Origin of the sequence: Streptomyces sp. RPA4-2 (genome assembly GCF_012273515.2) — a bacterium.
In the GTDB taxonomy this organism is placed as follows: Bacteria; Actinomycetota; Actinomycetes; order Streptomycetales; family Streptomycetaceae; genus Streptomyces; species Streptomyces kaempferi.
This window is the reverse complement of record NZ_CP050975.2, coordinates 7509332-7567002: the sequence shown is the minus strand read 5'-3', so window position 1 is coordinate 7567002 and position 57671 is coordinate 7509332. Positions and strand designations below refer to the sequence as shown.

44 protein-coding genes, 3 tRNA genes and 5 pseudogenes (1 of these 52 cut by a window edge) are annotated in these 57671 nt (G+C 72.4%); 24 read left to right on the top strand and 28 right to left on the bottom strand.

What is annotated here, in order from left to right; all coding sequences use genetic code 11:
- Positions 1-117: the 3' portion of an enoyl-CoA hydratase/isomerase family protein gene (locus tag HEP85_RS33075; protein ID WP_168531173.1), read on the top strand. 651 nt of this gene lie to the left of the window's left edge; the window shows 117 of its 768 coding nt (coding positions 652-768); its start codon lies beyond the left edge, outside the window; it ends in the stop codon at positions 115-117.
- Here the strand turns inward: HEP85_RS33075 and HEP85_RS33070 are convergent.
- Together HEP85_RS33070 and HEP85_RS33065 are read right to left on the bottom strand one after the other, a co-directional pair.
- A complete protein-coding gene (locus HEP85_RS33070; RefSeq protein ID WP_168531171.1) occupies positions 104-739 on the bottom strand; it encodes a DJ-1/PfpI family protein in 636 nt (211 codons plus the stop codon). The genes HEP85_RS33075 and HEP85_RS33070 overlap by 14 nt on opposite strands.
- 16 nt (positions 740-755) lie before the next feature.
- Positions 756-1709, bottom strand: a complete 954-nt coding sequence (locus HEP85_RS33065) for a GlxA family transcriptional regulator (RefSeq protein ID WP_168531169.1) — start codon at positions 1707-1709, stop codon at positions 756-758.
- A 125-nt stretch (positions 1710-1834) separates the two neighbouring features.
- Here HEP85_RS33065 and HEP85_RS33060 point away from each other — a divergent pair, with 125 nt between their 5' ends.
- The 3 genes and pseudogenes from HEP85_RS33060 to HEP85_RS33050 all read left to right on the top strand — a co-directional run bounded on the left by HEP85_RS33060 (position 1835) and on the right by HEP85_RS33050 (position 5848).
- A complete protein-coding gene (locus HEP85_RS33060; protein ID WP_168531167.1) occupies positions 1835-2701 on the top strand; it encodes a hypothetical protein in 867 nt (288 codons plus the stop codon).
- Between the two features lie 88 nt (positions 2702-2789).
- Positions 2790-5190 (top strand): annotated as a pseudogene (locus HEP85_RS33055) (Tex family protein).
- A gap of 85 nt (positions 5191-5275) precedes the next feature.
- Positions 5276-5848, top strand: a complete 573-nt coding sequence (locus tag HEP85_RS33050) for a putative glycolipid-binding domain-containing protein (RefSeq protein WP_168531163.1) — start codon at positions 5276-5278, stop codon at positions 5846-5848.
- A 22-nt stretch (positions 5849-5870) separates the two neighbouring features.
- Here HEP85_RS33050 and HEP85_RS33045 read toward each other — a convergent pair whose 3' ends face one another.
- Positions 5871-7511 carry an ABC-F family ATP-binding cassette domain-containing protein gene (locus tag HEP85_RS33045; protein WP_168531161.1) on the bottom strand — a complete coding sequence of 547 codons (1641 nt, stop codon included), beginning with the start codon at positions 7509-7511 and terminating at the stop codon, positions 5871-5873.
- Between the two features lie 193 nt (positions 7512-7704).
- Here HEP85_RS33045 and HEP85_RS33040 point away from each other — a divergent pair, with 193 nt between their 5' ends.
- Positions 7705-8676 (top strand): FAD-dependent oxidoreductase, encoded by a 972-nt coding sequence (locus HEP85_RS33040; RefSeq protein WP_248002160.1) that lies wholly within the window; start codon positions 7705-7707, stop codon positions 8674-8676.
- A 183-nt stretch (positions 8677-8859) separates the two neighbouring features.
- Here HEP85_RS33040 and HEP85_RS33035 read toward each other — a convergent pair.
- Positions 8860-10821: pseudogene (locus tag HEP85_RS33035) on the bottom strand (Xaa-Pro dipeptidyl-peptidase).
- A 216-nt stretch (positions 10822-11037) separates the two neighbouring features.
- On the opposite strand from HEP85_RS33035, the gene HEP85_RS33030 reads away from it, so the two are divergent.
- Positions 11038-12537 (top strand): M1 family metallopeptidase, encoded by a 1500-nt coding sequence (locus HEP85_RS33030; protein WP_168531159.1) that lies wholly within the window; start codon positions 11038-11040, stop codon positions 12535-12537.
- A gap of 86 nt (positions 12538-12623) precedes the next feature.
- On the opposite strand, the gene HEP85_RS33025 is transcribed toward HEP85_RS33030, so the two are convergent.
- The 4 genes from HEP85_RS33025 to HEP85_RS33010 all read right to left on the bottom strand — a co-directional run bounded on the left by HEP85_RS33025 (position 12624) and on the right by HEP85_RS33010 (position 17289).
- The gene (locus tag HEP85_RS33025; RefSeq protein WP_248002159.1) at positions 12624-13121 is read right to left on the bottom strand and encodes a hypothetical protein; all 498 of its coding nucleotides are present in this window, start codon (positions 13119-13121) and stop codon (positions 12624-12626) included.
- Between the two features lie 119 nt (positions 13122-13240).
- Complete coding sequence (locus tag HEP85_RS33020) at positions 13241-13720, bottom strand: macro domain-containing protein (RefSeq protein ID WP_168531157.1); 480 nt, start codon at positions 13718-13720, stop codon at positions 13241-13243.
- A gap of 63 nt (positions 13721-13783) precedes the next feature.
- On the bottom strand, positions 13784-15253 hold the full coding sequence (locus HEP85_RS33015; protein ID WP_168531155.1) for an amino acid permease: 1470 nt from the start codon (positions 15251-15253) through the stop codon (positions 13784-13786).
- A gap of 185 nt (positions 15254-15438) precedes the next feature.
- A complete protein-coding gene (locus tag HEP85_RS33010; RefSeq protein WP_168531153.1) occupies positions 15439-17289 on the bottom strand; it encodes a long-chain fatty acid--CoA ligase in 1851 nt (616 codons plus the stop codon).
- Positions 17290-17486: 197 nt separating this feature from the next.
- On the opposite strand from HEP85_RS33010, the gene HEP85_RS33005 reads away from it, so the two are divergent.
- Positions 17487-18188, top strand: coding sequence for a MerR family transcriptional regulator (locus tag HEP85_RS33005; RefSeq protein ID WP_168531151.1), 702 nt, complete (start codon positions 17487-17489; stop codon positions 18186-18188).
- A 285-nt stretch (positions 18189-18473) separates the two neighbouring features.
- On the opposite strand, the gene HEP85_RS33000 is transcribed toward HEP85_RS33005, so the two are convergent.
- Genes HEP85_RS33000 through HEP85_RS32980 form a run of 5 tightly spaced genes read right to left on the bottom strand, consistent with a single transcriptional unit; the run spans position 18474 to position 24535 of the window.
- A complete protein-coding gene (locus HEP85_RS33000) occupies positions 18474-20678 on the bottom strand; it encodes a 3-hydroxyacyl-CoA dehydrogenase NAD-binding domain-containing protein (protein WP_168531149.1) in 2205 nt (734 codons plus the stop codon).
- A gap of 47 nt (positions 20679-20725) precedes the next feature.
- Complete coding sequence (locus tag HEP85_RS32995; protein ID WP_168531147.1) at positions 20726-21940, bottom strand: acetyl-CoA C-acetyltransferase; 1215 nt, start codon at positions 21938-21940, stop codon at positions 20726-20728.
- Between the two features lie 29 nt (positions 21941-21969).
- Positions 21970-23112 carry an acyl-CoA dehydrogenase family protein gene (locus HEP85_RS32990; protein ID WP_168531145.1) on the bottom strand — a complete coding sequence of 381 codons (1143 nt, stop codon included), beginning with the start codon at positions 23110-23112 and terminating at the stop codon, positions 21970-21972.
- Positions 23109-23378 (bottom strand): hypothetical protein, encoded by a 270-nt coding sequence (locus tag HEP85_RS32985; protein WP_329291810.1) that lies wholly within the window; start codon positions 23376-23378, stop codon positions 23109-23111. Before HEP85_RS32985 ends, HEP85_RS32990 begins: the two co-directional genes overlap by 4 nt.
- A complete protein-coding gene (locus tag HEP85_RS32980) occupies positions 23378-24535 on the bottom strand; it encodes a CaiB/BaiF CoA-transferase family protein (protein ID WP_168531143.1) in 1158 nt (385 codons plus the stop codon). The genes HEP85_RS32985 and HEP85_RS32980 overlap by 1 nt, the downstream gene beginning before the upstream one ends.
- 532 nt (positions 24536-25067) lie before the next feature.
- Between HEP85_RS32980 and HEP85_RS32975 the strand changes: the two genes are divergently transcribed.
- Complete coding sequence (locus HEP85_RS32975) at positions 25068-26267, top strand: trans-acting enoyl reductase family protein (RefSeq protein WP_168531141.1); 1200 nt, start codon at positions 25068-25070, stop codon at positions 26265-26267.
- Here HEP85_RS32975 and mmpA read toward each other — a convergent pair.
- The 3 genes from mmpA to HEP85_RS32960 form a co-directional block, all read right to left on the bottom strand.
- Entirely contained in the window at positions 26240-26401 is a 162-nt protein-coding gene (mmpA, locus tag HEP85_RS32970; RefSeq protein WP_248002158.1) for a morphogenic membrane protein MmpA, read from the bottom strand. The two genes, HEP85_RS32975 and mmpA, sit on opposite strands and share 28 nt — an antisense overlap.
- Positions 26402-26484: 83 nt before the next feature.
- Positions 26485-27174, bottom strand: coding sequence for an endonuclease V (locus HEP85_RS32965; protein ID WP_168531137.1), 690 nt, complete (start codon positions 27172-27174; stop codon positions 26485-26487).
- Positions 27175-27274: 100 nt separating this feature from the next.
- Positions 27275-28366: a WD40/YVTN/BNR-like repeat-containing protein gene (locus HEP85_RS32960; protein WP_369657942.1), complete on the bottom strand. Its 1092-nt coding sequence runs from the start codon at positions 28364-28366 to the stop codon at positions 27275-27277.
- Positions 28367-28633: 267 nt separating this feature from the next.
- Between HEP85_RS32960 and HEP85_RS32955 the strand changes: the two genes are divergently transcribed.
- Entirely contained in the window at positions 28634-29050 is a 417-nt protein-coding gene (locus tag HEP85_RS32955) for an SsgA family sporulation/cell division regulator (RefSeq protein WP_168534255.1), read from the top strand.
- 239 nt (positions 29051-29289) lie between these two features.
- Here HEP85_RS32955 and HEP85_RS32950 read toward each other — a convergent pair whose 3' ends face one another.
- Entirely contained in the window at positions 29290-29970 is a 681-nt protein-coding gene (locus HEP85_RS32950; protein WP_168531136.1) for a GPP34 family phosphoprotein, read from the bottom strand.
- Between the two features lie 305 nt (positions 29971-30275).
- On the opposite strand from HEP85_RS32950, the gene HEP85_RS32945 reads away from it, so the two are divergent.
- From HEP85_RS32945 to HEP85_RS32930, 4 genes are all read left to right on the top strand, one after another.
- Complete coding sequence (locus tag HEP85_RS32945; protein ID WP_168531134.1) at positions 30276-31901, top strand: ABC-F family ATP-binding cassette domain-containing protein; 1626 nt, start codon at positions 30276-30278, stop codon at positions 31899-31901.
- 193 nt (positions 31902-32094) lie between these two features.
- A complete protein-coding gene (ddaH, locus tag HEP85_RS32940; RefSeq protein WP_168531132.1) occupies positions 32095-32871 on the top strand; it encodes a dimethylargininase in 777 nt (258 codons plus the stop codon).
- A 309-nt stretch (positions 32872-33180) separates the two neighbouring features.
- The gene (locus tag HEP85_RS32935; protein WP_168531130.1) at positions 33181-34158 is read left to right on the top strand and encodes an acyl-ACP desaturase; all 978 of its coding nucleotides are present in this window, start codon (positions 33181-33183) and stop codon (positions 34156-34158) included.
- Positions 34159-34432: 274 nt separating this feature from the next.
- Positions 34433-35299 carry a hypothetical protein gene (locus HEP85_RS32930; RefSeq protein ID WP_168531128.1) on the top strand — a complete coding sequence of 289 codons (867 nt, stop codon included), beginning with the start codon at positions 34433-34435 and terminating at the stop codon, positions 35297-35299.
- Positions 35300-35319: 20 nt separating this feature from the next.
- Here HEP85_RS32930 and HEP85_RS32925 read toward each other — a convergent pair.
- Positions 35320-35396: transfer RNA gene (locus HEP85_RS32925), tRNA-Trp, on the bottom strand.
- A 101-nt stretch (positions 35397-35497) separates the two neighbouring features.
- Here HEP85_RS32925 and HEP85_RS32920 point away from each other — a divergent pair.
- Together HEP85_RS32920 and HEP85_RS32915 are read left to right on the top strand one after the other, a co-directional pair.
- A pseudogene (locus HEP85_RS32920) lies at positions 35498-36923 on the top strand (hypothetical protein).
- Entirely contained in the window at positions 36920-38734 is a 1815-nt protein-coding gene (locus HEP85_RS32915; RefSeq protein WP_168531126.1) for an AAA family ATPase, read from the top strand. The pseudogene HEP85_RS32920 and the gene HEP85_RS32915 overlap by 4 nt, the downstream one beginning before the upstream one ends.
- A gap of 183 nt (positions 38735-38917) precedes the next feature.
- Here HEP85_RS32915 and HEP85_RS32910 read toward each other — a convergent pair whose 3' ends face one another.
- The 6 genes from HEP85_RS32910 to HEP85_RS32885 form a co-directional block, all read right to left on the bottom strand.
- Entirely contained in the window at positions 38918-39421 is a 504-nt protein-coding gene (locus tag HEP85_RS32910; RefSeq protein ID WP_369657941.1) for a hypothetical protein, read from the bottom strand.
- 54 nt (positions 39422-39475) lie between these two features.
- A complete protein-coding gene (locus HEP85_RS32905) occupies positions 39476-40093 on the bottom strand; it encodes a hypothetical protein (RefSeq protein ID WP_369657940.1) in 618 nt (205 codons plus the stop codon).
- A 113-nt stretch (positions 40094-40206) separates the two neighbouring features.
- Complete coding sequence (locus HEP85_RS32900; protein WP_168531124.1) at positions 40207-41553, bottom strand: SDR family NAD(P)-dependent oxidoreductase; 1347 nt, start codon at positions 41551-41553, stop codon at positions 40207-40209.
- Between the two features lie 28 nt (positions 41554-41581).
- Positions 41582-41653, bottom strand: a tRNA-Glu gene (locus HEP85_RS32895).
- A gap of 31 nt (positions 41654-41684) precedes the next feature.
- Positions 41685-41756, bottom strand: a tRNA-Gly gene (locus HEP85_RS32890).
- A 189-nt stretch (positions 41757-41945) separates the two neighbouring features.
- A complete protein-coding gene (locus tag HEP85_RS32885) occupies positions 41946-42194 on the bottom strand; it encodes a WhiB family transcriptional regulator (RefSeq protein WP_168531122.1) in 249 nt (82 codons plus the stop codon).
- A gap of 281 nt (positions 42195-42475) precedes the next feature.
- Here HEP85_RS32885 and HEP85_RS32880 point away from each other — a divergent pair, with 281 nt between their 5' ends.
- Positions 42476-43267 carry a VOC family protein gene (locus HEP85_RS32880; RefSeq protein ID WP_168531120.1) on the top strand — a complete coding sequence of 264 codons (792 nt, stop codon included), beginning with the start codon at positions 42476-42478 and terminating at the stop codon, positions 43265-43267.
- Positions 43268-43482: 215 nt separating this feature from the next.
- Here the strand turns inward: HEP85_RS32880 and HEP85_RS32875 are convergent, their stop codons facing one another.
- A complete protein-coding gene (locus HEP85_RS32875; protein ID WP_168531118.1) occupies positions 43483-44529 on the bottom strand; it encodes a LacI family DNA-binding transcriptional regulator in 1047 nt (348 codons plus the stop codon).
- A gap of 251 nt (positions 44530-44780) precedes the next feature.
- Positions 44781-45803 carry a non-homologous end-joining DNA ligase gene (ligD, locus tag HEP85_RS32870; RefSeq protein ID WP_168531117.1) on the bottom strand — a complete coding sequence of 341 codons (1023 nt, stop codon included), beginning with the start codon at positions 45801-45803 and terminating at the stop codon, positions 44781-44783.
- A 74-nt stretch (positions 45804-45877) separates the two neighbouring features.
- On the opposite strand from ligD, the gene HEP85_RS32865 reads away from it, so the two are divergent.
- Entirely contained in the window at positions 45878-46948 is a 1071-nt protein-coding gene (locus tag HEP85_RS32865) for an ATP-dependent DNA ligase (protein WP_168531115.1), read from the top strand.
- Between the two features lie 287 nt (positions 46949-47235).
- On the top strand, positions 47236-48231 hold the full coding sequence (locus HEP85_RS32860) for a DUF3048 domain-containing protein (RefSeq protein ID WP_168531113.1): 996 nt from the start codon (positions 47236-47238) through the stop codon (positions 48229-48231).
- 85 nt (positions 48232-48316) lie between these two features.
- Here the strand turns inward: HEP85_RS32860 and HEP85_RS32855 are convergent, their stop codons facing one another.
- Positions 48317-48778, bottom strand: a complete 462-nt coding sequence (locus HEP85_RS32855) for a MarR family winged helix-turn-helix transcriptional regulator (protein ID WP_168531111.1) — start codon at positions 48776-48778, stop codon at positions 48317-48319.
- A 251-nt stretch (positions 48779-49029) separates the two neighbouring features.
- Here HEP85_RS32855 and HEP85_RS32850 point away from each other — a divergent pair.
- The 6 genes and pseudogenes from HEP85_RS32850 to pcaD all read left to right on the top strand — a co-directional run bounded on the left by HEP85_RS32850 (position 49030) and on the right by pcaD (position 54481).
- Positions 49030-49811, top strand: a pseudogene (locus HEP85_RS32850) (CoA transferase subunit A).
- A complete protein-coding gene (locus tag HEP85_RS32845; RefSeq protein ID WP_168534253.1) occupies positions 49811-50455 on the top strand; it encodes a CoA transferase subunit B in 645 nt (214 codons plus the stop codon). The pseudogene HEP85_RS32850 and the gene HEP85_RS32845 overlap by 1 nt, the downstream one beginning before the upstream one ends.
- Before the next feature lie 61 nt (positions 50456-50516).
- A pseudogene (gene pcaH / locus HEP85_RS32840) lies at positions 50517-51289 on the top strand (protocatechuate 3,4-dioxygenase subunit beta).
- Positions 51290-51291: 2 nt separating this feature from the next.
- Positions 51292-51855 carry a protocatechuate 3,4-dioxygenase subunit alpha gene (pcaG, locus tag HEP85_RS32835; RefSeq protein ID WP_168531108.1) on the top strand — a complete coding sequence of 188 codons (564 nt, stop codon included), beginning with the start codon at positions 51292-51294 and terminating at the stop codon, positions 51853-51855.
- Positions 51856-51977: 122 nt separating this feature from the next.
- Positions 51978-53273 carry a 3-carboxy-cis,cis-muconate cycloisomerase gene (gene pcaB, locus HEP85_RS32830; protein WP_168534251.1) on the top strand — a complete coding sequence of 432 codons (1296 nt, stop codon included), beginning with the start codon at positions 51978-51980 and terminating at the stop codon, positions 53271-53273.
- Positions 53270-54481 carry a 3-oxoadipate enol-lactonase gene (gene pcaD / locus HEP85_RS32825; RefSeq protein WP_168531107.1) on the top strand — a complete coding sequence of 404 codons (1212 nt, stop codon included), beginning with the start codon at positions 53270-53272 and terminating at the stop codon, positions 54479-54481. Before pcaB ends, pcaD begins: the two co-directional genes overlap by 4 nt.
- 149 nt (positions 54482-54630) lie before the next feature.
- On the opposite strand, the gene HEP85_RS32820 is transcribed toward pcaD, so the two are convergent.
- Complete coding sequence (locus HEP85_RS32820) at positions 54631-57312, bottom strand: AAA family ATPase (RefSeq protein ID WP_168531106.1); 2682 nt, start codon at positions 57310-57312, stop codon at positions 54631-54633.
- Positions 57313-57671 lie beyond the last annotated feature (359 nt).

Here is a 57671-nt window from a genome sequence, read left to right as displayed (position 1 = left end):
TGGGCGGAGCAGGCACGCGGCAGCGGCGACACCGCGGAGGGCGTCGCCGCCTTCCTGGAGCGCCGCCCGCCACGGTTCACCTGGACCACACCGGTTTCCGGCCCTAGCGGAGGATGAACCGGCTCCTCCCGCGGAGCTCCTCCACCAGGTGCGCGGGCGCCTTCCGCGGGGACCCCGCGTCGTAGGGCGGCTGCGGGTCGTACTCCGTCAGCAGCTGCACGGCCTGGGCGTGTTCGTCGCCCGCGATCCGGCCGAGCAGGTGCAGCCCCATGTCGATGCCGGACGAGACGCCGGCCGCCGTCACGTACTTCCCGTCGAAGACCACCCGCTCCCCCGTCGGTTCGGCGCCGAACTCCTTGAGGGTGTCGAGGGCCAGCCAGTGCGAGGTGGCCCGGCGGCCGTCGAGGAGCCCGGCCGCGGCCAGGAGCAGCGAGCCGGTGCACACGGAGGTGGTCCAGGTACTCGTGGTGTCGGCGGCGCGCAGCCAGTCCAGGAGGACCCGGTTCTCCATCTGCGGTGTCTGCCCCGGACCGCCGGGCACCACGACGATGTCCGGGTGCGGTACCTGGTCCAGGGTGCGGTCGGCGGTGAGTGCCAGATTGCCGGTCTCGTTGCGGACCGGGCCGGTGCGCTCGGCGACGAAGACGGTCTCGGCGCCGGGCAGCCGGCCGAGGGTCTCGTAGGGGCCCACCGCGTCCAGGGCGGTGAAGCGGTCGTAGAGGACGATGGCGATCTGCATGCGGGTCCTTTCCCGTTCAGTGCGTGGGTGCGGGGCGGAAGCGGCGCCGGTATTCGGCCGGGGCCGCGCCGAGCGCCCGGAGGAAGGCGCGACGCATGGCCTCCGGCGTGCCGTAGCCGCAGGCGCGGGATATCTCCGCGACGCCGTCGGCGGTGTCCTCGAGCAGACGCCGGGCGTGTTCGAGACGGACCCGGTCGACGTACCGGCCGGGTGTCACGCCCGTCTCGGACTGGAAGGCGCGCGCGAAGTGCCGCGGCGAGAGCCGGGCACGGGCGGCGAGCGACTCGACGCAGAGGTCCTCGCCGGGGTGTTCGGTGATCCACTGCTGGACCTCGCGCAGGGGTTCGCGCCGGGCCGTCTGCGCGGCGAGCTGTGCGCTGAACTGGGCCTGGTTGCCCGGACGCCGCAGGAAGACGACCAGATGACGGGCGACCGTGAGGGCGGTCTCGCGGCCGAGGTCCTCCTCGACGAGCGCGAGGGCGAGGTCGATTCCGGAGGTGACGCCCGCGGAGGTGGACACCCGGCCGTCGCGTACGTAGATGGGGTCGGGGTCGACCTGGACGGCCGGGTGGTCGCGGGCGAGCTTGTCGCAGTACGCCCAGTGGGTGGTCGCGCGGCGGCCGTCGAGCAGGCCCGCCCGGGCGAGCAGGAGGGCGCCGGTGCAGACCGAGACCAGGCGGTCGGCGCGGGGGCCGTGCACCCGCAGCCAGTCGGTGAGGCGGGGGTCCGGCTGCCGGGTGCCCTGCCCGCCCGGGACGAGCAGGGTGTGCGGGGCGGGCGCCTCGGCGAGGGTGCCGTCGGGGACGAGGGTCAGACCGCTGGAGGTGCGGACCGGTGCGCCGTCCAGGGAGGCGGTACGGACGCGGTACGAGCCGGCCCGGGAGATCTCGGCGCCCGCGAAGACCTCCGCGGGACCCGTGACGTCGAGGCTCTGCACCGCGTCGAAGAGGACGACCAGGACGGTTCGCATGTCTTCGATTCTTGGCGGGACCGGCGAGGGCCGCAAGGACGAGTACCCCACCTTTCCTGCCACGGCCGTGGATGTCTCCACGCCCACCCGTTCCCCACGTACTGACCAGTCGGTAACCTACGGTCATGACCACTCCTCTGCCCGAGCGCGCCGGACGGCGCTGCCACAACGTCCTCAATCCGCTGCACTCGACCCACTACTTCTCCCCGGACCTGGACCGCGAGCTCACCGCGGTCGGCATCGACGACAGCCGGGGCGCCTACTTCGCGGTGCGGGCCGCGGCCATGGGACCGGTGGGCCCGGGCACGGTGACGGCGACGTTCTACAACTTCCGCCACGAACTGGTGGCCCGGCACGTGCCCGGGGTGTGGGAGAAGGCCTCGCCCGAGACCGTCCTCGCGGCACGCGCGCGCGGCGTCGACGCGACGCTGCGGCGGCTGCTCGGCGAGGACGTCCTCGCCTCCAAGGAGATGGCCGAGGCCGCCGAGCTGGCCCTGCGGGCGGCCGAGGCCTGCACCAGGACGGCGCGCCCGCTCTACGCCGCGCACGCGGACCTGCCCGTGCCCGACGCGCCGCACCTCGCGCTCTGGCACGGCGCCACGCTGCTGCGCGAGCACCGGGGCGACGGCCACCTCGCGGTGCTGCTCGCGGCGGAACTCGACCCGGTCGAGGCGCTGGTGAGCCACACCGCGACCGGCAAGGGCATGGCACCGAAGTGGGCACTGGGCACCCGCGGCTGGTCGCGTGCCGACTGGGAGGCGGCGGTGGAGCGCCTGCGCGGACGCGGACTGCTGGACGCGGAGGGCGAGTTGACGCAGGCCGGCACCGCGTTGCGCCAGGAGATCGAGGACCGGACGGATCAGCTGGACCGGGCCCCGTACGAGCATCTGGGCGCCGCGGGCGTGGAGCGCCTCACCGAACTGGCGAAGGGACTGCTGATGACGGCGCTCGCGGCCGGCGCGTTCCCCGAGGGCATGACCGGCAAGGGCTGACACCGCCGAACGGCGCCCTGATCCCCCGTTGTCGGTGTCACCTGCCACAATTGCCGCGCAACCTCTGTGGAGAAGGCGGTACGGGATCGTGACGACACCCCTCGTAGGGTCCATCGAAGGCAGGATCGCCGAGGAGCTCGGCGTACGGGAACGGCAGGTCAAGTCCGCCGTCGACTTGCTCGACGGCGGTTCGACGGTGCCCTTCATCGCCCGCTACCGCAAGGAAGCGACCGAGATGCTCGACGATGCGCAGCTGCGCACCATCGAGGAGCGGCTGCGCTATCTGCGGGAGCTGGAGGACCGGCGCACGGCGATCCTCGAATCGGTGCGCGAGCAGGGCAAGCTCACCGAGGAGGTCGAGGCCCAGATCCGGGGCGCCGAGACCAAGGCGCGCCTGGAGGACATCTATCTGCCGTTCAAGCCGAAGCGGCGCACGAAGGCGCAGATCGCCCGCGAGGCCGGTCTGGAGCCGCTGGCCGAGGGCCTGCTCGGCGACCCGACGGTCGACCCGGTGGCCGCGGCGACGGCCTTCGTCGACGCCGACAAGGGCGTCGCCGACCCGCAGGCGGCCCTGGACGGCGCCCGCTCGATCCTCACCGAGCGCTTCTCGGAGGACGCCGACCTGATCGGCGAGCTACGGGAGCGCATGTGGGTGCGTGGACGCCTGTCGGCCAAGGTGCGGGACGGCAAGGAGGAGGCGGGCGCCAAGTTCGCCGACTACTTCGACTTCGCCGAGCCCTTCAAGGAACTGCCCTCGCACCGCGTCCTCGCCATGCTGAGGGGCGAGAAGGAAGAGATCCTCGACCTCGTCCTGGAGCCCGAGGAGCCCGCCGAGTCCCCGACAGCGCCTTCGTCGTACGAGGGGATCGTCGCCCAGCGTTTCGGGATCGCCGACCGCGGCCGTCCCGGCGACAAGTGGCTGAAGGACACGGTCCGCTGGGCCTGGCGGACCCGCCTGCTCGTGCACCTCGGCATCGATCTGCGGCTGCGGCTGCGCACCGCCGCCGAGGACGAGGCGGTCGACGTCTTCGCGGCGAACCTGCGGGACCTGCTGCTGGCCGCTCCGGCCGGCACGCGCTCGACGCTGGGCCTGGACCCCGGATTCCGCACGGGCGTGAAGGTCGCCGTGGTCGACGCGACCGGCAAGGTCGTCGCCACGGACGTCATCTACCCGCATGTCCCGGCGAACAAGTGGGACGAGGCCGTCGCCAAACTCGCCCGGCTCGCCAAGGAGCACACGGTCGACCTGATCGCGATCGGCAACGGCACGGCGTCACGCGAGACGGACAAACTCGCCGGTGAGCTCATCACCAAGCACCCCGAGCTGCAGCTCACCAAGGTGATGGTCTCCGAGGCGGGGGCGTCGGTGTACTCCGCGTCCGCGTTCGCCTCGCAGGAGCTGCCCGACATGGACGTGTCGCTGCGCGGTGCCGTCTCCATCGCGCGCCGGCTCCAGGACCCGCTGGCCGAGCTGGTGAAGATCGACCCGAAGTCCATCGGTGTCGGGCAGTACCAGCACGACCTGTCCGAGGTGAAGCTCTCCCGCTCCCTGGACGCGGTCGTGGAGGACTGCGTGAACGGCGTGGGCGTGGACGTCAACACGGCCTCCGCCCCGCTGCTCTCCCGTGTCTCCGGCATCACCTCGGGACTCGCCGAGAACATCGTGACGCACCGTGACGCCAACGGCCCTTTCCGCTCCCGTACGTCCCTGAAGAACGTGCCCCGGCTCGGCCCGAAGGCGTACGAGCAGTGCGCGGGCTTCCTGCGGATCCGGGGCGGGGACGACCCGCTGGACGCGTCCAGCGTGCACCCCGAGGCGTATCCCGTGGTGCGGCGCATGGTGAAGTCGGCGGGCAGCGAGGTCGCGACCCTGATCGGCAACACCGGTGCGCTGCGCTCGCTCAGGCCGGCCGACTTCGTGGACGAGACGTTCGGTCTGCCGACCGTCTCGGACATCCTGAAGGAGCTGGAGAAGCCGGGGCGCGACCCGCGGCCCGCGTTCAAGACGGCCACCTTCAAGGAGGGCGTCGAGAAGCTCTCCGACCTGTCGTCCGGGATGGTGCTCGAAGGGGTCGTCACGAACGTGGCCGCCTTCGGCGCCTTCGTGGACATCGGCGTCCACCAGGACGGTCTGGTCCACGTCTCGGCGATGTCCAGGACGTTCGTCAAGGACCCGCGGGATGTCGTGAAGCCCGGTGACATCGTCAAGGTGAAGGTGCTCGACATCGACATCCCGCGCAAGCGGATCTCGCTGACGCTGCGCCTGGACGACGAGGCGACCGCGTCGGACCAGCAGGGTGAGGGCGGGCGTCCGCAGCGGGGCGGACGGCCTCCGCAGCAGCGCCAGCAGCAGCGTCAGCCGCGGGGCGGGGCGGGCGGTGGCGGTGGCGGAGGTTCGCGGCAGGCCGCTCCGGCGCCAAGCCAACAGCGCGATGGCGGACGCGCTGCGGCGCGCGGGGCTGGTGGACCCGAAGAAGGGCCGCCGTTGACTTGCGGATGAGCGGTGGCCGGCCGCGCGGTTTCCCGCGCCCCGAAAGGGGCGCGGCACCGGGCCCACGCTCCTAGAGTGACCGTATGGCCAGCTCGCGTGTCCTTACCTGGGCCGTCACGGAGAGCAAGGGGTTCGAGACCTCTTGGATCATGTCCGGCGCCCGCTCTCTGCGGGCGCGCGGGCGCGCCGTCGGAACGGTTCCCGAGCCGTACTGGATCTCCTACGAGCTCGACACCGTCGACGGGTTCGTGACCCGGCGGCTGTGTGTGAGCGCCGAGACGGCCTCGGGCACCCGCACGCTCGACCTGCGGCACGACGGTGAGGGCCGCTGGACGGCGGACGGGGAGTGGCTGCCCGATCTCGGCGGCGCCCTCGACTGCGACCTGGGGCTGTGCCCACTGACGAACACCATGCCGGTGCTGCGCCACGGGCTCCATCTCGCCCCGGGCGAGCGGGAGTTCCTGATGGCCTGGGTGTCCGTGCCGGACCTCGCGGTGCGGGCGTCGCAGCAGACGTACGCCCATCTGGGCAGCGACGGCGAGAGCGGCCGGGTCCGCTTCTCCTCCGGGGACTACCGCAGTGACCTGGAGTTCGACGCGGACGGATTCGTCGTCGACTACCCCAGGATGGCGCGGCGGCTGGCGGAGGCCCGGTAAGTACCGTGCCCGGACAGGCCCCTCAGCGCTCCGTCACCTTGCCCGCGGCCACTTCCAGACGGCGCGTGGTGTGCACGGCGTCGAGCATCCGGCGGTCATGGGTCACCAGCAGCAGCGTGCCCTCGTACGTGTCGAGGGCCGACTCCAGCTGCTCGATCGCGGGGAGGTCGAGGTGGTTGGTCGGCTCGTCGAGGACCAGGAGGTTGACCCCGCGCCCCTGGAGCAGGGCCAGCGCCGAACGGGTGCGCTCGCCCGGGGAGAGGCTGGTGGCCGGGCGCAGCACGTGCTCCGCCTTGAGCCCGAACTTGGCGAGCAGGGTGCGGACTTCGGCCGGTTCGGTGTCGGGGACGGCGGCGCAGAACGCGTCGAGCAGGGACTCCGGGCCGTGGAAGAGCTTGCGGGCCTGGTCGACCTCGCCGACGACGACACCGGAGCCGAGGGCGGCGTGCCCGGCGTCCAGCGGGACGCGGCCGAGCAGAGCGCCCAGCAGGGTCGACTTGCCCGCGCCGTTGGCGCCCGTGACGGCCACCCGGTCCGCCCAGTCGATCTGGAGCGTGGCGGGCCCGAAGGTGAAGTCGCCGCGCCGCACCTCGGCGTCCCGCAGAGTGGCGACCACCGCTCCGGAGCGCGGCGCGGCCGCGATCTCCATGCGCAGTTCCCACTCCTTGCGCGGCTCGTCCACGACGTCGAGCCGTTCGATCATGCGCTGGGTCTGCCGGGCCTTCGCGGCCTGCTTCTCACTGGCCTCGCTGCGGAACTTGCGGCCGATCTTGTCGTTGTCGTTGTTCGCCTTGCGCCGGGCGTTCTTCACTCCCTTGTCCATCCAGGAGCGCTGCATCTGGGCGCGCCCTTCGAGGGCGGACCGCTTGTCCGCGTACTCGTCGAAGTCCTCGCGGGCGTGCCGGCGGGCGGTGTCACGCTCCTCCAGGTACGCCTCGTAGCCACCGCCGTACAGCGTGATCTGCTGCTGAGCGAGGTCGAGTTCGAGCACCTTGGTGACCGTGCGGGTGAGGAACTCGCGGTCGTGGCTGACGACGACGGTGCCCGCGCGCAGGCCGGAGACGAACCGTTCGAGCCGCTCCAGACCGTCCAGGTCGAGGTCGTTGGTGGGCTCGTCGAGCAGGAAGACGTCGTAGCGGGACAGCAGCAGCGAGGCCAGCCCCGCGCGGGCGGCCTGCCCGCCGGACAGGGCCGTCATCGGCTGGTCCAGGTCGACCGCGAGGCCGAGGGAGTCGGTGACCTCCTCCGCCCGCTCGTCGAGGTCGGCGCCGCCGAGGCCGAGCCAGCGCTCCAGGCTCTCCGCGTAGGCGTCGTCCGCGCCCGGCGCGCCGTCGACGAGCCCCTGCGTCGCCTCGTCCATCACCCGCTGGGCCTCGGCCACGCCGGTGCGCCGCGCGAGGAAGGCCCGTACGGTCTCGCCGTCCCGGCGCTCCGGCTCCTGCGGCAGATGCCCGACCACCGCGGACGGCGGGGACAGCCGCAGCTCCCCCTCCTCGGGCGTGAGCAGCCCGGCGAGCAGCCGCAGCAGCGTGGACTTTCCCGCGCCGTTGGCGCCGACGAGCCCGATCACGTCGCCGGGCGCGACGACGAGGTCGAGCCCGGTGAAGAGCGAGCGGTCGCCGTGTCCGGCGGCGAGGTTCTTGGCGACGAGAGTGGCAGTCATCAGGAGGCCGATCCTAACGGCCCGGCCGGCCTGCCGTGGACCCCGCGTTCCGTGCGCCACCGGCCGCCCGCACGCGTGCGTCCGCCGCCCTCAGCGCCGCGTGTCCGCCCCGCGGCGCCGTGCGCGGGCTGTGGGTGTCCCCGGACGGGGAGTGACGTGAGCACGGCATGACATGTTCCGCTAACGTCCCCGCGTGGAGAACACGCGAAGCGACGACGTGATCGTGGTCGGCAGCGGTGTCATCGGACTGACGACGGCCGTCGTCCTGGCCGAGCGCGGCCGGCGGGTGCGGGTGTGGACGCGGGAGCCCGCCGAGCGGGCCACCTCGGCGGTCGCCGGAGCGCTGTGGTGGCCGTACCGCATCGAACCCGAGGCCCTCGCCGGTGAATGGGCACTCCAATCACTCTCCGTGTACGAGAAGTTGGCGGAACGGCCGGAAACGACCGGGGTACGCATGGTCGACGGCGTACTGGCGGGGTCGCGTCCGGACACGCAGGGCACGTGGGCCGCCCGGGTACCGGGACTGCGGGCGACCACGCCCGAGGAGTACGCGGGAACCGGGCTGCGCGCACGGCTGCCGCTGATCGACATGCCGGTGCATCTGCGGTGGCTGCGTGAGAGGTTCACGGCGGCCGGCGGGACCATCGAGACACGCACGGTGACCGATCTCGCCCGGGTGCCGGCGCCGGTCGTCGTCAACTGCGCGGGGCTGGGGGCGCGCTCGCTGGTCCCGGATCCGGCCGTACGGCCCGTGCGCGGACAGCTCGTGATCACGGAGAACCCCGGCGTCGACTCCTGGATCGTCGCCACCGACAAGATCGCCGGGACGAGCACGTACGTCTTCCCGCATCCCGGCCGGCTGGTGCTCGGCGGCACCACCGACGAGGACGACTGGTCGCTCACGCCCGATCCGGCGACGGCCGCGCGGATCGTCGAGCGGTGTGCCGCCCTGCGCCCCGAGATCGCGGGGGCGCGTGTCCTCGGTCATCTGGTGGGACTGCGTCCGGTACGCACACCGGTGCGGCTGGAGCGTGAGGTGCGCGCCGACGGGCGGGTCGTGGTGCACCACTACGGCCATGGCGGCGCGGGGGTCACGGTGGCCTGGGGATGCGCGCGGGACGCGGCCGCGCTCGCCGTGGGCGAAGACCCGGCCGCGACGCGCTGACCCGCGGCTGCGGCCGGACGGTCCGTGACCGCGGGTCCGGCCGCCCGAACGCACCTCCGGCGAACGGTGGTCGGGCCCGGACGCGCGGACAGGTCTCCGGCCGGCGGCGCGGGTGGATGCCGGTGTCGCCGGGGCCGTGACGGTGGGTGACCGGCTCGGCCCCGGCGCGCGTCCGGGACGCCGTCAGTGGCGGTCGCCCGGAACCCGCTGGGCCGTGCGCGGATCGCCGACGCCCTCGTGGACGGACGGACTCGCGGCCGTGCCGGTCCCCGCCGTCGCCCTGCCGAAGGCCTCGGCCCCTCCGACCACCGGGACCCGGGCCGACGTACGGGAGAGGTCGAGTGTCAGGGTCGGGGTGCTGGAGGGCGGGTCGATGAGATCCCGGTCGGTGCCGGCGACGACGAGTGCGAGCCGGTGGCCGGCCGGCACGACGTGGTCGGTGGCGGCCAGGTCGAGCGTGATCGTGTAGGCCTTGCCGGGGGTGAGCGGTACTCCCTTGCCCGGTGACGCGGAGGTGCCGAGGTCGGCCCAGCCCCGGCTGAGGACGGTGGCGCCGACGTCGGTCGTCGCGGCCTGGGTGTCCCTGTAGCAGGAGCTGTCGCCCGCGGTGCTCGCTCCCCAGCAGGTCCGGTCGGTGAGAGTGGTGATGCCCTCGCCGCCGCCCGCGTAGTCGCGGATGGTGTCGGGGCCAAGGTCGACCAGGACCGCGCTGAGGTGGGCGCTGGAGGTGGTCGGTGTGGCGGTGACGGTCACCTCGGAGGAGCCGGACAGGCGCAGGTCCTTGGTCAGCGGCCCGGTGACGAACCCGGCCTTCTCGCTGGTGGACTCGTCGATGTGGGCCGCCCAGTCGGTCTCGCTCAGCGCCGGGTCGTCGGTGAACGTCTCCGTTCCGGAGCCCTTGCGCAGTCCGAGGGTGCCGACGCCCTGCTGGCTGCCCGTGCCCGGGCGCAGGGTGGCCGTCCCGGTGGAACGGGGCGGCCAGACGGACGTGGTCACCCACTGGTCGGGGTGGCGCTCGATGTCGGCCATGGGCGCGCGGTCGATGCCGTTGTCGTAGCCGAGCAGTTCATGGTCGAACCAGCGGTGCAGGGTGTCGACCCAGGCGCCGCGGCGGAAGTCGAACGGGTCGACGTGACCGGTCTGGGAGAGCCAGATCTTGCGCTCGACGCCGTTCTTGGCGAGGGCGCTCCACCACTAGCCGAAGTTCTTGGTGCGGACGTTGAGGTCCTCCATGCCGTGCGTGAGGAAGACGCTGGCCCTGACCTTGCCGGCGTCCTTCACGTAGTCGCGCTCGGTCCAGAACGGTGTCCAGTCGCCGGTGCGCGGGGCGCCCGCGACGATCTTCCGCTGCACGGCGGCGCACCTGGCCCGTGCGTCGGGACTGTCGACGTAGTCGGAGAGCCAGTCCGGTCCCGAGTCGTAGAGCGGGGCGCCCTGGGCGAAGTAGTAGTCGTACCAGGAGGAGATGGCGCTGATCGGCACGATGGTCTTCAGGCCCTTCACGCCGGTGGCGGCGACCCCGTTGGCGATGGTGCCGTCCCAGCTCTTGCCGATCATGCCGGTACGGCCGTTGGTCCAGGTCGCTCTGGCCGGGGCGGCGCCGGTACGGGTGGTGTAGGCCCTGGCCCGGCCGTTCAGCCAGTCGACGACCGCCTTCGCGGACTGGATGTCGGAGCGGCCCCCGACGTCCACACAGCCGTCGGAGCGATTGGTTCCGGCCAGGTCGACGCCGACGAAGGCGTAGCCGCGGGGCACGAAGTAGTTGTCGTAGAAAAGCGGCATCTGGACGACGTTCCCGTGCGCGTCGTACGTCTTGAGCTGGCTCTCGTTGCCGCGACCGCAGCAGGAGTAGTACGGGCTGGCGTCCATGATCACGGGCACCTTGCGGCCCTGCCGGGCGGGTTCGCGGGGCCGGACGATGTCGACGGCGACGCGGTCGTTCCTTCCGTCGCCGTCGCCGTCGAGGCCGGTGTCGACCCAGACGGATTCGCGGACGGCGTTGTCGTAGGAGTAGATGGGAGCGCTCTCCCGCACGGTGGCGTGCGCGGCGGCGGGGGTGAGGAAGGCGGCCATCAGGGCGGCCGTGGCCACCGTCGCGAGCGATCTCCAGGTCGTGAAGCGTATGCGGCGCGCTGGTATCGGCATGCGCGGACGGTACCCCGGTCAACTCCTGTGCAAAAGGGGGCACTTGGAAGCTTCACAGAGGGAAAGTCCGGTGCGGACGGGGCGGGTGCGGCGTTCCGGCGAAAGGTGTCGGCCGAATGGCGATCGTGTGACAGGGGCGGCCGTGGACACGGCCGGGGTCACCGGGACTCAATAGGCTCCGAACTGTCCTTGTGCCCCCACGACTTGGAGCTTGACGTGCACCGCAGACTCATCGCCCCGGGCGCGCTCGCCGCCTCCCTGCTGCTGGCGATCCCGGCATCGGCGGCCGACTACACCCCCGGGGCGCCGGGCATCGGCGACCCCTACTACCCGGCCTACGGCAACGGCGGGTACGACGTCTCGCACTACGACCTCCGGCTCACCTACCAGCCCACGACGGACGAACTGGAGGGCACGGCCACCCTGTTGGCCACCACCACGCAGGACCTCTCGCGCTTCGACCTGGACTTCCTGCTCGACGTGAGCGAGGTGCGGGTCAACGGCGCGAAGGCCTCGTTCACCACCTCGGGCCAGCACGAGCTGGAGATCACCCCGGCGACCCCGCTGCCGAAGGGCACCCCCGTCACCGTGGTGGTCCGCTACAGCGGGGTGCCGTCCACGAAGAGCGCGTACGGCTTCTCGACCTGGCACCGCACTCCGGACGGCGCCGTCGCGGCGGACGAGCCCGAGTCGGCCTGGTGGTGGTACCCGAGCAACGACCACCCGAGCGACAAGGCGACCTACGACGTCTCGGTGGCGGTGCCGGACGGCACCCAGGCCATCTCCAACGGCACGCTCCAGTCGACGAGTTCGCAGCGCGGCTGGACCCGTTACAACTGGCGCTCGAACAAGCCGCAGGCGACCTATCTGACCACGCTCGCCATCGGCAGGTTCGACATCACCACCGGGAAGACGTCCGACGGCGTCCCGGTCGTCAACGCGTACAGCAAGGACCTCGGCGACAACGACGGGGCCGCGCGGGCGAGCGTCGAGCGGACCGGGGAGATCGTCGACTGGCTGACCGGCTACTTCGGCCCGTACCCCTTCAACTCGGTCGGGGGTTACGTCCCGAACACCACCACCGGGTACGCGCTCGAGACCCAGACGCGCGTGTACTACAGCCCTCGGCAGTTCGCGAACGGTTCCAATACCTCCGTGGTCGTGCACGAGCTGGCGCACCAGTGGTACGGCGACGACGTGTCGCTGGCCGGGTGGAAGGACATCTGGATCAACGAGGGCTTCGCGCGGTACGCGCAGTGGCTCTGGTCCGAGCACGAGGGCGAGGGGACGACGCAGGAGCTCGCGGACTACACGTACGCCTCGCACCCGGCGGACGACGCCTTCTGGACGGTGAAGCCCGGTGACCCCGGTCCGGACAACCAATTCGACACGGCTGTCTACGACCGGGGCGCGCTGGCGATCCAGGCGCTGCGCAACGAGATCGGGGACGACGCGTTCTTCACCGTGCTGAAGGGATGGCCGAAGGAGCACCCGTACGGGAACGCCACGGTCGAGGACTTCCGGAAGTACGCGGAGCGGGTGTCCGGCAAGTCTCTCGCCCCGCTCTTCGACACCTGGCTGTTCCAGCCGTCGAAGCCGGCGGCGCCCGCCACGCGGGGCGCCTCGCTGTCGGCGGCCCGGGACCACAAGGGGGTCCCCGCACAGCCCAGGTCGTGGAAGAAGATCGCCGCGACCGACTCCGTCCACTCCGGCTGAGTTCAGGGCCCCGGCCGTGGGCCGGGGCCCGGTGTCCGTGCGGCCGCCCGTCCCTTCCGGGGCGGGCGGTCGTTCGACGGCGGGTGTCAGCTGCCGTGCTGCGCGGGGGTTCCGATCGGCTCGCCCACGATGCGGCTCGCCAGGTCGGAGGCCAACTCCGACACCGCTATGCGGAGTTCGACCTCGGCGGCCGCGCGCTCGGACTCGACGCGGGCGCGGCCCTCGGCCAGGACGGCCTCGCGGGCGCGCTGCCCGTCCTCGCGGGCCTCGACGATCAGGGTGGCGCCCCGTTCGTGGGCGTCCTGCCGGATCCGGGCGGCGTCATGACGGGCCTCGGCCAGAAGTGCCTCCGTCTGGGCGCGCTCACGCTCGGCGCGGGCCCGCACGGCGTCGGTCCGTTCCCTGGTGCCGTTGATCGCGTCGTCCCGCGCCGCGAGCACCCGGTTCATCCGGGGCAGTATCCGGGCGATGAGCACGTAGACGAGGGCGAACAGCGGCAGCGCGAGGAGCAGATCCTGAACCTTCGGGTTGAGTGGGCCGATCGGGTACGGGATGAGGTCCATGGCCGTGATGTACCCGTTCACGCGTGCGAACCAACGAGGTTCTGCGCCAGAGTTGACCGAAAGCAACCCCCGGCCGACCCCTGCCGCCCACTCGGCCGTCGCGACCGTCCCGTCCGTCGCGGTCGTCCGTCACACGTCGCTCACCCCTCGTGGTCGTACACCGTCACCGCGATCCCCCGCTGCACCAGTCGCTGGGTGATGAGCGGCTCCACACGCGACCAGGTTCCGCCCGCCAGGCCGCAGCCGATACGGGGCATGTGGACGGACGCCTCGAGTGCGACGGCCTGGTCCGCCAGCCGTCCGAGCGCCGCGTCGATGGCCTCGTACCGGACGGGGACCCCCTTGCTGCCCGTCCGGATGCCCCGCTGGCCTATCAGGTTCGCGACCCACACGTGCCGTTCGACCTGGACGAACTGGGCGGCGCCCAGCCCGAAGTCGTTGTGTGCGCGGCCGCGGTGCCAGGCGCGGTAGGCCTTCTCCGGCTCCGGCCAGCGGCGGGAGAGCGCCAGCACGAAGCCCTTCCCCCAGCCCCCGATGTCGTTGCAGACATGCGCGATCAGCTTGACGCCCTTCACCGACGGAACGGTGGCGTCACCCCGGACGTACGTGATCCCCGACATGGCGCCACCGTAGACGCCGGCACCGACAACGCTCCTCGAGCCGCTGCCGGACCGCGTTCGGCGCTACTTCGTGAGCCCGCTCAGTTCCTCGTCCGCCGCCTTGGAGACCCGGCGGCGGACGGCGAACCAGCCGCCGACCAGCAGGGCCGCGATGACCGGGATGAGCAGCAGGGTCTTGCGGCCGACCTCAGGGTCGTTCCACATCAGGCCGAGCACGGCCAGCAGGAAGAGGATCGTCACGGTCTCCGTGAAGGGGCTGCCGAGGAGACGGAAGGACGGGCGCGTGACCAGGCCGGCCTTGGCGCGGCGGACGAACACCAGGTGACAGATCATGATGATCACCCAGGTGCTGATGATGCCCAGGGACGCCACGTTCAGGACGATCTCGAAGGCCTGGTCCGGCATGAGGTAGTTCAGGCCGACACCGAGCACGCACACCGCGCAGGTGAGCAGGATGCCGCCGTAGGGCACCTGGCTGCGGTTCATCCGCGCGGTGAATTTGGGCGCGGAGCCCGCCGTCGCCATGGAGCGCAGGATGCGGCCGGTGGAGTACAGGCCGGAGTTCAGCGACGACATGGCTGCCGTGAGCACGACCAGGTTCATGACGTCACCGGCTCCCGAGACACCGATCTTCGACAGGACCGTGACGAAGGGGCTCTCGTCGGCGGAGTAGACCGAGCCGGGGAGCAGCAGCGCGAGCAGAACGACCGAGCCGACGTAGAAGAGGCCGACGCGCCACATGATCGAGTTCACCGCGCGCGGGACGACCTTCTCGGGCTCTGCGGTCTCGCCCGCCGCGACACCCACCAGTTCCAGGGCCGCGTAGGCGAAGATCACGCCCTGCATCACGAGGACCACCGGCATCAGGCCGTGCGGCAGGAGACCGCCGTGGTCCGTGATGACGCTCAGACCGGGCTTCTGGCCGTCCACGTCGTGGTGGGTGGCCAGCAGGAAGATGCCGACCAGCATGAAGGAGACCAGGGTGGCGACCTTGATGATCGCGAACCAGAACTCCATCTCGCCGAAGATCTTCACCGAGATCAGGTTGACGGCCAGGACCACCGCGAGGGCGATCAGGGCCAGCACCCACTGTGGGATGTCGGTGAAGAAGCTCCAGTAGTGCGTGTAGAGCGCGATCGCGGTGATGTCGGCGATGCCGGTCGTCGACCAGTTGAGGAAGTACATCCACCCGGCGACGTAGGCGCCCTTCTCGCCGAGGAACTCACGCGCGTACGACACGAAGGACCCGGAGGAGGGCCGGTAGAGGACCAGCTCACCGAGGGCGCGTACGACGAAGAAGGCGAACGTTCCGCAGACGAGGTACGCGATCGCCAGTGCGGGGCCCGCGCTGTGGAGGCGTCCGCCGGCGCCGAGGAAGAGTCCGGTGCCGATCGCGCCGCCGATGGCGATCATGTTGACGTGACGCGGCTTGAGGTCCTTGCTGTATCCGGCGTCGCCCGCGTCCGCGGGCGTTCGGGCCGCGTCGGTGCGGGCTGCGGCGGCCTTGGCCGTGTCTACGGCGTCCTTGCTCACGGGTGGATCCACTCTCTGGTGCGCCCGACGCACAGTGCACGCGGGTCCGGACATGTCCCGGCCCGTACCTCCCCTGTCGCGGCACGGACCAAGGAGCCACCTTCCCCACGAGTCCACGTGTACGCGATGGCACACCTCACATCGGGGAACATCTCACATGATGATCAAATCAGTCCCGCCGCAGGTCAGAAGGTGTACAGCTGCTCGATCACGTCCCCGTAGCGCTCCTGTACCGCCGTGCGGCGGAGCTTCAGCGAGGGTGTGAGCTCGCCCGTCGCGGGGCTCCATTCCCGGTCGAGCACGCGGTAGCGCCGAATCTGTTCGGTGCGGCTCAGGCGTGTGTTCGCCTGTGCCACGGCGTGCGCGACCGCCTCCGCCAGGTCCGCCGGATCCTCCGCCGCCGCCGGGTCCGGGACGAGCAGGGCGACCAGGTACGGGCGGCCGTCGCCGTGGACGTAGGCCTGGTCGACGACGGGGTGCTCCTTGAGCGTGTTCTCCACGTGGGCGGGCGAGACGTTCTTGCCCGTCGAGGTCACGATCATCTCCTTCTTGCGGCCGGTCAGGCGGAGGAAGCCGTCGTCGCCGATCCGCCCGAGGTCGCCGGTGGCGAACCAGCCCTCCGCGTCGCGGGCGTCCTCCACCGTGCCGTCGGCGCGCAGGTAACCGTCGAAGACGGTCGCGCCGCGCACCAGGATCTCGCCGTCCTCGGCGGTGCGCAGTTCCAGGCCGTCCAGAGGTCTGCCGACCGAGCCCCGGCGGAAGGCGGCGGGGCTGTTGGTCGTGGCGACGCCTATGGTCTCGGTCAGCCCCCAGGCATCCATGATCACCAGTCCGAAGCCCGCCCAGAAGTCCGCCACGTCCGGGGGCATCGGCGCCGAGGCGCTCGCCGTCCACACCAGGCGGTCGAATCCGGCGAGGGCGAGGATCGGGTCGAGCACCCGCTCCTTCTCCGTCCGGTACGCCTCCTCCAGCTCGGCCGGCGGGTCCTCGCCCCGTTCGCGGCACGCCACACGCGCGCGGGCCGTCTCCATGGCCGCGTCCACGTCCGCGCGGCGCCGCGCCGGGAGCCCCGCGAGCGCGGTCCGTACGGCCGCGGCGAGCTTCTCCCACACCCGTGGGACCCCGAAGAACTGGGCCGGACGCAGCTCCCGGGCGATCGCCCCGACCTGCGCCGGATCGGGGCACAGGTACACGTGCGAGGCGCGGAACACCGGCAGGTAGATGCCGAGCATGCGCTCGGCTATGTGCGCGAGGGGGAGGTAGCAGAGGTGCTCGACGTGGTCGGGGAGGTCGACGAGCCGGTTCAGGGCGTGCGCGTTCAGGACGACGTTGCGGTGGGTGACACGCACGCCTCTGGGCTCTCCGGTGGTACCCGAGGTGTAGACGACGGTCAGGGGGTCCGTGGCACGGGTCTCGCGCCAGGCCTTCTCGAAGACGTCCGTGCGCCCCTGGGTGCCCGCCTTCAGCAGGCCCCTCTGTTCCAGCACCCCGCCGTTCTTCTCCAGGACGCCCAGATTCCCCCACGACCCGAGGGGCTCGTGCCCTTTGAGCGATTCGTACGTCCGGTGCGGTCCCGCCTGCGCCGCCTCGGCCACCACGAGGCGCTCCAGTCGGGTGCCGGGGTCCGCCAGCAGCGGTTCCCAGCAGCCGAGTTCGCGAGCGCCCTCGACGATCGCGACACGGGCTCGGCTGTGCCGGGCGATGTGGGCGACCTGTTCGGGTGCCGCGGTGCCGTAGACGGTGACCGGGACGGCGCCCAGGTGGGTCAGGGCCAGGTCACTGAGCCAGTGCTCGGGGCGGTTGGTCATCATCATCAGGACGTGCTCACCGCGCTCGACGCCCAGTGCCGCGTACCCGGCGGCCAGGGTGGCCGCCTCTCGGCGCACCTCGCTCCAGGTGAGCGTGGTCCAGCCGGCATCGATCTCGGTGCGCCAGGACAGGGCCGGGAGATCCCCGTGGTCCTCGGCGTTGCGCAACAGCAGGGCGGGGAGAGTGAGTTCGGCTGGGTCCCCGGGGAGTCGCAGGATCGTGGTCATGACCGCCTCCTGGCGCCATCGGCTCGGCATCGCGCGTCCCGGCCGTCGTGCCGGGCTGACGGATGAACGTACGGAGCGTGCCGGTGGTTCCACGGAGCGTGTCGGGCGGGAACCGCTCCGGACGCTTTCACAACACCGGTGAGACAGCAATACTGTTGCACCTGATCGCTGTACCACCGAAGGGGCGAGGACCTGCCATGACGACGGACACCGAGGGGCCGGCGCTCACGGTCGACGAGCTGGCCGCGCGCGCGGGCGTCACGGTCCGTACGGTCCGCTTCTACAGCACCAGGGGTCTGCTGCCGCCGCCCGTGATCGGCCCCCGCCGGGTGGGGCACTACAGCCAGGAGCACCTGGCCCGGCTCGCGCTCATCGAGGAGTTGCAGCGCCAGGGCATGACCCTGGCCGCGATCGAGCGTCATCTGCGGCAGCTGCCGTCCGACCTGAGCGCCCGCGATCTCGCTCTCCACCGTGCGGTGGTGGCCTCCTGGGCACCGGACGCGGCGGAGGACGTGACGCGCGAGGAGCTGGAGCGGCGGGCGGGCCGGCCGCTGGAGGAGGAGCATCTGGAGCGGCTCGTCGCGATGAACGTCGTCGAGCGGGCCGGGGACTCCTTCCGGGTCGACCCCGGGCTGCTGGGGCTCGGCGTCCAGCTCCTCGACGTACCGCTGGCACACGGGACGATTCTCGCGGCGCAGGGTGTCCTGCTGGAGCACTCGCGTGCCGTGGCGCACGAACTGTCCACGCTGCTGCGGGAGGCGGTGGGCCGGCACGAGTCCGCGGCGGCGGTGCGATCGCTGTCGGCGCACATGCAGCCGCTGGTGGTGCAGGCGCTGCTGACCACGTTCCAGCGCTCCCTCAAGCGGGAGCTGCGGGAGTGGCTGGAGGAGGAGTCCTGAGCCGGCCGGGACGACAGGCCGATCGAGGCGCACGGGTCGGCCGGGACGACAGGCCGATCGAGGCGCACGGGTCGGCCGGGACGACAGGCCGATCGAGGCGCACGGGTCGGCCGGGACGACAGGCCGATCGAGGCGCACGGGTCGGCCGGGACGACAGGTCCCATGGTTCACACGTGCGCCGGACCGCGCCACCACGTGAGCGCTCCTGGGGGCGGGAGCCGGTCCGCCGGTCGGCGTCCGGGCCCCGCCCCGGGGAGCGGGAGCGGCGTACCGCTCAGTGGCGGGTCACTTTCCGGCGGGTGACGCCGCGCTCTTCCTGTCGCTGAACCGCTCGCCCTTCGCCGCCTTGTCGACGAGCAGCGCGGGCGGGTTGAACCGCTCCCCGTAGCGCTCGGCGAGTTCCCGCGCGCGGGCCACGAATCCGGGCAGTCCTCCCTCGTAGCCGTTGATGTACTGCAGGACGCCGCCCGTCCAGCCCGGGAAACCGATGCCGAAGATGGACCCGATGTTGGCGTCCGCGACGGAGGTCAGCACGCCCTCCTCCACAAGCCGGACGGTGTCCAGCGCCTCGGAGAAGAGCATGCGCTCCTGCATGTCGCGGAACGGGATCTCGTACCCGGGCTTGGTGTAGTGCTCGCGCAGTCCCGGCCACAGCCTGCCGCGCCGGCCGTCCTCGCCGTACTCGTAGAAGCCGCCGCCGCCGCTGCGGCCGGGGCGGCCGAACTCGTCGACCATGCGGTCGATGACCGCCTCCGCGGGGTGCGTCTGCCAGGTGCCGCCCGCCTCCTCGACGGCCTGCTTCGACTCCTTGCGGATCTTGCGCGGCAGGGTGAGCGTCAGCTCGTCCATCAGGGACAGGACCTTGGCGGGGTAGCCCGCCTGGGCGGCGGCCTGCTCGACGGAGGCGGGCTCGATGCCCTCGCCGACCATCGCGACGCCCTCGTTGATGAAGTGCCCGATGACACGGGAGGTGAAGAAGCCGCGCGAGTCGTTGACGACGATCGGGGTCTTCTTGATCCGGCGCACCAGGTCGAAGGCGCGGGCCAGTGCCTCGTCCCCGGTCCGCTCGCCCTTGATGATCTCGACCAGCGGCATCTTGTCGACGGGCGAGAAGAAGTGCAGTCCGATGAAGTCGTCCTGCCGCTCCACACCCTCGGCGAGCACGGTGATCGGCAGGGTCGAGGTGTTGGAGCAGAGCAGCGCGTCGGGCTCGACGATGTTCTGGATCTCCTGGAACACCTTGTGCTTGAGCGCGGTGTCCTCGAAGACCGCCTCGATCACGGCGTCGCAGCCGGCCAGGTCGTTCGGGTCGGCGGTGGCGGTGATGCGGGCGAGGAGCTCGTCGGCCTGCTCCTGGGTCGTACGGCCCCGGGACACGGCCTTGGCGCAGAGCTTCTCGGAGTAGGCACGGCCCTTGGCCGCCGCTTCCGCGGACACGTCCTTGAGGACGACGTCGATACCCGCCCGGGCGCAGGAGTAGGCGATGCCCGCACCCATCATCCCGGCGCCCAGGACGGCGACCCTGCGGACCGGACGCGGCTCGATGCCCTGGGGCCGGTTGGCGCCGGAGTTGACGGCCTGGAGGTCGAAGAAGAACGCCTGGATCATGTTCTTCGAGGTCTGTCCGGTGACCAGCTCGGTGAAGTACCGCGCCTCGATGACGAGGGCGGTCTCGAAGTCGACCTGGGAGCCCTCCACGGCGGCCGCCATGATGTTGCGCGGAGCCGGGTACGGGGCGCCGCCCAGCTGCTTGCGCAGGTTGGCCGGGAACGCGGGGAGGTTGGCGGCGAACTTCGGGTTCGACGGCGTACCGCCGGGGATCTTGTAGCCCGGCTTGTCCCAGGGCTGCTGTGACTCCGGGTTGGCGTCGATGAACGCGCGTGCCTTGGCGAGCATCTCCTCGGAGGTGGCGGCCACTTCGTGGACCAGTCCGTTCTCCAGGGCGCGCCGCGGGGAGTACTGGGTGCCCTGGAGCAGCACCTTGAGGAGGGCGTCGGTGATGCCCATGAGGCGAACGGTGCGGGTGACGCCGCCGCCCGCGGGCAGCAGGCCGAGGGTGACCTCGGGCAGGCCGATCTTGGAGCCGGGGGCGTCCAAGGCGACGCGGTGGTGGGAGGCGAGGGCGATCTCGTAACCTCCGCCGAGGGCCGCGCCGTTGACGGCGGCGACCACCGGCTTGCCCAGGGTCTCGATGCGGCGCAGCGAGGATTTGATGGCCGTACCGGTGTCGAAGACCTGCTGGGCGTTGTCCGGGCCTGCCTGGATCATGTCCTTGAGGTCGCCGCCCGCGAAGAAGGTCTTCTTGGCGGAGGTGTAGATGATGCCGCGGATGGAGTCCTTCTCGGCCTCGGCGCGCTCGGCGACGGCCGCGATCGAGTCCTTGAAGGCCTGGTTCATCGTGTTGGCGGACTGGTTGGGGTCGTCGAGGACGAGGGTGACGACGCCGGTCTCGTCCTGTTCCCAGCGGATGGTGGTGGGCTCAGTGCTCATCAGGGGTGCTCCGTTAGATGCGTGGGTCCGTTGATCCGTGGGAAAGGTCAGACGCGCTCGACGATGGTGGCGATGCCCATGCCGCCGCCCACGCACAGGGTGGCGAGGCCGTAGCGCTTGTCCTGGCGTTCCAGTTCGTCGACGAGGCTGCCGAGGATCATCGCGCCGGTGGCGCCGAGCGGGTGGCCGAGCGCGATCGCTCCGCCGTTGACGTTCACCTTGTCCAGGGAGAGGCCCATGTCCTTCACGAAGCGCAGGACGACCGCGGCGAAGGCCTCGTTGATCTCGACGAGGTCGATGTCGTCGATGCTCAGCCCGGCCTTGGCGAGCGCCTTGCGGGTGGCGGGCGCGGGGCCGGTGAGCATGATGGTGGGCTCGGAGCCGGAGACGGCCGCGGCGACGATCCGGGCGCGCGGGGTGAGGCCGTGACGCTCGCCGACCTCCTTCGAGCCGATGGCGACCAGGGAGGCGCCGTCGACGATGCCGGAGGAGTTGCCCGCGTGGTGGACGTGGTCGATCCGCTCGACCCAGTGGTACTTCTGCAGGGCCACGGCGTCGAAGCCGCCGAGCTCGCCGATGTCCGCGAACGAGGCCTTCAGCTTGCCGAGCGAGTCGGCGGTGGTGCCGGGGCGCATGTGCTCGTCGTGGTCGAGGACGACGAGCCCGCTGCGGTCCTTGACGGGGACGACGGACTTCTCGAAGCGGCCGTCCTTCCAGGCGGCGGCGGCACGCTCCTGGGACAGGGCCGCGTACTCGTCGACGTCCCGCCGCGAGAAGCCCTCGATGGTGGCGATGAGGTCGGCGCCGATGCCCTGGGGCGCGAAGTTGGTGGCGATGTTGGTCATCGGGTCGGCGAACCAGGCGCCGCCGTCCGAGGCCATCGGCACCCGCGACATCGACTCGACGCCGCCCGCGAGCACCAGGTCCTCCCAGCCGGAGCGGACCTTCATCGCGGCCAGGTTGACGGCTTCCAGGCCCGAGGCGCAGAAGCGGTTCTCCTGGACGCCGGCGACCGTGTCGGGCAGTCCGGCGGCGATCGCGGAGATACGGGCGATGTCGGAGCCCTGGTCGCCGACGGGGCCCACGACGCCGAGCACGATGTCGTCGATCGCGGCCGGGTCGAGGCCCGGGAGGCGGCGCTGGATCTCGTGGATGAGCCCGACGACCAGGTCGATGGGCTTGGTGCCGTGCAGGGCGCCGTTCGCCTTGCCGCGGCCGCGCGGGGTGCGGATCGCGTCGTACACGTACGCTTCGGTGGTCACGGTGAGCCTTTCGGGGAGGGTGCGGAGGGTCAGCCGAGCAGGGAGCGTCCGATGATCTCCTTCATGATCTCGGTGGTCCCGCCGTAGATGGTCTGGATGCGGCCGTCGGTGAAGGCCCGCGCGACGCGGTACTCCGTCATGTAGCCGTAGCCGCCGTGCAGTTGCAGGCAGCGGTCGGCGACACGCTTCTGCAGTTCGGTGGCCCACCACTTGGCCATCGAGGCGTGCACGGCGTCGAGTTCCCCGTTCGAGTGGTCGACGATGCAGCGGTCGAGGAACGTCCGGGTGACGGCGCACTCGGTCGCCATCTCGGCTATCTCGAAGCGGATGTGCTGGAGCTTGGACAGCGGCCGCCCGAAGGCCTCGCGCTCCTTGACGTACCGCGTGGTGATGTCCAGCAGGTGTTCGGCGGCGGCGATCCCGGCGACGGCGATGCCCATGCGCTCCTGGGCGAGGTTCGTCATGAGGTGCACGAAGGCTCCGTTGAGCTCGCCGAGCAGGTTCTCCTTGGGGACGCGGACGTCGTGGAAGAACAGTTCGGCCGTGTCCTGGGCCTTCTGTCCGATCTTGTCGAGGTTGCGGCCACGCTCGAAGCCTTCCATGCCGCGCTCGACCACCAGCAGAGACAGGCCGTGGGCACCGCCTTCGGGGGTCGTCCGGGCGACGACGATCACGAGGTCGGCCAGGATCCCGTTGGAGATGAAGGTCTTGGAGCCGTTGAGCAGCCAGTGGTCGCCCCGGTCCTCGGCGTGTGTCCTGATGCCCTGGAGGTCGGATCCCGCGCCGGGCTCGGTCATCGCGATCGCGGTGATCAGCGAGCCGTCGCAGAAGCCGGGCAGCCAGCGCCGCCGCTGCTCCTCGGTGCCCAGACCGGTCAGATACGGCCCGATGATGTCGTTGTGCAGGCCGAGGGCGAGACCCGCGGCTCCCGCGTGCGTGAACTCCTCGGCGAGTACGGCGCTGTAGCGGAAGTCGGCGTTGCCGCCGCCTCCGTACTCCTCCGGTACGGCGAGTCCGAGCAGCCCCTGTGTCCCGGCCGCCCGCCAGGCCTCGCGCGAGACGATGCCGTCCTTCTCCCACTGGTCGTAGTACGGCGTCACCTCCTTGGCGAGGAAGGTGCGCACGGTCGCGCGGAACGCGTCGTGCTCGGTACCGAAGATCTGCCGCTTCATGCGTGTCCCCTCCTGGAGCCGGCTCTTGACGGTCTCGGCCGGCCGGCCCGGTACCGGACCCCGACCGGGATGACGTCGAGCATGTCGGCCGCGGCCCCCCGGAAGGCCTCGACACGCTCGCGTACGTGGCCTTCGGGCCCGCACGGCGAGATCGGCTCGCGGCACGCGTCCGGGACGGCGGCCTCCGCCTCCTTCTTCGGGCCGGCGGCCGCGGCGAGGGCCTGCCGGGCCTCGCGCGCGTGGCCGGTCGGGAAGGAGAGCCGCATCAGCCGCCGTCCTTCGTCCGCTCGGCCTCGGCCTCGGCCAGGTGGGGTAGGCCCCAGTCGCGGGCCACGTCGGCCGCGCCCGTGCCGGGCAGGGCGGGGCCGGAGCGGACGGACGTGCGGGTCACGGAGAAGCGGGGCGCGGGGGCGGGCTGGGTGATGCCACCGTGGTCGGTGAAGGTGCCGCGGGCGGCGAGATGGGGGTGCGCGGGAGCTTCGCCCAGCGACAGGACGGGGGCCACGCACGCGTCGGAGCCGTCGAAGACAGCGGTCCACTCCTGCCTGGTACGGGTTCTGAAGCGCGCGGCGACCGTGGCGCGCAGCGCGTCCCAACGGGCCACGTCCGTGCGGGCGCCCGCGTGCTCCTCGATGCCGAGCAGCCGCACGAACTCGTCGTAGAACCGGGCTTCGAGGGCGCCCACCGCCATGTACTTCCCGTCGGAGGTCTCGTACGTCCCGTAGTACGGGCAGCCGCCGTCCAGGAGGTTGGCGCCGCGCCGGTCCTGCCAGCCGCCGGCGGCGACCATGCCGTGGATCATCGAGGAGAGGTGTGCGGTGCCGTCCACGATCGCCGCGTCCACGACCTGTCCGGCGCCGGTCGCGCGGGCGTGGTGGAGCGCGGCGAGGACACCGACGACGAGGTAGAGCGAGCCGCCCGCGTAGTCCCCGACGAGGTTCGCCGGGACCGCGGGGGGTTCGTCCGGCCTGCCGATCATGCCGAGGACGCCGGTCGGGGCGATGTACGCGATGTCGTGCCCGGCGCGCTGGGCGAGCGGGCCCTGCTGGCCCCAGCCGGTCATGCGTCCGTAGACGAGGCGGGGGTTGCGCGCGTGACAGGCCCCGGGGCCCACGCCGAGGCGCTCGGCCACGCCGGGACGGAAACCCTCGACGAGGACGTCCGCGCGTTCGACCAGGTCGAGGACGCGGGCCGGGCCGTCCTCGGACTTCAGGTCGATCACGACGGACCGCTTGTTGCGGTTGGTGACGTCGTACTCCGGATCGATCCCGAGCCCCGGTCCGCCGGGCCGGTCCACGCGGACGACGTCCGCGCCGAGGTCGGCGAGGAGCATGGCGGCGAACGGGCCGGGACCGATGCCCGCCAACTCGACCACGCGCACCCCGGCCAGCGGGCCGTGCGCCGTCGTCCCTGCCACTGCCATCAAGCCCCCAGCACTGTGACACCACTGATGTGACATCAGAGATGTTAAGAACGTGTTCCACGCCGGGCAAGCCCTGGCGAGCAAGCGCTTAGTTAAATCCCCGGGAGGGGATCGCGGAGAGGCCCGTCCGTACCCTGCCGAAACGCGCCGGACCCGGGCGTATCAGCTGATTCCGCACTCCACGGCCTCGGCACCGGGCCTCGGGGGGATATCCGTGCCCGGCCGGATCCGAGCGCGCCGGGCACGGGGGCGCCCGGGGCACTCGGCACGGGGGCCTCCGGGGCAGCACTCGGCACGATGCGGGCGGAGTCGGCGGACCGGGCGGCACCCGGCAGCGGGCGGCCGGACTCACGCACACGCGCGCACCGTCTCAGGGCGCTCCCCGGCACGGCCACGGTCACCTCCGGCCTCTTCGCCCGACCTCGTCGTCCGGCTGTTCGTACCTCACGCTAGCCTCAGCCACCGACAACGGCGCTTCGCGCACGGCAGCGGGGGCACCGCCCGCTCGCGCGCGGTCGAGAGTGGGAGTGTCATGAGCAGGGCGAAAGAGACGGATCGCGCGTACGACATCGTGCTCTTCGGAGCCACGGGCTTCGTCGGGGCGCTCACCGCGGAGTACCTCGCCGCGCACGCGCCCGAGGGGCTGCGCTGGGCGATCGCGGGGCGCGACCGGAAGAAGCTGGAGCGGCTGCGCGAACGGCTGCCCGGTACCCCCGACGTCATCCGGGCGGACGTCTCCGATCCGGCGTCGCTGCGTGAACTGGCCCGGGGCGCACGCGTGGTGGCCACGACGGTCGGGCCGTACATCGTGCACGGCGAGGAACTGGTCGCCGCCTGCGCCGACGCGGGCACCGACTATCTGGACCTCACCGGTGAACCCGAGTTCGTGGACCTGATGTACGTCCGGCACGACGCGCGCGCCCGGGAGACCGGGGCCCGGCTCGTGCACGCCTGCGGCTTCGACTCGGTCCCGCACGACCTGGGCGCGTACTTCACGGTGCGCCAACTGCCCGAGGGCGTACCGCTGAGGGTCGACGGATTCGTGCGCACCCAGGCGATGTTCTCCGGCGGCACGTTCGCCTCCGCGCTCACCCAGTTCGCGCGCGGCCGCCAGATCCTGACCGCGGCCCGGGACCGCGGGCGGCACGAACCGCGGCTGATGGAACGGCGTGTGTCCGCGCCGGTGAGCGCGCCCCGGTACGCCAAGGAGGTCGGCGCCTGGGCCCTCCCGCTGCCCACGATCGACCCGCAGATCGTGCAACGTTCGGCGCGGGCGCTCCAGCGGTACGGGCCCGACTTCCGCTACCGCCACTACGCGGCCGTCCAGCGGCTGCCGATCGCGGTGGGCGGGGTCGCCGCCGTCGGCGCGGTGTTCGCGGCCGCCCAACTGCCGCCCGCGCGGCGGTGGCTGTCCGACCGGATCAAGCCGGGCGAGGGGCCGAGCGCCGCACGGCGGGCCAGGAGCTGGTTCTCCGTGCGGTTCGTCGGCGAGGGCGGCGGGCAGCGGGTGTTCACCGAGGTCGCGGGCGGTGACCCCGGCTACGACGAGACCGCCAAGATGTTCGCCGAGTCCGCGCTGTCGCTCGCCTTCGACGACCTGCCCCGAACGGCCGGTCAGGTCACGACGGCGGTGGCGATGGGCGACGCGCTCATCGCACGGCTCCGCGCGGCGGGGATCACCTTCCGGGTCGCGGACTCCCGGGCCTACAGCGGCCACTCCAGCACCGTGTAGATCATTCCGCCCACCCAGCCGACCCCGGCGACGACGGAGAGGACCAGCGCGGCCGTCACGGCACGCTCGTCGGGCTGTGCGGGGCCGGGGCCGTCCCGGCGGGCGGCGGGCTTCGGGGACCGGTGCGTCGTCATACGGCACAGCCTGCCGGTCACCCGGGTGCCGGCACATCCGTACAAGTACTCAGAACGCGTACGCGGTCAACGGGCGGAGCCGGTCAAGGCGTTGCCTCCTGAAGGGCCCGCCTGCACAGGGAGTCCGCCCGCCGGGTGGTCTCCGGGAGGCGGTACTTCGGGGTGAGCGCCAGCGTGTGCGCGCACGCGTGGTCCAGGCTCACCCGGTGGCCGACGGACACGAACACCGGTTTGACGCCGTCCCGGGTGCGCAGCGCCCGTCCCACCTCGTCCGCGCCGGCGAGCAGGGGGGACGCGCTGCCGCGCGGGGCACCGGGTTCCTGGTACGCGAAGGTGAACGGGTTCTTGGCGACCCCGATCGTGGGAAGCCCGGTGAGTACGCCGAGGTGGCTGGCGAGGCCGAACCGGCGCGGGTGGGCGAGACCGTATCCGTCGCAGACGACGAGGCCCGGCGGGCACGGCAGGGTGTCGAGCGCGGCCAGCACCGTCGGGATCTCACGGAAGGCGAGCAGCCCGGGGACGTACGGGAAGGAGACCTGTCCGACGGCGGTGGCCTCGGCGACGACGCGCAGGGACGCGGCGTCGAGCACGACGGCGGCGGCCACGACGAGGTCCCGCTCGTCGTCGTAGGCCACGTCGACGCCCGTCACCGTGCCGGTGCCGGGCGGCGGTCCCGGCTCGTCGAGCACCACCCGCCCGCGCAGCTCGTCCTGCGCGGCGCGGGCCTGCTCCTCCGTCGCGGGCCAACCCGCGGGAACGCGTACGGTCTTCATGGTGCCGACGAGCCTACGGGGCCGTCCGGCGGGCGGACCGGCCGGGCCGCGCCCGCCTCCGGCCCGGTGCCGCCGCTCCTCGCCCGGCCCCGGCCCCGGGTCAGCGCTCCAGACGTGCGACCCGGCCCTTCTCACCGGCGGCCCAGCAGCCCAGGTCGGGAGCGCAGGCCACGGTGTCGTAGGAGCCGGTGTCCAGGGTCCGCCAGGTGCGCCCGCCGTCGGTCGTGAGGTCGGTGCCGGTCGGGCCGACCGCGAGGGCGGAGGTACGGCTGTGCGGGAGCCAGGCGACGCCGGAGCGGTAGGCGGGCGGCGGGCGGCCGGCCGGGGTCCAGGCGCGGCCGCCGTCGCCGCTGACGGCCGCCGCCCGCGGGGACGTCTGGTCGGCGCGGTAGTCGCCGCCGACCGCGAGGCCGTGGGCCCGGTCGCGGAAGGCGAGGGCGAAGACACCGCGTGCCGGATCGCCGGCCGGGATCGGTGTGTCGGCCGCCTTCCAGGTCAGTCCGCGGTCGGCGGAGTGCAGCACGCGCGCGTGCGCGCCTCCGCCGGTCGCCAGCCACACGTCTCGCGGCCCCGCGCTCACCAGGCACTGCCCGCTCGCCGCGAACCCCGCCTCACCCTCCTGCGCGGCGGGCATGCCGTCACCGGGCAGCACCTTCCAGGAGCGCCCGCCGTCGTGCGTGGACAGGATGCGGAACCTGCCGTCCACCGGGTCGCTCATCGCCAGGCCGTGGCGCCGGTCGAAGAAGGTGAGGCAGTCGTAGAAGGCCTTCGGATCGGTGTTGCGGAAGGACTCGGTCCAGGTCGCGCCGCCGTCGTCGGTGCGGAAGACCCGGGACGCCTCGCCCTCGCCGATGGTCAGGGCCACGGCGCGCCGTGCGTCGAACGCCTCGATGTCGCGGAACTCCAGTGCGGCCGCGCCGGGCGGCGAGACGTCGCGCCAGTTCGCGCCGCCGTCCGTGGTGCGCAGCACGGTGCCCTTCGATCCGGCCACCCAGGCGGTGTTCCGGCTGACGGCGGACAGTCCGCGGAACCGTGCGTCCGTACCGCTGTCCTTGAGTTCCCAGTGGGCGGCCTTCCCGGTTCCGTGCGCCTGCGCGGGTGCCGCCGCCGTCAGCGCGGCGGCGAACGCGGCCGCGCACAGTCCCACGGCGATCGCCCGGCTCGTACGTCTCGTCTTCCCCAAGCCCCTCATGGCGGGCGAAGCTAGCCCACTCGCCCGGCTCCGTCCAGATGTCCTCGGCGGGAACCCTGGGGCGCCGGTTGGTGTCCTCTCCGGTATCGCGGGCACGCGGGGGACTGGAAATGGATCATCACGTCCGCCGCGGGCGACCGCGTGGGAGGGCTCGGTGACAGATGTCACTCGGGTCCCAGGTGCACTGAACGGCTCGTTCTTTCGTCTCTTCAGATGCCTGGCCTCATCCGCCCGAAGTTCGTCCAGCCGTCACAAGGGAGCAAGGCGTTGTCCACCGTCATCGAGCAGCCCGTAGAGGCCCGTCTCGTCGCCGCCGCGCCGCGGATGCCGAGCATTCCCGCAACGCTTCACTACGACCGGAGCGACCCCTTCGCCGTCCGTATGACCTTCCCGGCGCCGGCCACGCTGGAGGGCGTCGAGGTGTGCTGGACTTTCGCGCGCGAACTGCTCGCCTCCGGCATGGAGGACGCCGTGGGGTACGGCGACGTCCGGGTGCGGCCGTACGGCTACGACCGCACCGTTCTGGAGTTCCACGCCCCCGAGGGCACCGCCGTGGTGCATGTGCGCTCGGGCGAGATGCGGCACTTCCTGCGGCGCACGACCGAGCTGGTGCCCGTCGGGCACGAACACCTCCAGGTCGACCTGGACCACGACCTGGCGGAACTCATGCGGGGTACCTGCTGACCCGGTGCGCCGCCACGCACGCGCGTTTCCGGAGCCGGGCGCGGCCCGGCCCCCCGGCGGACGGTGCTCCGAGCCGGTGAGCGCGGGGGCGGAGCGGGCCCGGGCACACACCACGAGCGATGTGAGCGTCCGCGGGTCGACGGCCCCGACGACGAGAGCCCCGCGCGCCCCACGCGCCCCGGCGGCGCGGCACGCCGCACGTCCGTTCCGCGGCACCAGGGGCCGGCACCACCGCCCGGTCAGCCGCCCGACGCCGCTCCCGCGGTCGAGGCCGCGGTGGCCGCCACGATCATCGCCGTACGCACTTCCTGGATGACCTTCTTCAGCGCCGGGGCCGCCGCTCCGCTGCGCTCGGTGAGCTCCTCGATGCGCTCCTTGTACAGCTTGCGGTCCTTGCCCGGTGCGAGGGTGCGCAGTTCGGCCGCGGCGGCGAGGGCGACGAGGGCCGCGTCGCGGTCGGAGACCTCCGTGACGGGCAGCGGCCCCCGCAGGACCGCCCGCGCCTCCTCCCGCAGCGCGTCCACCGCCGCCACCCGCTCCAGCCGGTAGTCGACGGACGGGAAGAGCCCCAGCATCCGTTTCTTCCCCGCGCGCAGATATCCCTCGGCGGCGAGCTGCGCGCGGACCGCGTCGAGGGTGACGCGTGCCCGGAGGGTCACCCAGGTCTTCCACTTCCGCGGCCGGGACTCCTCCACGAGTTCCAGCAGTCCGTCGAGGGCGAGGTCACCCGTGCGGACGTCGACGTCCACCGGCGTGGCGATGCCGTCCACGTCGGCAAGCAGTCCGCGCTGGGCCAGTTCCGTGAGCGCGCCGGCCCTGACCAGATGGTGGAGGTGGGTCTCGCCGGTGACCTTGAGTCGCGTGGTGTCCCAGGACAGCAGGTAGAGCCGGGCGGGCAGCGACAGCGGGCCGTTGGGCACGGGGGCTCCTTCGGGGGACGGGCCGTGGACGGGGTCGGCCACGTTAATGCGTTGACAGGCCTAGTACCCGTTCCTACGGTGTACAGCGGTTCTGTTGCCGTCGAACGGAGAAGGACGTTGCTCTACTGAGGTCGGAAGACACCGCTTCCCACCACCCGCCGTTTCCGGCCGGTGCGTGCGTGGCGTGCGACCTCGGTGCATGAGCCGCCCTTCTGTCACGGGACTCTCACCTCTCTCTGCGGTCCGCCGCCCCGCGGTGTCTCACACGCGTTGCCCTTGACCCCCTCAAGCAACCGCGAGGCCCCATGTCTGTATCCATCACCTGTACCTCCCTCTCCTTCGCCTGGCCGGACGGCTCCACCGTCTTCGACGACCTGCGGATCGCCTTCGGCCCCGGCAGGACCGGGCTCGTCGGCGTCAACGGATCGGGAAAGACGACCCTGTTGAAGCTCATCGCGGGAGAACTCACCCCGGCCGACGGCACGGTGCGTGTCGCGGGCGAGGTCGGGTACCTCCCGCAGAACGTCACGCTCGACACCGGCCTCAGGGTCGACGAGGTGCTCGGTATCGCCGCCACCCGCGCCGCGCTGCACGCCATCGAGGCGGGCGACGCGGCCGCGCAGCACTTCGAGACCGTCGGCGACGACTGGGACGTCGAGGAGCGCGCGCTCGCGACGCTCGGCGAGCTCGGTCTCGGCCACATCGGACTGGACCGCACCATCGGCGAGGTGTCCGGCGGCGAGTCGGTGCTGCTCCGGCTGGCCTCGCTCCTGCTGCGCCGGCCCGACGTACTGCTGCTGGACGAACCCACCAACAACCTCGACCTGTACGCGCGACGCCGGCTGTACGCGGCCGTCGAGGCGTGGTCCGGGGTCATGGTCGTGGTCAGCCACGACCGTGAGCTGCTGGACCTGGTCGACCAGATCGCCGATCTGCGCTCCGGCGAGGTCACCTGGTTCGGGGGCAACTTCTCCGCGTACGAGGAGGCGCTCGCCGACGAGCAGGAGGCCGCGGAGCGCATGGTGCGCGTCGCCGAGGCCGATCTGCGCAAGCAGAAGCGCGAGCTGGTCGACGCGCAGGTCAAGCTGGCCCGCCGCAAGCGGTACGGCCAGAAGATGAACGACCAGAAGCGCGAGCCGAAGATCGTCATGGGGGCGCGCAAACGGGCCGCCCAGGAATCCGCGGGCAAGCACCGCATCATGCACGAGGAGCGGCTCGCCGAGGCGAAGGGACGGCTCGACGACGCGGTGGAGGCGGTCAGGGACGACGACGAGATCCGCGTCGACCTGCCGTACACGGCCGTGCCGCCCGGCCGTACCGTCCTCACGCTGGAGAAGCTGGAGCTGAGGTACGGCGCGCGGGTGGACGGCCTGTTCGATCTGCGCGGACCCGAGCGGATCGCGCTGATCGGGCGCAACGGCGCGGGCAAGACCACGCTGCTGCGGACGATCGCCGGGGAACTGGCCCCGGTGTCCGGCGAGGCCCGGACCCACGTGCCGACACGTTTCCTGCCCCAGCGGCTCGATGTCCTCGACGACGAGCTGACGGTCGCCGAGAACGTGGCCCGTTTCGCACCGGACGCCACCAACAACCGGATCCGGGCGCGGCTCGCCCGCTTCCTCTTCAAGGGGGCGCGGGCCGATCAGCGGGCGGCGACCCTCTCCGGCGGCGAACGCTTCCGGGCGGCGCTGGCGGCGCTGATGCTGGCCGATCCCGCGCCGCAGCTCCTGATGCTCGACGAGCCGACGAACAACCTCGACATGGCGAGCGTCCGGCAGCTCACCACGGCCCTGGACTCGTACGAGGGCGCGCTGATCGTCGCCGGCCACGACGTGCCGTTCCTGGAGTCGATCGGAATCACACGCTGGCTGGTGCTGGAAGGAGGAGAACTGAAAGAAACCACGCCGGAAGCTGTCGGGTATCCCGCATAGCGGGGACCCGTGGGGCTGGCTAACGTCGGTCCGGACGCGGGGCCGCCCGGCGTCGGTCCCGGGGTTCCCGGGGCCGGCCGGCGGCCTCCTGTCATCGGAGCCGGGACCGCGTCGCGTCCGGCGGGGGCTGTTGCGCGCGCGAACGGCGCTGCATGATGTGCGCCGACGCACCCTGCCGATTCGGAGACCGCACGTGCCCAGCCAGAAAGCACTCATCCGCAGGCCCAGCCCCCGTCTCGCCGAGGGGCTCGTGACGCACATCGAGCGCGAGAAGGTGGACGTCGACCTGGCGGTGGAGCAGTGGGAGGCGTACGCACAGGCCCTGCGCACGCACGGCTGGGACACCGTCGAGGTGGATCCGGCCGACGACTGCCCCGACTCGGTGTTCGTGGAGGACGCCGTCGTCGTCTTCCGCAACGTCGCGCTGATCTGCCGCCCCGGCGCCGAGTCCCGGCGCGGCGAGACCGCCGGGGTGGAGGAGGCCGTGGCCCGGCTGGGCTGCTCGGTGAACTGGATCTGGGAGCCCGGCACCCTGGACGGCGGTGACGTCCTCAAGGTCGGCGACACGGTGTACGTGGGCCTCGGCGGACGCACCAACGCGGTCGGGGTCCAGCAGCTGCGCGCGGCCCTCGAACCGCTCGGGGCGCATGTGGTCCCCGTACCCGTGAGCACGGTGCTGCACCTGAAGTCGGCGGTCACGGCGCTGCCCGACGGGACGGTGATCGGCCATGAGCCGCTGGTGGACACGCCGTCGCTGTTCCCGCGCTTCCTGCCGGTGCCGGAGGAGTCCGGGGCCCATGTGGTGCTGCTCGGCGGCGAGAAGCTGCTGATGGCGGCGAGCGCCCCGAAGACCGCGGAGCTGCTCGCGGGGCTCGGCCACGAGCCGGTCGTCGTGGACATCGGCGAGTTCGAGAAGCTCGAGGGCTGTGTGACCTGTCTCTCGGTACGACTCCGGGAGTTGTACACCTGAACGAGTGAACGACTCACCCGTTCGGCTCCGGGACGTGTGAGGCAGGAGTGGTCGACGAGGCTTCGGAGCGAGCCCCGAGAGACGCGATACCGCCTGGGAGACCCCGCTGATCAGGCACTCTTTACAGCGAACTTAACCTACGGTTTCGTAACCTACGGATACGTAGCCTACGATGCCGTAGGTTTCGTCCCCGCCCAGTCGTACGTTCAGTCGTACGTTCAGTCATTCGTTTCAACGGCTCACCAGTAACACCCTCAGTAACTCACGCAGTAACTCGCTCAGTACTTTCACGTCCCCCCTGGAGCACCCGTGACGATTACTTCTCCCCACCTCGGCAGCCCGTCCGCCGCCTGGACCGACGCTCGGCTGCTGTACGCGTTGGAGGAAGTGGTCGAAACCGAGCTCAACCGTCACCTCAAGGTGGCCAAGGACTGGATGCCGCACGAGTACGTGCCGTGGAGCGACGCGCGCAACTTCCCCGGTCTGTTCGAGGACGGCGAGGCCTGGGGCAAGGAGCAGTCGAAGGTCACGGAGATCGGCCGGATTGCGCTGGTCGTCAACCTCCTCACCGAGGACAACCTGCCGAGCTACCACCACGAGATCGCCGCGCTCTTCGGCCGTGACGGCGCCTGGGGCACCTGGGTGCACCGCTGGACCGCGGAGGAGGGCCGGCACGGCATCGTGATGCGCGACTACCTGCTCGCCTCGCGCGCCGTGGACCCGGACAAGCTGGAAGCGTTCCGTATGCAGCACATGAACGAGGGCTTCGAGTCGGACAACCGCCACTCGATGCTGCACACGGTCGCGTACGTCGCCTTCCAGGAGCTCGCGACCCGCGTCTCGCACCGCAACACCGGTCACCAGTCGGGCGACCCGGTCTGTGACCGGATGCTGGCGCGCATCGCGACCGACGAGAACCTGCACATGGTCTTCTACCGGAACCTGCTCAAGGCCGCGTTCGAGCTGGCCCCCGACCTGACCATGCAGTCCGTGCGCGACGTCGTCGTCAACTTCCGGATGCCCGGACACGGCATGCCCGGCTTCGAGCGCGCCGCCGCCCAGATGGCCATCGGCGAGGTGTACAACATGCGCATCCACCACGACGACGTGCTACAGCCGGTGCTGCGCCACCTGAAGGTCCTGGAGATGGACGGCCTCGGCCCGGAGGGTCTGCGGGCCCAGGAGGAGCTCGGCTTCTTCATGGGCGGCCTGGACGCGGAGGCCTCGAAGTTCGACGAGAAGCTCGCGGCACGCAAGGCGCGGATGGCCGCGCGCGCCGCCGGCTGACACCCACCGCACGTCGCACCACCGGGGCCCGGCGGCCCCGGACGGTCGCCTCACCCCCACGCCGCCACCCGGTGGCCGGCGCCGCGTCCCGCACGTCGGCCACCGGGTGGCGGCGCGGTGCTTCAGGCCGCCCCGAGGGTGACCGCGTGGAATCGGCACGCTCCCGGCGTGCCGCCGGGGAGCTCGGTCCACGCGGGGGCCGTGCCCGCCGACTGCCGCGCGGTGGGCCGATTTTCCGGTGCGGGCCGGCACCCGGCTGCGGCATCATGCGGCCATGCATGACAACACCACGTCGGAACGGGCGGCCGGGTTCCTGTTGGGTCTGCTCGAGGCCGGGGAGGCCGAGCGAGTACGGCGGCGGATCGGCCTGCGGCCCTCCCCGCCCGACGGGGAATCGGGAGAGTCCGAGGAGGCCGCGGACGCCCGGCGCTCGGTGTACTCCTGGTGGACGCGCACGCCCGTGCCCTCCTCCGTGCTGCTGTGGGTTCTGGAGGAGGACGATCCGGAACTCAACGCCCTGGTGTGGCGGCATCTCTCCGCGGACGACGCGATGCGCCGCGCGATCGTGCGCGGGATACCGCACGGCCCCGGCCGCGGGCAGCCCGTACCGGTGGCCAAGTCACTGCGCCGAGAGCCGGAACCGCCGGTGCCCGAGCACTTCAGCCGGTTCGGGCTCGTCGGCGCGCTGCGGGCCTCGCGGTCCATGGGCCCCGCGCGGAAGGCCGCCTCCATGGTGGTGGGACACCCCGGCTGGAAGGCGGTCGCCGCGGCCGACCTGGAGCGGGCGCTGCCCGGTTACGCGCGCTGGGCGCTGGCCGTGCGCCCCGACTGTCCGCCCGCGTTGCGCGAACGGTTCGGCTCGCACGCGAAGTTCACCCACCGGGTCCGGCAGTCGGGCGTCGTCGACGGTCCCGCGCGGTACGCGACGACGTGGAGCCCCGCCGACCGGGTCCTGCGCGTGCTGTCACTGGGCCGGACGATGTTCCCGGCCCGCGTCCGGGAGGCCGAGGACGTACTGCGGCCGCTGGTGCGGGACCATCTGGGCGACCGCGAGGACGCCTGGGCCGTACTCGCCCAGCTCGTCGGCACGTACTACGGCACGGTTCCCGAACTGCTCGTGACCGCGGGGGCCGTCGCCTGAACCGCGCGACGGGGCGAGGGGGCGGGGCGGCTGGATTCGAACCAGCGTGATCTGGTTTTGGAGACCGGCTGCGCCTGCCTCTGCGCTACGGCCCCGCCCTTGGCATCGAGCGTAATGCCTTGGCCCGATGTCGGTGGGGCCTGGTACCAAGGAGGTGACGGGGAGAACGGGCACGGCGTCGGACACGGGGGTGGGGACATGCCGTACGGGGAGCGGGGGCGGCGTCCTGTCGTCGATCTGGCGGACCGCAGGGCGCTCGGCCGGTACCGGTACGTACCCGGAGGTGGTCGAGCAGGCGCGGCGGCTCAAGGAGGCCGCGCTGCTGGACTTCGGTCTGACGGAGTCGGCGGTGGCGTCCTGGCTGTACGCGAAGTGCCACCACCAACTGGCCACGACCGCGGTGGACACGGCGGCCGTGGTGGCCTCGGGCGACGGCACCTGCCTGCTGCTCTACAACCCGGACTTCTTCGTACGACTCGGCCTGGACGGCGTGAAGTTCGTGCTGTTCCACGAGGCGCGGCATCTGTTGCAGCGGCACCTGTTCGCCGACCCGGAGCTGCGCGCGGACCCGGTCTTCGAGACGGCCACCGAGGTGTCGATCAATCACGTGGCGCTGGTGCGGCTGCGCCGGGATTCCCTGCCCCTGCTGGACGGGCGTCCCACGGGCGTCGATCCGCGCGTGATCCACGCGGCGTACCGGCAGGACCTCCTCGCCCAGGGACTGGAACCGGTCGGCTACGACGAGTTCACCGCGACGGACATGACGGTGTACGGCGAGCTCAAGCGGATGCGCCACCCCCCGGTGGCCGCCCGGCGGGTGTGCGTCCGTCTCACGACCGAGGTGCCCGCGGATCAGGAGACCGTCGACGAGGTCTCGTCCTCCGCGCTGCTCAACGCTCTGCTCGCGGCCCGCCGTGGGCACCCGGGCGCCGAGCGCGAGCTGCTCGACCTGATGGGCCGCACGGAGGACGCCTCGGAACGGACGGCGAGGATCTGGGGGCGGCTCGGTGCCGCGGCCCTGCGCGGCGAGACCGTCCGCACACGGACGGTCGACTGGTGGCAGCGCTGGCTGGCCGACGTACTCGGTTCGAAACTCCGCGACGGTGAGCGGCTCGTGTACCCCAAGAAGCGGGGCGCGCTGCTCGCGGCGCTCGGCCAGGAGCCGATGCTCTCGCGGCGCGGGCCGGTCCGGGACAAGGTGCTCGTCATCGCGTACGACACCTCGGGCTCCATGCCTGACCGGGTGATCGACTGGCTCACCGGCCTCGTGGGACGGATCGACGGGGTCGAGGCGCACTGGCTGTCCTTCGACGCCGAGGTGATGCCCTTCGAGCCGGGCGGCCGCGTCCTCGGCGGGGGCGGCACCGACTTCCGGGCCGTCGCCGACTACGTCGAGGGGCGCACTGAGGTGAACGGCCGCCGCTGCGAGGCGCGTCCGGACGCCGTGGTGATGCTCACCGACGGCTGGGCGCCGCCGATCACCCCGGCCGAGCCCGACAAGTGGATCTGGCTGATCACCGAGGGCGGCAACGACTGGCCCGAGACCCACAGCCCGCCCATGGACTGCCACCGCGTGACCACCGGGTCGTACCGACCCCCCTCAGCACAGGACCAGGACCGATGACCACGGCAACCGACCCCGGCCGCACCGACCGCGGCGCACCCGCGCCCTCCCGTCTGGAGGCGTTCATCGACGCCCTGATCGCCATGGGGCAGACGGGCCAGATCTTCGGCGAGCACGGCATCGGCAAGACGGCCACGTTCTTCTCGCACGTGGCGCGCGCCCACCCCGACGCCACGCTGGTGTACGTGCCCGCGGCCAACCTCACCCCGGACGACCTGCTGGTCAACGCGCCGGTACGGGACGCCCACACCGGTGAACTCGTGCTGCGCCAGCTCGTGATGAGTCAGCTCAAGCCGGGCACACCCTTCGTGCTGCTCATCGACGACTCGTTGCAGGCGGGCGACACGGTCCAGTCCCAACTGATGCAGATCGCCTGCGACTGGACGCTCGGCGAGCACGATCTGCGCGCCCTGGGCTGCGTCGGCGTCTTCCTCACCGACAACGAGTCGCTGGCCGAGACCTCGGCGCGGCGCGGCGACCTCGCGCTCCTCGACCGCATGGTCACCCTGCGCGTCACGGCGAACGACACGTCGTGGCGCCGCCATCTGTCGGCCACGTACCGGGAATGGGACCTGGCACCGGTCTTCTCGCTGTGGGCCTCCCTCTCCCCCGCGCTGCGCGAGCTGCTCTCACCGCGCACCCTCGACCACGTCCTGGCCAACGCCCGGGAGGGATTCCCGCTGCGCTGGGCCCTGCCCCTGGTGGGCGGGGAACGGCTGCGCCTCGTCGAGCCCCGTCCCGACGGCCGCCCCGGACAGAACCGCACCGCGGAGATCCTGGACCGGATCGCCGCGGAGCTCGGTGTGTCCAATCCGTCGACGATCCCGGACCCGGTCCGCCAGGTCGTCAGGGCGGCCCTGCGCAATCGCTGGACCGTGCTGCTGCAGGGACCGCCCGGCTGCGGAAAGACCGAGCTCGTACGGGAGACGGTGCGCGAGGGCCTCGGCCGGGAGCCGCTGTACTTCTCGCTGCCGGTGACCAACGTCGAGGACCTGTGCGCCCCGGTCCCGTCGGCGGACGGCACCCTGGACAACCTGCTCGCGGCGAACTTCACGGGTCCCGAGCCGAAGGCGATCGTCTGGGACGAGTACAACCGGCCCAAGGACAAGGCCGCGTTCGCCAAGCTGATGGAGATCACCCAGGAGTGGTCGCTCGCGGGGCGCCGGATCGAGAACCTGCGCGCGCAGATCGCCGTCCAGAATCCGCCGTACCACCTGGGCCGCAAGCTCCTGGTCGCGCGGAACAACATCGCGCAGGCCAGCCGGTTCACGGCCTCCCTGACGGTCGAGCCGCAGGACATCCCGGCCAACGAGTGGCTGCTCGCGCGGTACGGCGCGGACGCCGAGACCGTCCTGGACTGGTGGAAGAACGACATCGACGACGAGGGCCGTGCCTGGATCACCAAGCGCACCCTGGAGCGGCTCATCAAGCTGCACCGGCACGGGCTCGACCTGGAGATGGCGACGGTCTACCTCGGCGACGGCGAGTACGCGCCCGTGTCACTGACGGCGCTCGTCGACCGGCTGCGCGGGCGCCCGGTGACGGGGCTGCGCGAGCTCGCCCGCGAGGCGGACGCCTGGGAGGCCCGGCTGCGGCGCGCGGCCCGGGACTCCGACGAGGGCACCGACGACAGCGACGTCGTCCACCAGATCCTCGCCAACGCGGAGCTGTCCCAGCTGAAGAAGCACCGGGCGCTGGTGGTGCGGCTGCTCCCCCTGCTGCCGCCGAAGCTGCGGGCGACGTATCTGGTGGGCGCGTCGGCGCAGCAACAGCGCTTCTGGACGGAGATGTTCACGGCCATGCGGCGCTGACACCCGGGCGATCCTCGCCGCGCCGCCCGGCGCCCGCCCTGCCGCGCGGCCGACGCCCCGCAGGCACGGCACCAGCGGTGCGCCTCGCTTCCGGCAGGCTCGGGCCGCGCTCCTCGGCCCCGGGAGGCACCGGCAGTGCTCCTCCCCCGCCCGGCGCGGGCCGCGCTCCGCCACCCGGCAGCTCTAGCCGCCCTCCTCCGCCCCGGCGGGCGCCGTGCGGTGGACACTGCGTACGGCGGCGACGTCCGGCGGGACGGCCGGGGCGGGGACGTGCGCGCTCAGCGCCGCCAGCCGTCGTTTCACGCTGGTGGCGATGCCGCCGCCCAGCACGAAGCGGGTCGCGGTGGTGGCACGCGGCGCGGTGTCGAGGAGGCGGTGGGCCTCACGGCTGCGCATGCCGGTGTGGGTGAGGACGAGGTGGGTGAGCCGGTGTTCGGCGCCCGCCAGCGTGTCCGCGATGGCGGTGGCCGCCGCGAGGTCGATGTGGTTGTCGGCCGCGCCGAGCATCGCGGCGGCGCGCACCCGGCCGAGGTCGAGCAGGGCCACCCCGGCCGCGGTCGCCGCCGTCACCAGCCGGGCGGCGGCATCGGCCCCGATGCCGTTGCTGGCGACGGAGAGCCGCGTGAGACGTCCGTACGGCGCCCGCTCCAGCGCGCCGGCCAGCCGCAGCGCACCCGCGTCGCCCAACCGCGCCGCCGATATGTAGAGTTCGCCGACCGCTCCGCCGCCGATCAGCTCGGCTTAGAGCGGTACGGCGCCCGCCGCGCCCAGCGGATTGCCGCCGACGAACAGCCGCTCGATACGGCGGCCGTTCTCCGCCGCGGTGAGGAGGGCGTCGGCGAGGACGACCGCGCCCGCCGCGTCGAGCCCGGTCTGCACGAGGTCCAGCGTGCGCAGCGACCGCGCGGCTTCGACGAGTTCGGCGGCCGCCCGCCCTCCCCCGCCGCCGAGCGGATTGCGCTTGAGCCAGACGCCGGTGACGACCCTCGGCGAGGCCCGCAGGTTGTCGGCGATCCGGCAGGCCCCGCCGGCGGTGATCCCGTTGCAGCCGAGATACAGCGTCTCGACCTCCGCGCCGCCCGCCACCGCGGCGGCCCCCTCGTCGCCGAGCCCGTCGGTACCGAGCAGCAAGTGCCGTACCGGGGAGGCGCCCTCGCGGAGCGCGTCGGCGATCAGCGCCGCGCCTCGCGGGCCGATCCCCTGCTTGCACAGGTCGAGGCGCCCGTCGGGCAGCGCCGTACCCGCCGTGAAGTCCAGCCGCTCCCCCGCCGGGCGGCCACCGCGCAACCAGTCGAGCAGTGGCTCCAGTTCGGCCGCGGGACGCGGCACGACGGACGGCACGCCCGCGAACTCCGGCACAGGCTCCGACTCCGGGCCCGGCTCCGGGCCCGGCTCCGGGCCCGGCTCCGGGCCCGGCTCCGGGCGCGACTCCGGGCGCGGCCCCGGCGCCGCACCCCGCGCACCGGCCCCGCTCACCACTCCGCCTCCCGGTAGTCCTTGAGGAACACCCCGGACACCGGCGCGCCCGCCTCGCCCCGCACGATGGGGTCGTACACCCGGGCCGCCCCGTCCACCACGTCCAGCGGGGTGCGAAACCCGGCGCCCGCCATCCGTTCCTTCTTCGGAGCGGGGTTCTCGTCGGTGATCCAGCCGGTGTCGACCGCGCACATGTGCACGCCCTGGTCGGCCAGTTCGGCCGCGCTGGTCCGGGTGAGCATGTTCAGGGCGGCCTTGGCCATGTTGGTGTGCGGGTGGCCCGCCATCTTGTTGCGCACCGCGAAGCGGCCCTCCACGGCTGTCACGTTGACGACGTAGCGACGGGGACGGGGCGAGGCGAGCAGCAGGGGCAGCAGCCTGTCGCAGAGCAGTGCCGGGGCGAGCGCGTTGACCAACTGGGTCTCCAGGACCTCGGCCGGGTCGAGGTCGCCCAGCCGCGCCGACCAGGAGTTCTCCGGAGAGGGGTCGGGCAGCAGTCCGGCCTCGTCGGCCTCCCGCAGGGCCGCGGGCAGCGCCGCACGGCCGCTGCCCAGCGCGCGCATCGATGTGAACCCCGGCGCCTGCCGGGCGCCTTCGGGAAGTCCGGCGCGCTCCCCGGCGGCCAGCAGGGCGTACGACTCGACGGGCCGCCGCACCGTCTGCGCGGCGTTGTTCACCAGGATGTCGAGCGGCTCGCCCTCCCGCCGCAACTGCTCGCACAGCCCCAGCACCTGGCGCGGATCACGCAGGTCCACCGCCAGCACCGTCAGCCGGTCCAGCCATTTCGCGCTGCCCGGTTCGGCGCGGAAGCGGCGTGCCGTGTCGTGCGGGAAGCGGCTGGTGACCAGGAGCTCGGCGCCGTCGCGCAGCATCATCAGGGCCAGCTGGAAACCGATCTTGACCCGGCCTCCGGTGAGCAGGGCGCGCCGCCCGCCGAGGTCGGTGGCGAGAGCGCGCCGGGCGGTGTTGTCGGCCGCGCAGTCCGGGCACAGCCGGTGGTAGAAGGCATCGACCTGTCGATAAGGCGTCTTGCAGACGTAGCAGGTGCGGGATTTCACGAAGACGCCCCCCGCGGTGGCGCCGTCTCCGGGGTGTGTGAGCGGCGCGTCCTCCCGCCGGTCGAGCGCGCCCGTCGCGGTCGCGGCCATCACCGCCGCGTCGGTGGCGGACGCCTCGGCGCCGCGCGCCTTGCGCCTGCGCAGCCGCCCCTCGCGCGCGAAGGACGCGGCGACCTGTTCCGCCCGCAGCCGCACCGGGTCGTCGACGGGCAGGTCGCGCAGCCTGCCGACCGTACGGTGGAACGCCGCCAGCTCGTCCTGTGTGATCCCGCCGCCCTCACCCATGTGTCCCCGCCCCGCGTGCGCGCTCCTGTGGCCCCGGCCGGATTCGAACCGGCGTATCCGCCTTGAGAGGGCGGCGAGTCTGCCTCTGCTCTACAGGGCCCCGTTCCCCCGGCCCGGCCGACCGGACGCAGCCCGGACGACCGGATTCGAACCGGCGTATCCGCCTTGGCAAGGCGGCGAGTCTGCCTCTGCTCTACGCCCGGGTGCGCCAGCGGATCCTAACCGCACTCCGGCCGCGCCGGCGCATCGATTACGGGGCCGCCGTACCGCATGACGGCGCACCGGCCGTGAGACGGTCGCCGAAGGGCGCGAGACGTGTCGTCGAAGGGGGTGCGGGGTGTGTCGGAGTACGGGTGGAGGTACGTCGGAACCGTACGCGCGAGGGCGCCCGGTCAGTGTCGGTCCGCGCGCCGGAGGCTGAGCCGTTCCTTCTCGGAGAGGCCACCCCAGACGCCGAAACGCTCGTCGTTGTTCAGCGCGTATTCGAGGCAGGCCGGGCGCATCTCGCACATGCCGCAGATGCGCTTTGCCTCACGCACCGAGCTGCCCGGCTCGGGAAAGAAGAACTCTGCCCCGGTCTGCGCGCACAGCGCCTGCTCCTGCCAGTCGGAGTCGGCCGGGATGATGGTGTCGGTGTGCATGCCGAAGAGCCTGCCCCGGATCGAAAAACGTTCGATCAACGCCGGATCAACGCCACGTTCCGAGCGTTCCGGCGGCCCCGATGATGCTCCCACCGACGGCACGGGGGCACGGCGGCGCGCGGGCTCCGTGAAAACAATACAAACATCTCCGGTCACCCGTGGTGACCGGTGCGGTCGCCCGCATCACGGCCCGCGCCGGCCCCGCGTCCCGGCAGCGATTGTCAGTGGGCGGTGCAAGACTCGGCAGAGCAGACAACGGGACCCCTCAAAGGAGGGCACTCATGCTCACCACCCGCTTTGTTTCCGGCGCTCCGAACTGGCTCGATATCGGCACGCCCGACATCGAGGGCGCCACCTCCTTCTACGGAGGCCTCTTCGACTGGCGGTTCCAGTCGGCGGGGCCCGACGCCGGCGGCTACGGCTTCTTCCAGCTCGCCGGGAAGACCGTCGCGGGCGGCATGCAGACCACCTCCGAACAGGGGCCGCCCTCCTGGACGGTGTACTTCCAGACCCCCGACGCGGAGGCCACCACCAAGGCCGCCGAGCAGGCCGGGGGCAATGCGGTCTTCCTGCCCATGGATGTCATGGGCGAGGGCCACATGGCGATTCTGGCCGACCGGGCGGGCGTGCCCTTCGGCCTCTGGCAGCCGGCCCGGACCAAGGGCGTCGACGTGGCGGGCGACCCCGGCTCGCTGTGCTGGGTCGAGCTCTACACCCCGGACGTCGCCGCGGCCGCCGCGTTCTACAACTCGGTGTTCGGCTGGGAGACCTCGGCCGCGCCGTTCCCCGGTGGCACGTACACCTGTATCAATCCCGCCGGGGCCGAGGAGACGGACATGTTCGGCGGCGTCGTCCCGCTGGCCGACGACCCGACCGAGGCCGCGTCCGGTGCGTACTGGCTGCCGTACTTCGAGGTGACCGACACGGACGCGACCGTCGCCAAAGCGCAGGAGCTGGGCGGCACGGTCCGTATGCCCGCCACGGATCTGGAGGGCGTCGGCCGCATGGCCAAGCTCGCCGACCCGTACGGGGCACGCTTCGCGGTGATCAAGAGCGCCCCGCGGCCGAGCTGAGCCCCGCCGCGGCGACGCCGGGAGCGGACGGGCCGGCCGGCCCCACCAAGGGCCGGCCGGCCCACTCACCGGCTTCCGTCGCTCCGTCCCCTGCTTCCTCGCTCCGTCCCCGACCCCCGTGGCTTACCCCGCCGTTCCCGTCGTCGCACAGCCCCGTGCCCCCCGGCAGCCCGGCGTCGCCGCACAGTCCTGACGCCGGCACCCGTGCGGTCCGGCTACGCGGAGGCCCGTCGTACCAATGTCGTCGGCAGGATCACGTCGGAGGGGCCGCGCACCGCGCTCTCCTTCGCCGTACGCCGGTCGAGATCCCGCAGGAGCAGACGGGCCATCAACCGCCCCATCCCCTCTATGTCCTGACGGACCGTGGTGAGCGGCGGATCCGTCTGCTCCGCGACCGGCAGCATGTCGTCGAACCCGATCACCGCGACGTCGTCCGGCACCCGCCGCCCCCGCTCGCGCAGCACCCGCAGGGCTCCCGAGGCGGTCAGATCGTTCGCGGCGAACACCGCGTCGACGTCGGGGCAGCGCTCCAGCAGTTCGCGCATCGCGCGCTCGCCGCCCGCGGGCGTGAAGTCGCCCTCGACCACGAGCCGCGGATCGGCGTCGGCCATGACGTCCCGGAACCCGTCGAGCCGGTCGACGGCGGAGGTCTGGTCGAGGGCGCCGGTGATGTGCGCGACGCGGGTACGCCCCAGCGCGACCAGGTGGCGTACGGCCGCGCGGGCGCCGCCCCGGTTGTCGCTGTCGACGTACACGGGGGCCGCGGCGTCGCGGGTGCCGTCGCCCCAGCCGGGCCGTCCGCCGAACACGGTCGGCACGCCCGCGCCGTGGATCAGCTCGGGCAGCGGGTCGTCGAGGTGCAGCGAGAAGACGAGCGCGCCGTCGACGTGTCCACCGGCGAGGTACCGGCCCACCCGCGCGTGGTCGTCACGGCCCTCCGTGAGCAGCAGGACGAGCTGCGAGTCGTGCGCCGTCAACTCCTTGCTGATGCCGCGGAGCTGGAGACCGAAGAAGGGGTCGGCGAAGACCCTGGTCTCCGGTTCGGCGATGACGACGGCGACCGCGTCGTGGCGCCGGGTGACCAGGCTGCGGGCAGCCTGGTTGGGAACGTAACCGAGTTCCTCGACGGCCTGCCGGACCCGTTCGACGAGTGGTTCGCGCACTCCGTCGCCGCCGTTGACCACACGCGACGCGGTGGCCCGGGAGACGCCCGCCCTGGCGGCCACGGCCTCCAGTGTGGGGCGCGACGCTGTCTCGGTCACCTCAGGGCTCCTCCTCGGCGGTTGCCGATCAGGATAGCCCCGGTAGGCACTCGATGAGAGCGCTCCCGGCGCCGGGCCCGGCGCCCTCGGCCGATGGGAACCGCACTCGAGACGCCGTGGCCGATCGAAGGGAACGGCGCTCAAGACGCCGTGCCCGGCCGAAGAAGACGCCGCTCAAGACGCCGTGCCCGACGGCGCCCGCCCGACGGGAACGGCCGGCCACCCGTCACCCGCGCCGGCGGCCCACCGGTCTACGCCTGGCCCTCCGCGCGCTTGGCCCGGCTCGGCTGCACCCTCTTCGGCTCGCCCGGCATCTTCGGGTACTCGGGCGGATACGGCAGATCCCCGAGGCCGTGGTCGTGCTCGTCGCGGGCGGCCAGTTCCAGCAGCGCTTCGAGGGAGTAGGCGTGGTCGTCCATGTCCGCGTGCACGTCGCCGAGTTCGGCGAAGCGCTTCGGCATGGTCGCCAGGTCGAAGTCCCGGGGGCGGGCCTCCCCCACCTCCTCCCAGCGCAGCGGCGCGGAGACGGGGGCGTGCGGGCTGGGACGTACCGAATAGGCGGAGGCGATGGTGCGGTCCCTGGCCGTCTGGTTGTAGTCCACGAAGATCTTTTCGCCCCGCTCCTCCTTCCACCAGGCCGTGGTCACCCGGTCGGGCATCCTGCGCTCCAGTTCACGCCCGGCCGCGATGGCGGCGCGGCGCACCTGGGTGAAGGTCCAGCGCGGTGCGATCGGCACGAAGACGTGCAGGCCGCGCCCGCCGGAGGTCTTGGGCCAGCCGCGCAGGTCCCCGTACTCGTGGAGAACCTCGCGCAGTTCGTGGGCGGCGCGCACGGCGTCCTCGTAGTCCGTACCGGGCTGCGGGTCGAGGTCGATGCGGAGTTCGTCCGGGCGGTCGACGTCGTCGCGGCGCACCGGCCACGGGTGGAAGGTGAGCGTGCCGTACTGCGCGGCCCAGAGCACGGCCGCCACCTCGGTGGGGCACATCTCGTCGGCACTGCGCCCGCTGGGGAAGGTGATGTGGGCGGTCGGGATCCAGTCGGGCATGTTCTTGGGCGCCCGCTTCTGGAAGAAGTTCTCGCCCTCGACTCCGTCCGGGTAGCGCTCCAGGGTGGTGGGGCGGTTGCGCAGGGCGCGCAGGATGCCGTCACCGACGGCGAGGTAGTACTGGGCGAGGTCCAGCTTCGTGAAGCCGCGCTCCGGAAAGAAGATCTTGTCCGGGCTGGACAGACGTACGGTCCTGCCGGCTGCATCGAGTTCCACCGCTTCGCCCATGCGGGCCACGGTAGGCGCACCCCGCCCGCCTCGCACACCGGGCGAACCGCTCCGTGTCACCGCAGAATCGAAGCATGGATCTGCCGGTGATGCCGCCCGTGAAGCCGATGCTCGCCAAGTCCGTGGCGAAGATCCCGCCGGACATGCACTACGAGGCGAAGTGGGACGGGTTCCGCGCGATCGTGTTCCGCGACGGAGCCGAGGTCGAGCTCGGCAGCCGCACCGGCAAAACGCTGACCAGGTACTTCCCCGAGCTGGTGGAGGCGCTGCGCGAGCGGCTGCCGGAGCGTTGTGTGATGGACGGCGAGATCGTGATCGCCAGGGACGGCCGGCTCGACTTCGACGCGCTCACCGAGCGCATCCACCCCGCCGAATCGCGGGTGCGGACGCTGGCGGAGAGGACCCCCGCCTCCTTCGTCGCCTTCGATCTGCTCGCGCTGGCCGACGAGTCACTGCTCGACGTGGGGCTCGGCGACCGGCGTGCCCTGCTGACGACGGCGCTGTCGGGGACGACCGCACCGGTCCATCTGGCACCGGCGACCACCGACCGGGAGGTGGCGCAGCGGTGGTTCGAGCAGTACGAGGGCGCCGGGCTCGACGGGGTGATCGCCAAGCCGCTCAGCGCGCCGTACCGGCAGGACGAGCGGGCCATGTTCAAGATCAAGCACGAGCGCACCGCGGACGTCGTCGTGGCGGGGTACCGCTTCCACAAGAGCGGCCCGATCGTCGGTTCCCTGCTGCTGGGGCTGTACGACGACGCGGGCGTCCTCCAGCACGTGGGGGTGAGCGCGGCCTTCCCCATGAAGCGGCGGGCCGAGCTGGTGGCGGAGCTGGAGCCGCTGCGCATGGAGGACATCGAGCGGCATCCCTGGGCGGCCTGGTCGCGGGAGTCGGCGCAGGAGTCCGCGCGGTTGCCGGGCGCGCCCAGCAGATGGTCGGCGAAGAAGGACCTCTCCTGGGTACCGCTGCGGCCGGAACGGGTGGCCGAGGTGGCGTACGACCACATGGAGAACGGCGTACGGTTCCGCCACACGGCCCGCTTCCGCCGCTGGCGCCCGGACCGGACCGCCGAGAGCTGCACCTACGGTCAGTTGGACGAGCCCGTGGGGTACGACCTCGCGGAGATCCTCGGGCCGCCGGACTGACGACCACGCACCCGGTCCCCCCTCCGGGTCTCTCCGGGTCTCTCCGGACCCCGCCCGGTCCTTGCCCCGTCCCGCCCACCGGTCCCGCCGATCCCACTGGCCCTTCCGATCCCACTGGATCTACCGGCCCCCCGGTCCCGTCCGGCCCTCGCCCTCGGATTCGCGGTAGATCAATCAGCGCGCCGATCGATCCACTCACCGCGCACGACCTCGAAAAGAACGGGTATGAGCACCGATGAACCCATGAACATATAATCGATGGCACGGGACGGGGTGGCACGGTGGGCATGCGACAGAAGGCACTGATACGGCGCGGCGCGGTGGCCGCGGCGCTGCTGACGGTCGCGGCGACGGGCCCCTTGATGGCGGGCTGCGCCTCGGGCGGCGGCGCGCACGCCGACGGACGCGCCCGGACTCCCGGCCTGAGCCAGTCACCGGAGCCGACTCCTGGTCGCGCCAGTGCCGACAGCGTCGGCTCCCTCCTCGCCGTGAAGATCGACAACGTGAGTGCGGCCCGCCCCCAGACGGGCCTCGACGCGGCGGACATCGTGTACGCGGAACAGGTCGAGGGCGGCCTGAGCCGGCTGATGGCCATCTACGCGACCCAGCTGCCGAAGGCAGTCGGACCGGTGCGCAGCGCACGCGAGTCCGACCTGGAGCTGCTGCGCCAGTTCGACGAGCCGACGCTCGCGTTCTCGGGCGCCCAGCACAAACTGCTGCCGGTCATCGACAAGGCCCCGCTGCGGCCGGAACCGCCCGAGCGGAACGCCGACGCCTACTACCGCGGCACCGCCAAGCCCGCCCCCCACAATCTCTATGTGCGGCCCGGCCGACTGCTGGGGTCGGCCCCCGGCGCCGCCGCCCTCACCACCGGGTTCCGCTTCGGGGCGGCCCCCGCGGGCGGCAGTCCGGAGACGTCCCGGACGGTGCGGTTCCCGGCCGCCCGCTTCACCTTCTCCTGGTCCGCGAGCACGCACCGCTGGCTGGTGTCGACGGACGGGACGCCGACGGTCACGACGGACGGCAAGAGGGTGGCTGCGGCGACCGTCGTCGTGCAGTACGTGAAGCTGCGCGAGTCGAAGTACCACGACGTCCTCGGCAACAACACGCCCTTCACGCAGACGGTCGGCTCGGGGACGGCGAAGGTGCTGCGCGACGGCCGGGTCTTCGACGCCGACTGGAAGCGGCCGGCCGCGACGGACGGCACGCGGTTCACCACGAACGACGGCGCGCCGATGAACTTCGCGACGGGCCAGGTGTGGGTGGTCTTCGCGGCAGCGTGAAGGCGCCTCGCGACGGGGGCTGTGCCGGGCGGCGTCCGGCGCGGCCGTGCCGGGCGGCGCCCGACACGGCCCACCGCCGGGCCCGCTACGGGGCCGGAAGGGGTTCCGCCGGATTGCGGAGCCCCTCCGCGGCATCCGACACCCGCCGGAGGAGATCGAAGAACACGGTCTGCTCCTCGGCGGAGAGCGGGGCCAGGAAGATCTGGTTCATCCGTGCCGTGCGCACGGTCAGTCTGCGGTGCGTGCGCGTCCCTTCGTCCGTCAGGCGCAGCAGCGAGCGCCGGCCGTCCTGGGGGTCGCGCACCTTGTCGAGCAGGCCCCGGCGGCCGAGCCGGCTGACGACCTCGGCGATGGTGGAGCGGTCCAGGCCCACCCGCTCCCCCACCGTGCGCTGATCCAGCCCCGGCTCCGCGACGAGCGCGTTCAGGACCGCGAACTGCGGCGAGGTGATCTCCTCGGAGACCATCGTGTTCCACAGCAGGTAGTGCGCCTGCTGCAGCCGCCGGGCCAGGTGCCCGGGGTGGGTGGAGAGGTCCACCGCGGCCATATGCGCTCCAGGGATCGTCGGCACGGTCGTTTGCCCAGCATTTTTTGGTATGTGCACTGAACGATACCGTCCGCGCACCGGCCTGTCTTTCGCGCGGATCAAGCCTGATCATGCTGCTCCCGGCGGGGTATTGACGGCGGGACGCCCGGGTGGCAGCGTAAATGGAACCTTGGAGAGATACTCAGTGCCCTGACTATTTGCGCCCTGTTCGATGACGACTCGGGACGCTCGGGAGAGAGAGGGCTTCACGGATGGACAAGGTGGTCGCCACGGCCGCGGAGGCGGTGGCCGATGTGCCGGACGGCGCGCGGCTCGCGGTGGGCGGGTTCGGACTGAGCGGCGTACCGAATGTGCTGATCCAGGCCCTGTTCGAGCGCGGGACCACCGGTCTGGGAGTGGTCTCCAACAACTGCGGGGCGATGGAGTCGGGCCTCGCGGTGCTCCTGGCGGCCGGGCGGATCGCACGGGTGACGGGCTCCTACATCGGGGCGAACAAGGAGTTCGCCCGGCAGTACCTGGCCGGGGAGCTGGAGGTGGAGCTGATCCCGCAGGGGACGCTCGCGGAGCGGCTGCGGGCGGGCGGGGCGGGGATCCCGGCGTTCTTCACTCCGGCGGGGGTGGGTACGCAGGTCGCGGACGGCGGACTGCCGTGGCGCTACGACGGCCGGGCGGGGTGGCGGTGGTCTCACCGCCGAAGGAGGTCCGCGTCTTCGACGGGGCCGAGTACGTGCTGGAGCGCGGGATCCGTACGGATTTCGCCCTGGTGCGGGCCGCGAAAGGGGACCGGCACGGGAATCTGGTGTTCAACAAGTCCGCCCGCAACTTCAATCCGCTGGCCGCGACGGCCGGGCGGGTGACGGTCGCCGAGGTCGAGGAGCTGGTCGAGCCGGGGGAGATCGATCCGGACGCGGTGCATCTGCCCGGCGTCTTCGTGCAGCGCGTCGTCACCCTCACCCCGCAGCAGGCGACCGCCAAAATGATCGAGAATCGGACGGTTTCCCGTCCCGCGGCCGGTCGATCGGTGGGTGCGTGATGGCGTGGAGTCGCGAGGAGATGGCGGCGCGTGCGGCGCGTGAACTGCGCGACGGGCAGTACGTGAACCTGGGGATCGGGCTGCCGACGCTGATCCCGAACCACCTGCCCGCGGGTGTGGAGGTGGTCCTGGAGTCGGAGAACGGGATCCTGGGCACCGGCCCCTACCCCACCGAGGACCAGGTCGATCCGGATCTGATCAACGCGGGCAAGGAGACCGTGACCGTCCTGCCCGGGGCCTCCTACTTCGATTCGGCACTGTCGTTCTCGATGATCCGCGGCGGGCACATCGATGTCGCCGTGCTGGGCGCGATGCAGGTCTCGGCGCGCGGTGATCTGGCGAACTGGGCGGTACCGGGAAAGATGATCACGGGCATCGGCGGCGCGATGGACCTGGTGCACGGAGCCCGGACGGTGATCGTGGTGATGACCCACACCGCGAAGGACGGCTCGCCGAAGATCCTTCAGGAGTGCGCGCTGCCTCTCACCGGCAAGGGCTGTGTCGACCGGATCATCACCGACCTCGGCGTCCTGGACATCACCCGGGACGGTCTCGTCCTGGTGGAGACGGCGCCCGGCGTCACCGCACGCGAGGTCGCCGCCAGAACCGGCGCCAGGCTGCACACCCCGCAGGAGCTGTCATGAGGCCCGGCTACGTCGTCGACGCCGTCCCCGCCCCCGTCCCCGAACGACAGGAAGCCCCCGCATGGCCCTCACCCAGTCGGACATCGACACCGAGATCAAGGACCGCCAGGACGCGTACGACAAGGCGGTCGTTTAAGCGGCGCCCCGGTCCGGCACCATCCGGAGCGCGACTACCCCCCGTACCGCAGCTCCCTCCTCCGCCACCCCCGCCAGCCGCTCGTCGCGGTCGGCGGCGGCGACCCGGAGACGGTCGAGCTGTCGGGTCCGGTCTTCGGCGTCACCGACATCACCGAGATCGACAACGACCTGACCCGGCAGCACCGGGGCGAGCCGGTCGGCGAGCGCATGACCGTCTCCGGCCGGGTGCTGGACCGCGACGGGCGGCCGGTCCGCGGCCAGCTCATCGAGATCTGGCAGGCCAACGCGGCCGGCCGCTACGCGCACCTGCGCGAACAACATCCGGCGCCGCTCGACCCCCACTTCACCGGCGTGGGACGGACACTGACGGATGATCAGGGACGGTACCGGTTCACCACGATCAAACCGGGACCGTACCCGTGGGGGAACCACACCAACGCGTGGCGGCCCGCGCACATCCACTTCTCCGTCTTCGGCACCGCGTTCACCCAGCGCCTGGTGACGCAGATGTACTTCCCCGGCGACCCGCTCTTCCCGTACGACCCGATCCTGCGGTCCGTGACGGACGGGGCGGCCCGCGACCGGCTGATCGCCGCCTACGACCACGCGCTCTCCCAGCCCGGGTTCTCGCTCGGCTACGCATGGGACATCGTCCTCGACGGTCCCTCCGCCACCTGGATCGAGGAAGGCCGTTGAGCATGACCGAGCGGTTGCTCCCCACCCCGTCCCACACCATCGGCCCCTTCTACGGCCACGCGCTGCCCTTCCCCGGCGGCGAGCAGGTGGCGCCCCCGGGGCACCCCGACACGATCACCGTGCACGGGTACGTGTCCGACGGCGCGGGCAGTCCGGTACCCGACGCCCTCCTGGACTTCTGGCAGGCGGCACCCGACGGCTCACTGGCGGGTGCCCCCGGCTCGATGCGCCGCGACCCCTCGACGGGCGGTTTCCTCGGCCGCGACGGCGTCGGCTTCACGGGCTTCGGGCGGGTCGGAACGGACGCCGACGGGCACTGGGCCCTGCGTACGCTGCCGCCGGGCAACGCCGGCCTGCCGTACCTCGGTGTGTGCGTGTTCGCCCGCGGTCTGACGCACCACCTCTTCACCCGCGCGTACCTCACCGACGGCGCGGACCCGCTGCTCGACTCGCTCCCGGCCGACCGGCGCGCCACGCTGATCGCGGCCAAGGGGCCGGACCGCACGTACCGTTTCGACATCCGTCTTCAGGGCGAAGGCGAAACGGTCTTCCTGGAGTTCCAGTGACACCTGCCGAACCGGCCGATCCCGCGGGCCCCGCCGATCTCACCGATCCCGCCGACCGGAACCCTCGTGAGGACTCCGGCGACCGGAGCGGTCACGGCGACTCCGACGACCCCGACGCCGGTCTGCTCGCCCCCGGACGGGCCGGCTCCCCCGCGTCGTCCTCGGCCTCGGACCGGGCGTTCCTACAGGCGCTGATCGACGCGGAGGCGGCGCTGACGCGTGCCTGGGCCGGACTCGCTCTGGCGCCGGGCGCGGCCGCGTCGGCCCTGTCCGCCGTCACCGCCGCGGACCTCGACGCGCGGTCGATCGCGCTGCGCGCCCGGGAGGGCGGCAACCCGGTGATCCCGCTGGTCGCGGATCTGACGGCGGCCGTGGGCGCCGAGTACGGCCCGTACGTCCACCGGGGCGCGACCAGCCAGGACATCATGGACACCGCGATGATGCTGGTGGCCCGGCGCACGCTGCGGCCGGTCCTGGAAGACCTCGAGCGCACCGCGCGGGCGCTGCGGGACCTCGCCGCCACCCACCGGGACACGGTGCTGCCCGGGCGGACGCTGACGCAGCACGCGGTGCCGACGACCTTCGGATTGAAGGCGGCGGGGTGGCGCGCGCTGGTCCTGGACGCGCGGGACCGGCTGGCGGCCCTGCGTCTTCCCGCCCAACTGGGCGGGGCAGCAGGGACCTTGGCCGCGTTCACCGCGTTCGGCGCCGACGACCCGCAGGTCCTGGTGGCCTCGTACGCTCGCGAACTCGGCCTCGCGGAACCGGCGTTGCCGTGGCACACCCTTCGTACCCCGATCGGTGACCTCGCCGGGGCACTGGCCCTGACGGCCGGAGCCCTCGGCAAGACGGCCGCCGACGTGCTCACCCTCTCCCGTACCGAGGTCGCCGAGGTCACCGAGGGGAGCGGCGGTGGTTCGTCCGCCATGCCGCACAAGGCCAATCCGGTGGCGGCCACGCTGATCGCCGCCGCCGCCCGGCGCGCACCGGGGCTCGCCGCCACGCTGTACGCGTCGATGACCGCCGAGGACGAGCGGCCGGCCGGTGCCTGGCACGCCGAGTGGGAGCCGTTGCGCGAGCTGCTGCGGCTGGTCGGCGGCGCAGCCCGTGGCGCGGCCGACCTGGCCGAGGGGCTGCGGGTGAACGCGGACGCCATGCGTGAACACCTCGGCCTCACCCATGGGTTGATCGTCTCCGAGCGGCTGGCCGTCGAGCTCGCCCCCGTGCTCGGACGGGCCCGCGCCAGGGAACTGCTGACCCGGGCCGCCGAACGGGCCGTCGCCGAGGACCGTCCCCTCGTGGACGTACTGGGCGAGGAGCCGCGGCTCAAGGACGTCGACCTGGTGGATCTCACCGACCCGACCCGCTACACGGGCTCCGCCGGAGTCCTCACCGACCGTGCTCTGGAGCGACGTTGAAGACCCAGCCCGAAGACAGGCTGCCGTACCACCGCGCCGAGGGGGCCGCCACCGCTCCCCCACTTCTTCTCGGCCCCTCGCTCGGCACCTCGACCGCCCTGTGGGACGAGGTCGCGCCCGAGTTGTCGCTCACCCACCGGGTGGTGCGCTGGGACCTGCCGGGGCACGGCGGTTCCCCCGCGAACCTGATCGGGCCAGGCGCGACCGTCGCCGACCTCGCCGCACTGGTCCTCGCCCTCGCCGACGCGCTCGGCGTCGACCGGTTCGCCTACGCGGGCGTCTCACTGGGCGGCGCGGTCGGTCTGCACCTCGCCGTGCACCACCCCGACCGGGTGGCCGCCCTCGCCGTCATCTGTTCCTCGGCCCACTTCAACGGCGCCGGGCCCTGGCAGGAGCGCGCGCGGACGGTACGCCGGGAGGGCCTGGCCGCGCTCGCGGAGAGCGCCAACTCCCGTTGGTTCACGGCCGGTTTCAGCGTTCCGCGGCTGATCGAGGACCAGCGGACCGCGGACCCGGAGGCGTACGCCGCCTGCTGTGACGCGCTCGCCGCCTTCGACCTGCGCGACCGCCTGTCGTCGATCACCGCGCCGACCCTGCTGGTCGCCGGCCGCGAGGACCCGGCGACGCCGCCCGCGCATCTGCGGGAGATCGCGGACGCGGTGCCCGGCGCCTCGCTCACCGAGATCGCGGGTGCCTCGCACCTGGCGCCCGCGGAGCGGCCGGAGGCCGTGACTGCCGCGCTGCGCGGGCACTTCGACGGGTATCCGGCACGCGGCATGGAGGTACGCCGCGAGGTTCTCGGCGACGCGCACGTGGACCGCGCGCAGGCCCGGCAGACCCCGTTCACCGCCCGCTTCCAGGACTTCATCTCACGCTACGCCTGGGGGGAGATCTGGACGGATCCGACCCTGTCGCGCCGCGAGCGCAGCCTGATCACGCTGACGGCGCTGGTGGCACACGGTCACCTCGACGAACTGGCGATGCACGTCCGGGCGGCGCGCCGCAATGGTCTGACCTCCGAACAGATCGGGGCCGTGCTGCTCCAGACAGCCGTCTACTGCGGTGTCCCGGCGGCCAATTCGGCGTTCGCGGTGGCCCAGCGGGTGCTCGACGAACTCGACGGGCCAGGTGCGACCGATGGCGAGGAACGTGACGCACGCGATGAACACGGCGAACGCGACGCGGCGGAGACCTCCGGGGACGCGTGAGCGATCCCCGCGGGCATGACACGCCTCGACCGCACCTGCCTCGCGACCACCCCTGACGCGCGGCCGGACGCCTGCCACCGCCGGCGGCCGGTCCGGTGAGCCCGGCGCCGGTGGCGTACGGGCCCCTCGGCAGGCGGCCGGCCCGAGGCCTACCGCAGTCCCCGCCCCGTCGCCAAAACCTCCTCCGCCTTCGCGATCAGTCCGTCAGCCCCGCACGAACGCGCCAGCGTCAGACCCTTGTTGAGCTCCGAGACCGAGCGCGCCGCGACGCCGTACTCGACACGGGCCGCCGCGTGTTCGTACTGGCAGGGCGAGGCCTCCAGATAGGCGACGGCCTGCGCCGCCAGACGCACCGCACGCTGGCCCGACTCGAGGGCCGCCGCGCAGCGCAGTGCCTCGCCGATGGCGGTGTCGGTGCCGAAGCGCTCGGCCCGGCGCCGGGCGTCGACGGCCAGCGCGGCGGCCCGTACCGGATCCTCCGAGGCGAGCGCGCGGGCGAGGTCGATCGACCAGGGCGCCATCACCGTGTTGTGGTGGCCCCGCACCGCGGAGGCCTTCTCGGCGGCCTCCAGTTCGTTGATGCCGTCCTTGACCCGGCCGACGGCGATCAGCAGCCGGCCGCGTACGGAGCGGGTGTCGGGCAGCACGATCGTGGTCGGGTACGGCGGTGCGAAACCGTACTGCTCGGCGATCGCCCAGGCTTCCCGGACGTCGCCGCGGGCAAGCAGTGTGTCGACGAGTCCGCAGGTCGCGGACCAGTACAGGGGCAGCCCGCGGCCGACCCGCTCGGCGATGCACAGCGACTCGCGCAGGGTGGTCTCGGCGTCCCTCAGACGGCCCCGCCTGCGGTGCGCGAGACCGACGAAGGCGTGTGCCAGGGAGAGATGGCCGCCGCTCCAGCCGGCGGTCGTGTACGAGCGCAGCGCCTCCGAGAAGAGGCTCTCGGCCCGGTCGAGCCGGTCCGCGTAGGCGTACGAACTGCCCAGCATCATGAGGAGTTCGAGGCCCCACTCGGTGTCGGTCCAGCCGAGTCCGGGTGCCAGGCGGCCGTTGACGAGGGCCCGGTCGCAGAGCTCCACGACCTCCTCGGCGTTCTCGCCCCGGGTCATCGCGTCGAAGCCGCGCAGTATGAGCAGGGCGCGCTCGGAGTTGTCGCGCCCGGTGCAGGTCCCGGCGAGTTCGGCGAGCCCCCGGGAGCGTCCCGGCACGTGGTCCTCGCCCGCGTGGATGCCCTCCCACATGTAGTGCACGGCCTGGAGCCGCATCCGGGCGGGGCCGGGGTCGAGCCGGGCGGCCTCCGCGTCGACGGTGCGCACGGCCTCGTCCAACTGGTTGTTGTGGACCAGTGCCTGGGAGAGGCGGAAGACGGCGTCCACCCGCAGGTCGCCCACCAGGCCGGGCCGGTCGAGCGCGGCGCGCAGATGGCCGATCGTGGTGGCGGGCGCGGTCAGGAGGGTGGCACAGCCCAGTTCGTAGAGCACGCGCGCGTGGACCTCGGGGAGCGGGGGCTCTCTCAGTGCGCGCTCCAGACAGCGGCGGGCCGCGTCGGGCGCGCCGACGGCCAGGTGTTCGCGGGCTGCCTCGCGCATCTGCTCGACGAGCTCGGGGTCGTCGTCCGGGTGCACTTCGAGGAGGTGGCGGGAGGCGGCCGCGGCGCCGCGGCCCGACTCGGTGACCGCCCAGGCGGCCTGGCCGTGCATCGCGGTGCGTAACGCGTCGGGGATCGAGCGGTAGACGGCGCTGGCGATCAGTGGGTGCACGAACTCCAGCTCACTGCCGGTCAGTTGGCTGCTCGTGGGTTCGACGTCGGTGAGGATGCGGGCCGCGCCGAGCAGGTCGGCGCAGCGCTCGGCCTCGTCGAGCGGCATTCCGGCGAGCTGGGCGGCGAGGTCGAGGGAGATGCCCGTGCCGAGTATCGCGGCCGCCCAGGCGAAGCGGGTGGCGTCGATGCCGAGCCCTTCGAGGCGGGCGACGAGTCCGCGGCCACGCGCCGAGCGGTTCAGGGCGCGCAGTTCGGCGGCCGACGCCTCGACCGGTTCCAGCTCGGTGTCCTGCACCTTGGCGAGGAGTTCGACGGTCTCGTAGGGGTTGCCGCCGGTGACCGCCCACACCTCGCGGCAGAACGGGGCGTCCGCGTGGCCGCCGAGCGTGGCGCGGGTCAGTCCCGCGGTGGCGTCGGGGGTCAGCGCGCTGAGGGTGACGATCGGGCGGGCCGCGGCGGCGACGGCGTCGAGGTGGCGGGCCCGCTCGCCGGTGACCTCGCCGGGGCGGCGGGCGACCACGACGAGGACGGGCAGGTCGTCGAGGCGCTCGGCGAACGCGGCCAGCCAGCGCAGGGTCTCCAGGTCGGCCCAGTGCGCGTCGTCGACCATCAGGACGAGCGGCCACTCGCGCTTGGCCAGCCGCCGCACGGCCGCGACCAGTCCGTCGCACACGCCCTGCGGGTCGGCCTGGCGGTCACCCGGCTCGGCGATGCCGAGAGCGGGGCCGGCGATGTCGTACCAGTCACCCAGGTATTCGCGGGCCTCCTCCGGCATCAGCGAGACGATGGCCGGCTGGAGGAGCTGCCGTATGACGTTGAAGGGGACGGAGGTGACGGTCTCGCCGCCGCGGGCCGACCAGACCGTGCAGCCCTTGGCCTCGGCCGTCCTGCGGGCCTCCGCGAGCAGGGCGGTCTTGCCGATGCCCGCCTCGCCGCCGAACACCAGCAGACTGCCCGAGGACGAGGCGTCCGCGCGCAGTGCGTCCACGGCCTGTGCGACGTCCGCGATCTCCGTCTCGCGCTCCCAGAGGAAGGCGGAGGCCGCCGGTCCCGGCCGCGCCTGCGTCATACCGCTACCTCCCCAGGCCGCACGGACGACGTACAGACATCGAGCCTAGCCGTCCCCGAGCCGATACGGAGGGGGGTCCGGGCGCCTGTTGCCGAGACGGGTGACGGCGCGCGCCGGAAGGCGGCGCGACAGGACGCCGAGCGGGGGCGGGGAGGTCCCGGACGGTCGGCGGCTGTCAGCGTGCCGTCCGCCCTCCCGTCGGCGGAATCGGTACGGACCCGAGGGAAATCCCATACGAAGCACGGGAGTTGAGAGGGCGCGAGTGGCCGGCCCGACGCACGGGACGTCGTACGGCGCGATCGGCGCGGCGGACCCACAGCCGCCGCACGGTGCCGCACGCCGGCGCGTCCCGGGCGGGG

Coding starts and splice junctions, on each gene's coding strand:
- HEP85_RS33070 (WP_168531171.1), bottom strand. CDS start 739: ATGCAGATCGCCATCGTCCTCTACGACCGCTTCACCGCCCTGGACGCG.
- HEP85_RS33065 (WP_168531169.1), bottom strand. CDS start 1,709: ATGCGAACCGTCCTGGTCGTCCTCTTCGACGCGGTGCAGAGCCTCGAC.
- HEP85_RS33060 (WP_168531167.1), top strand. CDS start 1,835: ATGACCACTCCTCTGCCCGAGCGCGCCGGACGGCGCTGCCACAACGTC.
- HEP85_RS33050 (WP_168531163.1), top strand. CDS start 5,276: ATGGCCAGCTCGCGTGTCCTTACCTGGGCCGTCACGGAGAGCAAGGGG.
- HEP85_RS33045 (WP_168531161.1), bottom strand. CDS start 7,511: ATGACTGCCACTCTCGTCGCCAAGAACCTCGCCGCCGGACACGGCGAC.
- HEP85_RS33020 (WP_168531157.1), bottom strand. CDS start 13,720: ATGTCGGGGATCACGTACGTCCGGGGTGACGCCACCGTTCCGTCGGTG.
- HEP85_RS33010 (WP_168531153.1), bottom strand. CDS start 17,289: ATGACCACGATCCTGCGACTCCCCGGGGACCCAGCCGAACTCACTCTC.
- HEP85_RS33005 (WP_168531151.1), top strand. CDS start 17,487: ATGACGACGGACACCGAGGGGCCGGCGCTCACGGTCGACGAGCTGGCC.
- HEP85_RS33000 (WP_168531149.1), bottom strand. CDS start 20,678: ATGAGCACTGAGCCCACCACCATCCGCTGGGAACAGGACGAGACCGGC.
- HEP85_RS32990 (WP_168531145.1), bottom strand. CDS start 23,112: ATGAAGCGGCAGATCTTCGGTACCGAGCACGACGCGTTCCGCGCGACC.
- HEP85_RS32985 (WP_329291810.1), bottom strand. CDS start 23,378: ATGCGGCTCTCCTTCCCGACCGGCCACGCGCGCGAGGCCCGGCAGGCC.
- HEP85_RS32980 (WP_168531143.1), bottom strand. CDS start 24,535: ATGGCAGTGGCAGGGACGACGGCGCACGGCCCGCTGGCCGGGGTGCGC.
- HEP85_RS32975 (WP_168531141.1), top strand. CDS start 25,068: ATGAGCAGGGCGAAAGAGACGGATCGCGCGTACGACATCGTGCTCTTC.
- mmpA (WP_248002158.1), bottom strand. CDS start 26,401: ATGACGACGCACCGGTCCCCGAAGCCCGCCGCCCGCCGGGACGGCCCC.
- HEP85_RS32965 (WP_168531137.1), bottom strand. CDS start 27,174: ATGAAGACCGTACGCGTTCCCGCGGGTTGGCCCGCGACGGAGGAGCAG.
- HEP85_RS32960 (WP_369657942.1), bottom strand. CDS start 28,366: ATGAGGGGCTTGGGGAAGACGAGACGTACGAGCCGGGCGATCGCCGTG.
- HEP85_RS32945 (WP_168531134.1), top strand. CDS start 30,276: ATGTCTGTATCCATCACCTGTACCTCCCTCTCCTTCGCCTGGCCGGAC.
- HEP85_RS32930 (WP_168531128.1), top strand. CDS start 34,433: ATGCATGACAACACCACGTCGGAACGGGCGGCCGGGTTCCTGTTGGGT.
- HEP85_RS32915 (WP_168531126.1), top strand. CDS start 36,920: ATGACCACGGCAACCGACCCCGGCCGCACCGACCGCGGCGCACCCGCG.
- HEP85_RS32900 (WP_168531124.1), bottom strand. CDS start 41,553: ATGGGTGAGGGCGGCGGGATCACACAGGACGAGCTGGCGGCGTTCCAC.
- HEP85_RS32885 (WP_168531122.1), bottom strand. CDS start 42,194: ATGCACACCGACACCATCATCCCGGCCGACTCCGACTGGCAGGAGCAG.
- HEP85_RS32880 (WP_168531120.1), top strand. CDS start 42,476: ATGCTCACCACCCGCTTTGTTTCCGGCGCTCCGAACTGGCTCGATATC.
- ligD (WP_168531117.1), bottom strand. CDS start 45,803: ATGGGCGAAGCGGTGGAACTCGATGCAGCCGGCAGGACCGTACGTCTG.
- HEP85_RS32865 (WP_168531115.1), top strand. CDS start 45,878: ATGGATCTGCCGGTGATGCCGCCCGTGAAGCCGATGCTCGCCAAGTCC.
- HEP85_RS32860 (WP_168531113.1), top strand. CDS start 47,236: ATGCGACAGAAGGCACTGATACGGCGCGGCGCGGTGGCCGCGGCGCTG.
- HEP85_RS32855 (WP_168531111.1), bottom strand. CDS start 48,778: ATGGCCGCGGTGGACCTCTCCACCCACCCCGGGCACCTGGCCCGGCGG.
- HEP85_RS32845 (WP_168534253.1), top strand. CDS start 49,811: ATGGCGTGGAGTCGCGAGGAGATGGCGGCGCGTGCGGCGCGTGAACTG.
- pcaG (WP_168531108.1), top strand. CDS start 51,292: ATGACCGAGCGGTTGCTCCCCACCCCGTCCCACACCATCGGCCCCTTC.
- HEP85_RS32820 (WP_168531106.1), bottom strand. CDS start 57,312: ATGACGCAGGCGCGGCCGGGACCGGCGGCCTCCGCCTTCCTCTGGGAG.